This is a genomic window from Mucilaginibacter sp. Mucisp73, assembly GCF_059491465.1.
This window is the reverse complement of record NZ_CP168507.1, coordinates 3,056,588-3,114,258: the sequence shown is the minus strand read 5'-3', so window position 1 is coordinate 3,114,258 and position 57,671 is coordinate 3,056,588. Positions and strand designations below refer to the sequence as shown.

Annotated in this window: 27 protein-coding genes (2 of these 27 running past the window's edge); 24 read left to right on the top strand and 3 right to left on the bottom strand. The window is 41.8% G+C overall.

What is annotated here, in order from left to right:
* On the bottom strand, positions 1–754 hold the 5' portion of the coding sequence (locus ACEN82_RS13005; RefSeq protein WP_090525332.1) for a sensor histidine kinase. It extends 593 nt beyond the left edge of the window; 754 of the gene's 1,347 nt are visible here — the first part of the coding sequence; its start codon is at positions 752–754; its stop codon lies beyond the left edge, outside the window.
* Positions 744–2,102, bottom strand: coding sequence for a sigma-54-dependent transcriptional regulator (locus ACEN82_RS13000; protein ID WP_413317318.1), 1,359 nt, complete (start codon positions 2,100–2,102; stop codon positions 744–746). Before ACEN82_RS13000 ends, ACEN82_RS13005 begins: the two co-directional genes overlap by 11 nt.
* A gap of 511 nt (positions 2,103–2,613) precedes the next feature.
* On the opposite strand from ACEN82_RS13000, the gene ACEN82_RS12995 reads away from it, so the two are divergent.
* From ACEN82_RS12995 to ACEN82_RS12880, 24 genes are all read left to right on the top strand, one after another.
* The gene (locus ACEN82_RS12995; RefSeq protein WP_091163814.1) at positions 2,614–3,870 is read left to right on the top strand and encodes an efflux RND transporter periplasmic adaptor subunit; all 1,257 of its coding nucleotides are present in this window, start codon (positions 2,614–2,616) and stop codon (positions 3,868–3,870) included.
* A 132-nt stretch (positions 3,871–4,002) separates the two neighbouring features.
* Complete coding sequence (locus ACEN82_RS12990) at positions 4,003–4,680, top strand: ABC transporter ATP-binding protein (RefSeq protein WP_090525339.1); 678 nt, start codon at positions 4,003–4,005, stop codon at positions 4,678–4,680.
* A gap of 464 nt (positions 4,681–5,144) precedes the next feature.
* Positions 5,145–7,511 (top strand): ABC transporter permease, encoded by a 2,367-nt coding sequence (locus tag ACEN82_RS12985; RefSeq protein WP_413317315.1) that lies wholly within the window; start codon positions 5,145–5,147, stop codon positions 7,509–7,511.
* A 250-nt stretch (positions 7,512–7,761) separates the two neighbouring features.
* On the top strand, positions 7,762–10,152 hold the full coding sequence (locus ACEN82_RS12980; RefSeq protein WP_413317313.1) for an ABC transporter permease: 2,391 nt from the start codon (positions 7,762–7,764) through the stop codon (positions 10,150–10,152).
* Positions 10,153–10,252: 100 nt separating this feature from the next.
* The gene (locus ACEN82_RS12975; protein WP_413317311.1) at positions 10,253–12,673 is read left to right on the top strand and encodes an ABC transporter permease; all 2,421 of its coding nucleotides are present in this window, start codon (positions 10,253–10,255) and stop codon (positions 12,671–12,673) included.
* Between the two features lie 76 nt (positions 12,674–12,749).
* On the top strand, positions 12,750–15,173 hold the full coding sequence (locus ACEN82_RS12970; protein WP_413317309.1) for an ABC transporter permease: 2,424 nt from the start codon (positions 12,750–12,752) through the stop codon (positions 15,171–15,173).
* Positions 15,174–15,277: 104 nt separating this feature from the next.
* On the top strand, positions 15,278–17,653 hold the full coding sequence (locus ACEN82_RS12965) for an ABC transporter permease (protein ID WP_413317307.1): 2,376 nt from the start codon (positions 15,278–15,280) through the stop codon (positions 17,651–17,653).
* Between the two features lie 190 nt (positions 17,654–17,843).
* On the top strand, positions 17,844–18,878 hold the full coding sequence (locus ACEN82_RS12960; protein ID WP_413317305.1) for a DUF4097 family beta strand repeat-containing protein: 1,035 nt from the start codon (positions 17,844–17,846) through the stop codon (positions 18,876–18,878).
* A gap of 201 nt (positions 18,879–19,079) precedes the next feature.
* A complete protein-coding gene (locus ACEN82_RS12955; protein WP_413317303.1) occupies positions 19,080–21,500 on the top strand; it encodes an ABC transporter permease in 2,421 nt (806 codons plus the stop codon).
* A 119-nt stretch (positions 21,501–21,619) separates the two neighbouring features.
* Complete coding sequence (locus ACEN82_RS12950) at positions 21,620–24,037, top strand: ABC transporter permease (RefSeq protein ID WP_413317301.1); 2,418 nt, start codon at positions 21,620–21,622, stop codon at positions 24,035–24,037.
* A 98-nt stretch (positions 24,038–24,135) separates the two neighbouring features.
* Entirely contained in the window at positions 24,136–26,604 is a 2,469-nt protein-coding gene (locus tag ACEN82_RS12945) for an ABC transporter permease (protein ID WP_413317299.1), read from the top strand.
* Positions 26,605–26,712: 108 nt separating this feature from the next.
* Entirely contained in the window at positions 26,713–29,109 is a 2,397-nt protein-coding gene (locus ACEN82_RS12940) for an ABC transporter permease (protein ID WP_413317297.1), read from the top strand.
* Between the two features lie 158 nt (positions 29,110–29,267).
* Positions 29,268–31,682, top strand: coding sequence for an ABC transporter permease (locus tag ACEN82_RS12935; protein ID WP_413317295.1), 2,415 nt, complete (start codon positions 29,268–29,270; stop codon positions 31,680–31,682).
* A gap of 321 nt (positions 31,683–32,003) precedes the next feature.
* Positions 32,004–34,421, top strand: coding sequence for an ABC transporter permease (locus ACEN82_RS12930; protein WP_413317293.1), 2,418 nt, complete (start codon positions 32,004–32,006; stop codon positions 34,419–34,421).
* A 68-nt stretch (positions 34,422–34,489) separates the two neighbouring features.
* Positions 34,490–36,850, top strand: a complete 2,361-nt coding sequence (locus tag ACEN82_RS12925; protein WP_413317291.1) for an ABC transporter permease — start codon at positions 34,490–34,492, stop codon at positions 36,848–36,850.
* Between the two features lie 95 nt (positions 36,851–36,945).
* Positions 36,946–39,333: an ABC transporter permease gene (locus tag ACEN82_RS12920; protein ID WP_413317289.1), complete on the top strand. Its 2,388-nt coding sequence runs from the start codon at positions 36,946–36,948 to the stop codon at positions 39,331–39,333.
* Between the two features lie 114 nt (positions 39,334–39,447).
* Positions 39,448–41,826 carry an ABC transporter permease gene (locus tag ACEN82_RS12915; protein ID WP_413317287.1) on the top strand — a complete coding sequence of 793 codons (2,379 nt, stop codon included), beginning with the start codon at positions 39,448–39,450 and terminating at the stop codon, positions 41,824–41,826.
* Positions 41,827–41,922: 96 nt separating this feature from the next.
* The gene (locus ACEN82_RS12910) at positions 41,923–44,289 is read left to right on the top strand and encodes an ABC transporter permease (RefSeq protein WP_413317285.1); all 2,367 of its coding nucleotides are present in this window, start codon (positions 41,923–41,925) and stop codon (positions 44,287–44,289) included.
* 94 nt (positions 44,290–44,383) lie between these two features.
* Positions 44,384–46,780 (top strand): ABC transporter permease, encoded by a 2,397-nt coding sequence (locus ACEN82_RS12905; RefSeq protein WP_413317283.1) that lies wholly within the window; start codon positions 44,384–44,386, stop codon positions 46,778–46,780.
* An 89-nt stretch (positions 46,781–46,869) separates the two neighbouring features.
* Entirely contained in the window at positions 46,870–49,272 is a 2,403-nt protein-coding gene (locus ACEN82_RS12900) for an ABC transporter permease (protein ID WP_413317281.1), read from the top strand.
* A 372-nt stretch (positions 49,273–49,644) separates the two neighbouring features.
* On the top strand, positions 49,645–50,322 hold the full coding sequence (locus ACEN82_RS12895; RefSeq protein ID WP_176624504.1) for an ABC transporter ATP-binding protein: 678 nt from the start codon (positions 49,645–49,647) through the stop codon (positions 50,320–50,322).
* A gap of 13 nt (positions 50,323–50,335) precedes the next feature.
* Positions 50,336–51,766 (top strand): TolC family protein, encoded by a 1,431-nt coding sequence (locus ACEN82_RS12890; RefSeq protein ID WP_090526210.1) that lies wholly within the window; start codon positions 50,336–50,338, stop codon positions 51,764–51,766.
* 171 nt (positions 51,767–51,937) lie between these two features.
* On the top strand, positions 51,938–52,528 hold the full coding sequence (locus tag ACEN82_RS12885) for a porin family protein (RefSeq protein ID WP_090525381.1): 591 nt from the start codon (positions 51,938–51,940) through the stop codon (positions 52,526–52,528).
* Positions 52,529–52,778: 250 nt separating this feature from the next.
* On the top strand, positions 52,779–54,554 hold the full coding sequence (locus ACEN82_RS12880; RefSeq protein WP_413317278.1) for a glycoside hydrolase family 9 protein: 1,776 nt from the start codon (positions 52,779–52,781) through the stop codon (positions 54,552–54,554).
* Between the two features lie 167 nt (positions 54,555–54,721).
* On the opposite strand, the gene ACEN82_RS12875 is transcribed toward ACEN82_RS12880, so the two are convergent.
* A protein-coding gene (locus ACEN82_RS12875; protein WP_413317276.1) for an alpha-2-macroglobulin family protein crosses the window boundary here: on the bottom strand, positions 54,722–57,671 show its 3' portion. The gene runs 2,657 nt beyond the window's last position; the window shows 2,950 of its 5,607 coding nt (coding positions 2,658–5,607); the start codon falls outside the window, past its right edge; it ends in the stop codon at positions 54,722–54,724.

The window sequence follows — 57,671 nt, the reverse complement described above, 5'->3', positions numbered from 1 at the left end:
TCTTGAGCGTATCCGCCAGTGAGGAAATAGGAGCTACGGAGTTCATGATCTCATGCGTCATTACATTAAGCAATTTCGACCACGCTTTCGACTCCGTTTCATCCAAAGCTTCGTTTACGTTTTGAAAAGCGATGAGTTTGTATAGTTTATCATCGCTGCGCATCAGGCTGGCGTTCACCAGTATTTTAACCTGTTGCTGGTTACGGGTAACAGTGATAATCTTACTATCGCCCGGCTTAAGTTTTATCAGTTCGGCATATAATGATGGCTCTCGTTTTTCGAGCGAGTGTACAGTCTTAAGATAAGGTACACCTATAATGGTTTTAAAAGCTTCATTGATCCAGCCGGTTTCGCCGGTTTCTTCTTCGTAAGATAAAATGCCGGTATCAACCAGCTCAAGGATCTTTTGCAGGTAATGATATTGTGTTTCACGTTCGCGGCTTATCAGTTTGAATGTGGTATTGATATCGTTAAAGCCTTTACGCAGGGGCTTAAGCTCATTGGGTGCCTTGCGTACATCAAAATGGCGGGAAAAATCACGGTAATGGATCGACTCTACAAATTGATTTACTTCGTCCTGTGCTTTTTTCTGAAAACGGATCATATCCACCACCGAGTAGGCAACCAGCGGCAACAGGATCACGAGATACAACAGCTGATTAAGGCTTACTATGACAAAAGCCGTGACGGTAAGTACAATCAGCAATAAAAATACACGCAGCAAAAGCCGCCACTCGTAACGGTTAAATATCATATTTACTTAGTCTTCGGTATAAGGCGGTGCGGGTGAGGCCAAGTTCTTTGGCTGCGCGGGTAATGTTGCCATTGTGTTTTTCAATAACCCTTAATATAGCGTTCTTTTCAAGGGCGCTTAACGGAATATTGTCGGCATCAACCACGCTCTCTGTTGATGTTTCCAGTATTGAAAAGATCAGGTCGTCGGGCCTTAAGGTATTGTCGTCGGCCATAATCACTGCACGCTCAATAGTATATTGTAATTCACGAACATTGCCCGGAAAATTGTATGATTTAAGCTTGTTCATAGCTGCCGTATCAAAGTCCATTGATGGCTTAAGATATTTACTCGCATACAATTTCGCAAAATGGCGAGCCAATATTACAATATCCTCATTACGGCGGCGCAGCGGTGGCATATTGATCTCGACAGTATTGATACGATAGATCAAATCCTTACGGAACTTGTTTTCGTTTGCCAGTTCGCTCAAAGGCACATTGGTAGCGCAAATGAGCCTGATATCCACATCAACAGGTTTGTTGGTGCCCAAACGGGTTACCTGGCGGTTTTGCAAAATGGTAAGCAGTTTGGCTTGTTGCTGCAAACTGATGTTGCCAATTTCATCTAAAAATAAAGTACCGCCCTGGGCTTCTTCAAAACGCCCCATACGATCTTCCCGGGCATCGGTAAAGGCGCCTTTCTTGTGGCCGAAGAGCTCACTTTCAAACAGGGTATCTGTTAACGCGCCAACATCTACTTTAATAAAAGGTTTATCAGCGCGGAGCGAACGTTCGTGGATAGCCTTTGCCATAAGATCTTTACCGGTACCGTTCTCTCCAAGGATCAGGATATTGGCATCGGTAGGGGCTATCTTGTTCACCTTATAAAAAATATCCTGCATCACGTCCGATTCACCAAGGATAGAAGTGTCTCCCGCGGTGCTTTTTACAGGGGTTTTGGTGGTTTTTGTTCCACCTTCTTTTTTATCCAAAAGATCTTTTATTGTATTTATGAGTTTTTCGTTGTGCCATGGCTTTACCACAAAGTCATTTGCTCCTTCTTTAAGCGAACGGACAGCCAGGTCAATATCACCATAAGCCGTTATCATAATAACACAAACGTCAGGCTTCCACTCTTTTACCTTGCGCAGCCAGTAAAGCCCCTCATTGCCTGTGTTAATTGCGCTGTTGAAGTTCATGTCAAGCAAAATCAGATCAACCTCGTTACGTTGCAGCAGCCAGTTCAGGTTTTCGGGGTTCTTTTCGGTGATGATTTCACGGGCTTCGGGTTTTAGCAAAAGTTTAACCGCGGTAAGTACGTCCGGATCGTCATCAACAATTAAAACGGTGGCTTTTTTTAGTATCATTTATTTTTAGTTAATAGTTCATAGATAATTGTTCATGGCCTTCAAAACGATGACACATGATCATTTAAGTTCAAAATAAAAATAGCATCTTATTTATTGACGATGTCAATTTAATAAAAGTTATAAATTTAAATTAAATTGTATCTCTTTACCGAAGCTGCCTAAATAAACTTTTAGCATTGTTGCCATCAACTATGAACTATACGCTAAAACCATTCAACTATGAACAATAAATTAAAGACTCGCTAATGATACCACAAGTTACAATTTTTGTGCTAAATACCCGCATTTTATGCAGTATATGATATAAACAGTTCACAATGAAGTGCTAACCTGTATATGCATATAACAGGCCATTAATACGTAAAAAAACATTGTATCAATACCGTACACCTGATGTAACAGAAGCGTACGCTCAAATATGGTGTTTTGTGTTTAAGTTATTGAAAAACAGTATCTTAATTTGTGGCATATCTTTTTGTTATAACATTCAAAATATTATAGAAATACAGTGGACAGAAAAATTGAGAAAAAGACCTGGAACAGCAAAAAGATACTTACCATTGCAGGTATTACAGGCATTATTTTACTAATAGGCGGCAGTATTTATCTTACATCGGGTAAAAGCAAGCTTGATGTTGATACTGAACGCTTAACTATAAGTACTATTACTAAAGGTCCTTTCCAGGAGTTTATACCGGTTAACGGCGTGGTTATGCCGCTAACTACCATATTTCTTGATGCATCTGAAGGCGGTGTTGTTGAAGAAAAATACGTTGAAGACGGAGCTAACCTTAAAAAAGGCGATCGGATTTTGAGAATGTCTAATACCGATCTTGAGCTTACTTTAGCTAATCAGGAAACCGCGGTTTATGCCGAGCAAACCCAAATGCAGATCTCCCATAACAATGCACAGCAAAACACCATCAGCAAGCTAAATACTATGGCCGATGTAGAGAATGCATATAAAGAGGCTGAAAGGATTTACAAGTTGGACAAACATTTATATGATCAGAAAGCCATCGGCCTGCAGGAATATCAATCAGCTAAAAATACTTATGATTATCAGGTAAATCGTTACAAATTGGCTAAACAGATTCTTAGGCAGGATACAGCGTTGGTTAAGCAACAGGCTTCACAATCACAGGAACAATACGCCCACATGAAAACTACGCTTGAACTGATGCGAAAAAAAGTGGCCGGTTTAGTATTGGTGGCGCCTACCGATGGTCAGTTAACCTCAATGGATGCCGAAGTAGGTCAGAGCAAAAATAAGGGCGAGCATTTGGGGCAGATAGACGTACAATCGGGCTTTAAGGTTAGGGTTGATATCGATGAGCATTACCTGTCACGTATTTACACCGGCCTGAAAGGCGATTTTCAGTTTGCCGATCAAACATATAATCTGGTCATAAAAAAGGTATATACCCAGGTTAAAACAACAGGTAGTTTCCAGGTGGATATGCAATTTGTTGGTAAAGTACCTACAGGGATCCGTAAAGGCCAAACCCTGCAGGTGAGGTTGGCGCTGAGTGATCAGATGCAGGCGGTATTGGTGCCTAAAGGTGGTTTCTTCCAGCAAACAGGCGGCAATTGGATCTTTAAGGTAAGTGAAGATGGTTCAAAAGCATACAGGGTAAACATCCAGCTTGGACGCCAGAGCCCTGATTACTTCGTGGTAACAGAAGGCTTAAATCCGGGCGATAAGGTTATTACTTCAAGTTATGAAACCTATGGTGATATTCAGGAGCTTGTGCTAAAAAAATAATGTGAGCCGGTTGCAACGCCTGGCACTGTTTAAGCGTCATATATAATATATAACAGAGCTAATTAATAAATTAAAATAAACAAAAAATAAAATCATATCGCCATAAAGGCGGGATGAATAACGGAGGCACCAATGATAAAAATTTCTAATCTTGAGAAATTCTACCGTACCGAAGAGGTAGAAACCATCGCATTAAACAAGCTATCTATGGAAGTGGCTACAGGTGAGTTTGTAGCCATTATGGGCCCATCGGGCTGCGGTAAATCAACCCTGCTTAATATTTTAGGAATGCTTGATGACCCGGATGCCGGCAGCTATGTTTTTAATGAAATTGAAGTAGCGCATTTTAATGAGCGTAAACGCGCCGATCTGCGTAAACACAACATCGGTTTCGTGTTCCAGAGCTTTAACCTCATTGATGAACTTACTGTGTTTGAAAACGTTGAATTGCCGTTGATTTACACAGGAGTGGCTGCTTCAGAGCGTGTTAAAAGGGTGGAAGAGGTGTTAGACAAAATGCAGATCATGCACCGTCGCAACCACTATCCGCAGCAGTTATCAGGTGGTCAGCAACAGCGCGTGGCTATTGCCCGTGCAGTTGTTAATAAACCCAAACTGATCCTTGCGGATGAGCCTACCGGTAACCTGGACAGCAGCAATGGTAACGATGTGATGGAACTGCTTACCGACCTGAACGAACAGGGAACTACCATTATCATGGTTACCCACTCTGAACATGACGCCCGTTACAGTCACCGCATTATACGCCTGCTTGACGGACAAACGGTTATGGAAAATATCATGGTGTAGTTTGTTGAGTTCATAGCTGATGGTTTTATAGCTCTCTTGGTAAGAAAGAACTTCCGGTTTAAAACTGACGATTTTGACTTAGACCAACGCCCCCCGAAATCAGTTTATAGATAAGTTAATAATTGCCTCTGCTGCCCTTCTCTGCATTTGTAGAGAAGGGCATGTTAGAGAATTTTTTTATTCAGAGCTATTCCTATGTTTAAAAACTACCCGAAAACCACATAGCAAAATTTAGTTAACGCCAAGCTTTAGCGCCTTAAGTATCACCGGCCTTACCGTTATTATAGCTTTGTTATATCAGTTTTCAGGCCATTAAAGCAGCTTTGACTAACCCTGTTAAGAGTTTACGATCTGAATAATTATCATTAAGTCATCAGTTGCTCTCCATTAAGTTATTTTGAATCACTAATTGCGCAGGCGACTGGTAATGACTTAATGGTCAATGACTAATGAAATAAAAACATATGTTTAAGAACTATTTAAAAATCGCATGGCGGAGTTTGATTAAAAACAAACTTTATTCGGCCATTAACATTGGAGGTTTGGGTGTAGGCATGGCAGTGAGCTTTATGTTGCTGTTATATGTTTATAATGAATTTACTTATGACGGATTTCATGAAAATAAGGATAGGCTGTATAAGGTAATGCGTAACCAGCCTTCAAATGGCGAAATAAACACGGGGGATGCCACGCCCGTGCAGATTGCTGCCGCGCTGCAAAAAGACTATCCGGAGGTTGAGTATGCAGCCCGTGCAAACTGGTCATATGATCAACTGTTTAATTACAACAACAAACCGTTAAAAGTTAATACAATTGCCGCCGACGAGTCATTTCTGAACATGTTTACACTTGATTTTGTGAAGGGTAACAAAAAAGATGCTTTTAGGGATATGTCGTCAGTTATCATGTCCGAATCGGCAGTAAAGGCCGTTTTTGGCGATGTCGATCCTATAGGTAAAACTGTTAAGTTAAATGGTTCGCGGCTGGTAAAAGTGAGTGCTGTTTACAAAGATCTGCCCCGGAATTCTACGTTCAGGTTTAATGCACTAATTCCATGGAAACTTTATGAAGCTGATAATGGTTGGGTGAAAACATCGGGTTGGGGTAACTATTCGTTTAAAACTTATGTTATGCTTAAGCCTGGTGTTAATGTAGATAAGCTTAATCTGGAAATCAAAAAGTTAATTGGTCGCTATGACGATCATAATAAAGAAAATCAGTTGTTCTTGTTTCCATTTGCCAAATGGCACTTGCACAGCGAGTTCAAAAATGGAGTGAATACAGGTGGCGCAATCGAATACGTGCGTTTATTCCTTTTTCTGGCAATAGGTATTTTGCTTATTGCGTGTATCAACTTTATGAACCTTTCTACTGCGCGGTCTGAGCGCCGCTCCCGTGAAGTTGGGATCCGTAAAGTTGTGGGTGCACGGAGAATAGCCATTGTTCAGCAGTTTTTAGGCGAATCAATCCTAACCGCTATAATTTCGCTTGTTGTTGCACTGGTAATAATAGCATCAACGCTTGGTTATTTTAACGAAATCATACATAAGCAACTAACAATTCCTTATAGAAATGCGTGGGCATGGGGTGCCGCTATATTAGTAACGCTGATAACAGGTTTATTGGCAGGTAGTTACCCGGCTTTGTTTTTATCGTCGTTTAAACCGGTAAAAGTTTTAAAGGGCACTAACAAAACTGGTAGAAAAACGCTGCACTCAAGACAGGTATTGGTTATTGTGCAATTTGTATTTGCTACATGTCTTATACTTTCAAGTATCCTGATTTATAAACAGATCAACTACATTAAAGACCGCCCGGTAGGTTATTCACAAAATGGACTTATCGAAATCTCATTAGATGGAAATTTATATAAAGAGTACGAAAACTTCAGAACGGATATAATTAATGCAGGAGCCGCTGTTGATGCTGCAGAGACATCGGGCAGTATAGCCAGTAACGGCAGCAGCAGTTGGGGTATTAACTGGCCCGGACAGCTACCTGGCGAGGATAAAATACCTATTGACCAGATTGTTACTTCTTTTCATTTTATTTCAACTTATAAGCTTGAATTGATAAAAGGGCGCGATTATATACCAGGTCGCATGGCCGATTCACTGTCGCTCATTATGAACGAATCGGCCGTTAAACTGATGCGGTTAAAAGATCCGCTTGGGCAGATAGTGAAATGGCAGGGCCGTAATTGTACCGTGGTTGGTATTGTTAAAGATTTTGTTTGGGGATCGCCATATGAGCCTGTCAAGCCTGCCATTATTGGTTTTGATAAAGGTTGGGCAGGTCAGCTTGGTATTCGTTTAAATCCGAATGCTCCTGTATCAAAAAGCCTTGCTACAATTGGCGACATTTACAAAAAATATAACCCCGAATATCCTTTTGAATACAAGTTTGTTGACGAAAACTTCAGCGGCAAATTTGAGAATGAAAAGCTGCTTGGTACGTTGTCGAGTTCGTTTACTGTGTTGGCCATTATTATATCCTGTCTCGGCTTGTTTGGCTTAGCTTCGTTCTCGGCCGAGCAGCGTAAAAAAGAGATCAGTATCCGTAAAGTATTAGGCGCAAGCATCAGTAGTTTGTGGTTCAACCTGTCGAAAGAGTTTTTAATACTCGTGGTTATTTCATTTATTATTGGTTCGGCTCTGAGCTGGTACAACATGAGCAAATGGTTACAGCATTATACGTACCGTACAGATATAAACGCCTGGGTATTTATTGTCACTATAGGGATTAGTATGGTAGTTTGCCTGCTTACGGTAAGCTGGCAGGCTATCAAAGCGGCGTTGAGCAATCCGGTTAAGAGCCTAAAAAATGAATAAATCTGCATTGGGTCACTGAGTCATTAAGCCATTGAATGCTGAATAATGACTTAATATATAAAGTCTAAAGTAAAGAATAACTTTGATTCTCTACTTTAGACTTCTGACTTAAACAAACGTTCACATTCGCACTGTAAGTGTTCCATTACCGAACGGTTTTATATTGATTGTATTTTGTTAATTGATTGATATTTAATTAATTGTGTAATTGGTATGGGTTTTAATATTTTAGTGGTATAAACCATTTGCCATGTTACGTAATTACATCAAAATAGCCTGGAGAAACCTTATCAAACACAAGGTTTTTTCGTTTATCAATATTTTTGGCTTAGCTACGGGTATTGCTGCTTTTTGGCTTATTAGCCTTTATGTGGTTGATGAATGGAGTTACGACCGCTATAACCTTAAAGCTGATCGTATTTTTCGTGTTGTACAGCACGGCACATGGAACGGCGGCAAATTTAATCTTGCAGTTACTTCGCCTCCATATGCCCCCGCGTTAAAAAATGATTATGCCGAGATAGAAGACGCTATCCGCATTGATGCTGAAGGTGGCGGTAAAATCACTTATGGCGAAAAGCAGATTAACGAGGGTGCGATGTTGTTTACAGATAAAGGCTTCTTTAATCTTTTTACCCATCACTTTTTATCCGGCGATCCCAATACTGCTTTAACCAAGCCACAAAGCATTGTACTTACTAAAACCCTATCCGAAAAAATATTCGGTAACGCTGCGGATGCACTCGATAAAACTGTGCTCATCGAAAATAACCCAAGCACAGTTACCGGTGTAATTGATGATATAACTGCAAATTCGCATTTTACTTTCAGCGCCCTTCGCTCATTGCCTGATGGATATACTGATGGTTGGGCTAATTCGCATATCTACACTTATGTGTTGCTGAAAAACCATGATGATTTTAAAAAAATTCAGGCTGGCTCTGATACATTCTTTAATAAGTATTTAAAAGGAGCGCTTGGAGCTATGCAGTTCCGTATGGAACTGCAGCCGCTTACATCAATTCACCTTAACTCTAATCTTGATTACGAGTTGGGCAGCAACGGCAACATAACCTATGTATATGTATTTGGCATTGTAGCACTACTGATACTGGCTATCGCAGTTATTAATTATGTAAATCTTACAACAGCACGTTCATCCATAAGGATTAGGGAGATAGGTGTGCGTAAGGTAATTGGCTCCAGCAAAAAACAGCTGATCATAATGTTTTTTGCCGAATCAGTTTTATTCACCGTTATCGCTGCCCTGATAGCATCAGTGATGGTGCAATTTTTATTGCCTTATTTTAACCTTCTCTCCGGTAAAAGCCTTGTACTTATGCAGTTTGGATTTAGCAAAACGCTTATCTTATTCAGTCTGTTTGCGTTTGTCACCGGTATTTTAAGCGGTTTATATCCCGCATTGTTCTTATCGGGCTTCCGCACTATTGCTGCTATGAAAGGACAAATGGGCAGTCAGGCTGCTACCATTATGTTCAGGAAATCATTGGTAATATTTCAGTTTGTTATTACCATTGTTATGATAGCCGGTTCATGCATCATTTACAGGCAACTACGTTATGTGATGAATAAGGACCTCGGCTTTAATAAAGCCCAAACGCTTACCTTTCATATTAGCGATAAATCGGCACGGACAAAGATTGCCGCTATTAAAAGTCAGCTTTTGCAAAATCCGGCTGTTGAGGCCGTGGGTATTGCAGGCAATCCTATAGGTAACAATGATATCGGTTCGAGCAATTTCAATATCGGCGCTGACGGAAAGGCCAATTCTGAATCAAAAATGGTGGAGAACCTTATAATTGATGAGGATTTTATACCAACCTTACAGGTGAAGCTGGCCAAGGGCCGAAATTTTTCAGCAGAGATGAGTACCGACCGGCTTGAATCCATTATTGTAAACCAAACGTTGGTTAACGAAATGGGCTGGAAGGATGCCATCGGCCGCTCTGTGAGGGTTGGAGTAGATGATAAGGGTAATGTGATCAGCCGGAAAATAATTGGTGTAGTTAAAGATTTTAACACTTATTCGTTACAGCACAAGGTTGCACCAATGATGTCGTACCTGCCTTTTACAGCCAATGATGAGGATAATATGTATATCCGAATTGGCAGGAATAATATTTCAGCCACGCTCGACTATATCAGCAAAGTTTACAGCCGTTTTGATATCGAAAACAAAGTTGAGTTTCATTTCCTCAATCAGAATTTTGCTAAACAATACCAATCCGAACAAAAACAGGGCAACATCCTGCTCATTTTTACCATACTGGCTATCAGTATAGCTTGCCTTGGCTTATTTGGCCTGGTAACTTTTACTGCCGAGCAAAGGATAAAGGAAATTGGCATCAGGAAAGTTTTGGGCGCAAGTGTAACCTCTATAGTTACCCTGTTGTCAAAAGATTTAATGAAGCTGGTGCTGATAGCCACGCTAATAGCATCGCCGCTGGCCTGGTATGGCATGAGCAAATGGCTACAAAGTTTCGCATACCGCGTTGATATTAACTGGTGGATCTTCGCTATAGCAGGTGTTCTTGCAGTAATTATTGCCTTTGTAACGGTGAGCATACAATCGGTAAGGGCGGCAAATGTTAACCCTGCTAAAAGTTTAAAAAACGAATAAACCTCACACAACCCTCTCCAAAGGAGAGGGCTTAAAGTGTGGACTATGATATAAAATAATTAATTAAAATTCCTCCCCTTGGGGAGGTTAGGAGGGCTTTATGTTTAAAAATTACTTAAAAACAGCTTCCCGTACCCTGCGTAAAAACGTGGGGTTTACGGTGATAAATATATTGGGGCTGGCCCTTGGCCTGGCTACCTGCCTTATGATCGTGCTATATGTAGCTGATGAACTGAGCTATGATCGTTTTAACGACAAAGCCAATCGCACGTACCGCGTTAATGAAGACCTTAAATTTGGTAATAATAATGTACTTTATGCCGTTGCAATGCCGCCGTTGGCTCAGGCTTTAAAAACGGATCTCCCTGAGGTGGAAGAAGCAACCCGGCTTAAAGCAGCGGGAGGGTTTCATGTTAAAAAAGGTAATGAAAGCATCCTTGAGTACGGTACCGTTTTTGCCGACCCATCGGTGTTTAATGTGTTTACGTTGCCCATGATTAATGGTAACCCGGCTACGGCTTTGAAAGAGCCAAATACAGTAGTAATAACTGAAGCTACAGCTAAAAAGTACTTTAACAGTACCAATGTTGTAGGAAGAACACTTGCCATCGATAACAATCAGCTATTAAAGGTTACAGGGGTGATCAGGGATTTACCGAAGCAATCGCACTTTCATTTTGATTTTTTCATGTCGATGATAAGCTGGCCTGATAGCAAATCTTCTGAATGGTTGAGAAGTGATTATAATACTTACGTGGTGTTGAAACCGGGCACAGATTACAAGTTATTTGAGAAGAAATTAACTGCCCTCCTAAAAAAATACAGCGAAGGGCAAATGCAAACGGCCTTACACGTCAACATTGCCGATTTTGAAAAAAGCGGCAGTTATTTCAGGCTTAACCTAACTCCGTTAACCGATATCCATTTACACTCAAACCGTACCGGCGAGTTAAGCAGCAACAGTTCGGTGCAGTATGTTTATATATTTTCGGCCATTGCCATATTTATATTACTTATAGCAGGCATCAACTTTATGAACCTGTCAACAGCACGTTCGGCCAACAGGGCAAGAGAGGTAGGAGTACGTAAAGTTTTAGGTTCCCCGCGTAAATATTTAATAGCCCAGTTTTTAACAGAATCGGTATTGGTGACCCTGGCATCAGCGGTTATCGCTTTTTTTGCCGTTTTACTTTTATTGCCGCTATTTAATCAAGTGTCCGGAAAAGAATTGGTTGTAGGTTCGCAAACCTTAACCTGGTTGTTGCCGGCCTTACTATTAATTGTACTGGTGGTAGGTTTTGCTGCCGGATCATATCCTGCTTTTTTCCTTTCTGCATTTCAGCCAATTAATGTGCTTAGCGGTAAACTGGCCGGTGGTTTCAAAGGCAGCTGGCTCAGGAGTGTACTGGTTGTCTTCCAGTTTTCTATTTCAATATTCCTCATCATTGGCACCATTGTTATTTATAATCAGCTCAATTATATTCAAACCAAAAACCTGGGTTATAACCGTAACCAGGTGCTTATTATTAATAATGCGTTTGAGTTGGGCAGCCATGCCAAAACCTTTAAAAATGAGGTGAAGCAATTACAAGGCGTGGTTAACGCTACATTGACGGGTTATTTACCAACCGGTAAAAACAGGGGAACGTCCATTTTTTACAAAGAAGCGGCGGCCGATCAAAAAACTGCTTTGTTTCCACAAAGCTGGCGGGTAGACGCAGATTACATCAATACCCTGGGTATGAAGATCTCAGCCGGGCGCGATTTTTCCGCAGGCATGCCAACGGATTCCACCGGATTAGTGATAAACGAAACAGCGGCCAAGTTTTTAGGCTTTACTAATCCCGTTAATAAAATCCTGTACCGCAATATGGATGGCAATCGTGATCATGTAAAAGCTTATCACATCATTGGCGTGGTTAAGGATTTTAATTTCAATTCGCTGAGAGAAAATATCAGTCCGATGATTTTTTTAATGGACGAAGACAGTGGAAATCTGAGTATCAGGGTAAATACAACTAATTTACCGGCTCTCGTCGATCAGATAAAAAGCAAATGGCAGGGCATGACCCAAAGCCAGTTTAGCTACTCTTTTATGGATCAGGACTTTGACGCTAACTATCGGGCCGAGCAGCGTACCGGCACCATATCTATCATATTTACCGTATTAGCCATCTCCATTGCCTGCCTTGGCCTATTTGGCTTAGCTGCGTATGCCGCCGAGCAACGTACCAAAGAAATCGGGATCCGTAAAGTACTCGGTGCAAGTGTATCCGCCATAGTGAATACCTTATCCAAAGATTTTATAAAGCTGGTATTGATCTCCATAGCCATTACAACCCCTTTAGCCTGGTATTTAATGAACAAATGGCTGCAGGATTTCGCTTACCGCATCAGTATACAATGGTGGGTGCTGGTGCTGGCAGGTGCAGGCGCCATGTTAATAGCTATTGTAACAGTAAGTTTCCAATCTATAAAAGCAGCATTGGCAAACCCGGTTAACAGCCTTAAAAATGAGTAGGCAGTTTGTAGTGGCAGTTAGCAGTTATGTAACAGGAGGATACCAATGAACTAACGAACAATTGAACGAATGAACCATGTTTAGAAATTACCTTAAAACCGCATTTCGCACATTGAAAAAAAATGTGGGTTTCACCGCAATTAATGTATTTGGTTTGTCCCTTGGGCTGGCCACATGTTTACTCATTATATTTTATGTGGTTGATGAGCTAAGTTATGACAAGTTCAATGTTAAGGCCGACAGGATCTATCGCGCCAATATGCAGATTAAATTTGGCGGTATCGATCAAAGCTATGCATCGTCTCCGGCACCGCTGGGGGCTGTATTTCAAAACGATTATCCCGAGGTTGAACGTGCCTGCCGTTTGTTGCAACGCGGCGGTTATAACGTGAAAAAAGGTAACCAAACCATTCACGAAAACAGAATGGTACTTGCAGATTCGACATTGTTTGATGTATTCACTCTGCCTATGATAGCCGGCGACCCCAAAAAGGCGCTGGTTGAACCGAATACCGTGGTTATCACTGAAAGTACGGCCAAACGTTATTTTAACAACACGCAGGTAGTGGGCAAAACCTTTACGTTTGATGAAAAGCTGCTTTATAAGGTTACCGGTGTAATTAAAGATCTGCCCAGGCAATCGCATTTTCGTTATGATTTTTTCCTGTCGATGGCATCAAATGCCGAAAGCAAAGATGGGGCATGGTTTAGCAATAATTTCAACACCTATGTGCTGCTAAAACCTGGTGTGGATGCCAAAAAATTTGAAGCAAAGTTTCCTGCATTGATGCACAAATATGCGGGTCCGCAATTGCAGAGTATCTTACATCTTACTTTTGATTCGTTTGAAGGTTCCGGCAACAAATACCAATTGAGCCTTATGCCATTGACGGATATCCACCTTAAATCAAACCTCGTGTCGGAGCTCGACCATAACGGGAATATCCAGTATGTGTACATTTTTGGCGCGGTGGCAATTTTTATTTTACTGATAGCCTGTGTAAACTTCATGAACCTTTCAACCGCCCGTTCTGCAAACCGTGCCCGGGAGGTAGGGGTACGCAAGGTGCTTGGTTCAAGGCGTCGGTCGCTCATTGCCCAGTTCCTGTCCGAATCTATCATAGTAACATTTATTGCTACGGTGATAGCTATGCTGATGGCATATTTTCTGCTGCCGGTATTCAATAATATTGCGGGTAAAACCATGGAGCTTAATATGGGGTCATTGGTTTGGCTGATTCCCGCTTTGCTGGTTATAGTTTTGGTGATAGGCTTCATGGCCGGTTCGTATCCTGCATTTTTTCTTTCCGCATTTCAACCAATTGATGTTTTAAAAGGAAAGCTTTCCTCTGGCTTTAAGGGCGGTATGTTAAGGAGCTCGTTAGTTGTATTCCAGTTTTTTATATCGATAGTGCTCATCATTGGTACGCTGGTGATCTATAATCAGCTTAAATATATTCAGAATAGAGACCTTGGTTATAATCGCAGCCAGGTATTGGTGATTCACGGTGTGTATGACCTTGGCGACAAGAGCAAAGTGTTAAGAGATGAAGTAAAGCAGTTGCCCGGCGTAATAGGTGTAACCATGACAGGCTTTTTGCCAACTTCTGACTACCGGAACAGCAGCAGCGTTTTCCAGGAACGCGGGCTCGACCCCAAAAAAGCAGTGCTTGCACAAACCTGGGTAGTTGACGACAACTACCTGCCAACCCTCGGCATAAAACTAACCAAAGGCCGTAATTTCTCAAACCAGATGCCTACCGATTCGGCGGCTATGATCATTAATGAAACAGCGGCGAAACTGATGGGCGTACGTGACCCGCTTAACAAATCCATGTTTTTGCCTATGGACAATATGGCCAAAACGTTTAAAGAATATCATATAGTAGGTGTTATTAAAGATTTTAATTTCGCTTCGCTACGCAATAATGTAAGCCCGGTGATATTGATGTACGGACAGGATACCGGCGCCTTAAGTGTAAAAGTAAATACCGCTAATATCACTGCACTTATGGCAATGATCAGCGACAAATGGAAATCCATAAAGCCGGGTAAGGAGTTTGAATATTCGTTTATGGATGATGATTTTGATTCATCGTACCGTGCGGAACAGCGGATGGGCACCATATTCATCATATTTACAAGTTTAACAATTGTGATAGCCTGTTTAGGTTTGTTTGGCCTTGCTGCATATGCGGCCGAACAGCGCACTAAGGAGATAGGCATCCGTAAAGTACTTGGCGCTAATGTAGGCGCTATAGTAGGTATGCTGTCAAAAGATTTTATCAAACTGGTAATGATAGCAATAGTAATAGCCATTCCGGTTGCCTGGGTCGCCATGCAGCAATGGTTGCAGGGCTTTGCGTACAGGCAAAACATACAATGGTGGGTGGTAGTATTGGCTGCGGTTTTGGCCGTGTTGATCGCTTTTGTAACCATCAGCTTTCAATCTATCAAGGCGGCACTGGCCAACCCGGTTAGGAGTTTGAAAAATGAATAATTGTCATTAGGTCATTTAGCTTCGCCTTATTAGGTCAAAAAAGAAAATGACAAAAGTGGCCAAATGACTTAATGACTACGCGGTAATGACACAATGATATAAATATGATACGTAACTACATAAAAACAGCATGGCGAAACCTTTATCGGAATAAGGGATTTTCGCTGATCCACATTTTGGGGTTAACCATGGGGATAACCGTTTGCCTCATGATATTCCTGTATATTATGAATGAGTTTAGCGTGGATAATTTTCATAAGCAGGGCAAAAACATTTACAGGGTGATGCGCGGTTTTGATAAGTCGAAAGCGCCCACATCTTACCTCTCGGGGCCTTACGGCCCTGCCATGCTGAATGATTATCCGCAGGATATCAAGATGGCAGTGCGGGTTTCTCCACGAAATAACCTGGTTTCTTTTGGCGAGAAATCGTTCAATGAAAAAAAGGTTTACGCGGTTGACTCCAACTTTTTTAGCCTCTTTACCTTCCCGTTGCTGAGGGGGGATGCTACTTCGGCACTAAACCATCCGGGCAGCGTGGTGCTAACTGAAACCACCGCCAAAAAATATTTCGGCAATATTGATAATGCCATGGGCAAAGTGGTGCAGATGGATAAACGCCTGCAGTTAAAGGTAACCGGTATTGCCAAAGATGTACCTTCCAACTCGCATCTTGATTTTGATTTGGTGATGCCAATAGCCAATTACACCCGCGACCAGGGTTTTAATGTATGGATTAACAATAGCCTGTTTGTTTACCTGTTATTGAATGAGCATAGCAGCCCGGCTGCATTGGAAAGCCGCTTTCCGCAGTTTATGGATAAGTACATGGGCAAGGATATGCAGCGTTTCGGTACCAAATTTAATCTGAGCCTCAGACCATTCAAGGATATCTATTTTGAAAATGCTTCGTCGTTTGATAATGTAAAACATGGGGATAAAACCGTGGTATTCATCTTTATTTCGATAGCAGTGCTCATCATGATCATTGCCTGTATCAATTTTATGAACCTGGCCACTATCCGCGCTGTCGAACGTTCAAAAGAAGTAGGGATGCGCAAGGTTTTAGGCGCGTTAAGAAACCATTTGGTATGGCAATTCATAGGCGAATCTATTTTGCTGGCGCTAATTTCATGCGCGCTTTCTATTGGTTTGTTACTCCTGCTGATGCCATCATACAACGGCTTGCTGGGGTATGAACTCACTGTATCATGGAACAGTGTACCGATTTACCTGTTTCTTTTAGGAGTTATTTTATTTGTGGGTTTCCTTGCCGGAAGCTACCCGGCTATATTCATGTCAGCCTTTTCGCCTATTGAGGCGTTAAAGGGTAAGCTTAAATTAGGCAAAGGCGGGTCATTTTTCAGGCAATCGCTGGTGGTGTTCCAGTTCAGTATTTCGGTGTTGCTTATTATTGGCACTATCGTGATAGTTAACCAGATGCGGTATGTCAAAAACAAATCATTAGGTTATGACAAAGAGCAAACGGTTATTGTGCAGATCGATAATAACGATATCTATGACCACAGGCAAACATTTAAACATCAGCTGCAAAATTCGGACTATGTGAAGTCGGTATCCCTGATGTCGGGCGAGCCGGGCGGCTTTTTTGATATGCAGGGCTTTGAGGTTGAAGGCCAGCATGAAACGTTCAAATCCAGGTCGGAATTTGCCGACTTTGAATATGTAAAAACATTTGGCCTAAAAATCATTGCTGGCAGGGATTTTTCATCACAGTTTGCTACTGATACTACGAACTCGGTATTGATCAACCGTACAGCGGCTAAAGAACTGGGCTTTACGCCGCAGCAGGCTATCGGTAAATGGATTAAAAATACAGTTCGCGATAGCAGTCGCCGCACCATCATCGGTGTGGTTGAAGATTTTAACTTCCTTTCACTAAAAGAAAACATGGATGCCCTGGTTATTTCGCCAAGCGAAGACAGGCGTGTAGCAGTAATCAAACTAAAATCCGGGAATATCCAGGGTGGTTTGGCGGCTATCAAAAACATTTATGCCGAAGTTGCGCCCGTTTATCCGTTTGAATACAGCTTTCTTGATCAGCAGTTTGATACTACCTATCGCAACGATATCAGGCAGCAGACCATGTTAAGTATATTTTCAGGGTTGGCCATCTTTATAGCCTGTTTGGGCTTGTTCGGTTTAGCCTCATTTACCGCGGCGAAACGTACCAAGGAGATCGGGGTCCGTAAAGTATTGGGTTCATCGGTACAAAATATCCTTATCCTGATATCAAAAGATCTGCTGAAACCGGTCTTATTAGCTACAGTGATTGCTATCCCCCTGGGTTATTACAGCATGGATAAATGGCTGCAAAGTTTTGCTTACAAAACACCTTTGCATTGGTGGATCTTTGTTTTGGCGGCTTTGCTTACATTTGTTATAGCAGTGGTTACCATTAGCTTTCAATCGTTAAAGGCGGCACTTGCAAACCCTATCCGGAGTTTGAGAAGCGAATGAGATCAGTTTGCAGATAGCAGTGGCAGTTTGCAGTAGCAGTTGAAGAAATAGGATACACCCTGAGCCCGTGTCCCCACGGGCTTTTTTATGACGTTCTGTCATTATTAGGCAGCCTGAATTTATTTTCAGCACCATGCAACGTATTTGCTAAACGCCTGGTCTTATTATATATAAACCAAAGATCATTATTATGAAAAAGTATTTACTTGTGTTATTTGTTGCCTGTGCAGGCAGCGCTTTTGCACAAAATAATCAGAAAACACTATACCTCACCAAATCATTGTCAGGACAGGCTGTGAAAAATGTATTTGTTAATACTTCGGGCGGTAGTATTACTGTTAGCGGCGCATCGGGCGAAGAACCGAGAGTTGAGGTTTTTATACAAGGTAATAATGGTAATAATGACCTTTCCAAAGAAGAGATCAAAAAGCGCCTCGACGAAAATTACGACCTGAGCATTGATGTTAACGGCGGGGAGCTGCATGCCAAGGCTAAAAGCAAGCACGATGGCAACTGGGACTGGAAAAAATCGTTAAGTATCTCGTTCCGTGTGTATGTACCCGGCAGTGTGGCAACTAATCTAAATACCAGCGGAGGCAGTATCCATTTGGATAATCTAACAGGTGCACAGCAATTTGAAACCAGCGGTGGCAGTTTACATCTTGATAAAATTACTGGTATAATTAAAGGCCGTACTTCTGGCGGCAGCATTCATGTAAGCGATTCAAAAGAAAATATCGATCTGCAAACCTCAGGCGGCAGTATTGAAGCCCGTAATTGCATGGGGCATATCAGACTTGAAACATCTGGCGGTTCGTTGCATCTCGATGGTTTAAAGGGAGATATCAAAGCTACAACCAGCGGCGGCAGTATCAGCGGCAGTAAAATTGATGGCGATTTCATTACCGGCACATCAGGTGGTAGCATTAACCTTACTGATTTGTCGTGCAGCCTCGATGCTTCAACAAGTGCCGGCAGCTTTCATGCGCAATTTGTAAGCGTTGGTAAATCTGTTAAAATTGATGTAAGCTCGGGTCATATCGATCTGCAGTTACCGTCAAAACAAGGTCTTAACCTCGATTTGCGCGCCAACAAAATAGAAAGTAACCTTGCAGATAACTTCTCTGGTAACAAGGATAAAGAAAGGGTAGAAGGCAAACTTAACGGCGGCGGATCCCTCGTTGAAGTACGTGGTAATGGGCGAGTTAATCTTACCGTCAATTAATATCAGTGTAAGGAATATTACAAAGGCCTGTTGCTCAAATAGTGACAGGCCTTTTGTGTTGCCTGGGGTGTATCATAACCGAACACATGGTGTTACGTCTTCGTACAGTTTTTATATGAAATAAATCGTAATTGATTGATATTTAGAGATTTGATTTATTGGTATGGCTTTTAAACCTGCATTAAGGTTAATCGTACACTCATGTTCAGAAACTACATCAAAACCGCCTGGCGAAACTTAAGGCGGAACAAAATATTCTCTTTTATTAATGTGTTTGGCCTGTCTGTAGGCTTAGCATGCTGTATGCTCATTTGTGCTTATGTATATAGTGAATTAAATTATGATCAATATCCGGCACAGGCCAAACAAATGTATCGTGTCGGCTTACGTTCCATTGAAAATAATGGCGTAAGCGAATACCCGATGGTTGACATCGCGGTAGGACAGGGGATTAAAAATATGTTTCCCGAAGTGCTTGAAACTACAAGGCTTGCCCGTCGTGGTCCGGTTTTTATAAAATATAACGACAGGCAGTTTAAGGAAGAGCATGTGCAGATGATAGATGCCAATTTCTTTCGCCTGTTTTCGATACCATTGGTTGATGGTGATAATAAAACCTGCTTTACTGAACCTAACAGCATGGTAATCACGAGGGCCATGGCTACCAAATATTTTGGCAACCAGGAAGCTGTAGGAAAAGCTGTTACAATAGACGGGAAGCCTTATAAAGTAACAGGAGTAATTGACAAAATACCCGATGATTCGCACTTTCATGGCGATGCATTTTTAAATATGGCCCCTTTTGTTGAAAAAGCAAAGCAAAGCTGGAGCAATATTGGTTATTTTACTTATGTGGTATTAAATAAAAATGCCGACGCAAAAAAACTGGAAGCTGCTTTCCCTGAAATGGTGCGGAAATTTGTTGTGCCCGAAATTGCCCATGATATGGGTATGAGTTTGGCACAGGCAAGCAAATCGGTGAACACTTTCCTGTTTTTCCTGCAGCCTTTAAGCGATATCCACCTGCACTCGGCAACCAAATACGAATTGGAGCCTAATGGAGATATTCATTATGTGTATATATTCGGTGCATTGGCTGTTTTTATATTGATATTGGCCTGCATCAATTTTACTAACCTATCAACGGCAAGTTCGGCCAAACGCTCAAAAGAAGTGGGCATCCGTAAGGTGCTTGGTTCTGAAAAGAGCGGACTGGTTTCCCAGTTTCTCACCGAATCGGTTATGCTAACCTTAGGGGCTTTATTATTGGCATTAGGTATTGTATATCTGCTGTTACCGCTGTTCAATAATTTGGCGGGGAAACATATCGAACTTAGGTTTTTCCTGAGCCCTATGGCTTTGCTTATCGAACTGTTTACAGCTTTTGGCGTTGGAATTCTCGCAGGTATTTATCCGGCATTCTTCTTGTCCTCGTTTCAGATCATCGCTGTGTTAAAAGGCAACAGCGCTACCAAAGCAGAAGGAAAAGGGATTTTACGCAGCGGATTAATCATTTTTCAGTTTGCGGTATCTACAGCACTTATTATATCAACTTTTGTAGTGTACCAGCAATTACACTATATGCAGAACAAAAAGTTGGGTTATGATAAAGACCAGGTATTGATAATTAATGATGCCTATACCTTAGGCCATAATGCAGATGCTTTCAAAAATCAACTTCTGCGCAACCCGCAGGTGTTGAATGCTACTATATCCAGCAGTGTGCCAGGTATGTTAGCCGGTGTTGATGGTACCCAAATTGCTGCTAAAGAATTTGATGACAAGGGTGGTCATGCCGAGATCCATACCAATATTTACCATGTGGATGAAAGTTATGTGCCTACTTTAGGTTTACAGGTTATCAACGGGCGCAATTTTTATCAATCCTTTCCCGCCGATTCGATGTCGGTAGTAGTGAACGAAGCTTTAGTAAAAGGTTTGGGATGGGGTAACACCAACCCGATAGGTAAAACTATAGTGCGTTCAGCCCGTACCCAATACAAAGTTGTAGGTGTGGTTAAAGATTTTCACTATGCTTCGGCCAGGCAAAAAATTGCACCATTAATGCTTTTATCGGGGCATAGTACAGGTACATTAATTTTGAAGGTTAAAACCGCCGATATAAAATTGCTGATTGCGAGCCTTAAAACCGAATGGGACAATCTCAGACCGGAAGCTCCTTTCAGTTATTCGTTCCTTGACGAGCAGTACGCGTCACTTTATGCCTCTGAGCAACAAACCGGCAAAATATTTACGGTATTCTCCTGTGTGGCTCTGATCATCGCCAGCTTAGGTTTATTCGGCCTGGCAGCTTTCATGATCAGGCTTAGGGTTAAAGAGATCGGTATTCGCAAAGTGCTGGGCGCATCAACCGCGAATATAACAGTCATGTTATCGAAGGAGTTTTTGAGGTTGATCGTCATTGCTTCTGTTATATCGTTCCCGGTAACATGGTTTGCCATGAACAAATGGCTGCAGGATTTTGCATATCGCATCAGCATCCAATGGTGGGTATTTTTACTCGCGGGCACTATTGCGCTGGTAGTTGCCGCTGTTACTATAAGCTTTCAATCAGTTAAGGCAGCTTTGGCTAATCCGGTGAAAAGTTTACGATCAGAATAGGTCATTGGGGCATTTGCTTCGCGTCATTAAGTCATTGAAAAGTTCAAAATGATTTAACGACCCAATGCCCCGATGAGCAAAAAAAATGACTTAATGACTCAATGACAAAATGAAATAACATGATAAAGAATTATTTACGGAGTGCCCTGCGCAATATTGCCCGGCACAAATTTATTTCGTTCATCAACATTTTTGGCTTAACCATAGGGTTAACCTGTTGCCTGCTTATCTTAACTTACATAGTTAAGGAGCTCAGTTATGATAAGTTTAACCATAATGCCCCCAATATTTATAGGGTGAGCCGGAGTTTTAATACGGCCGATGGTATCGTCAACCTGCATCTGGGGGCCGTGGCGCCCCCTTTTGGCCCATTGTTAAAAAATGAATTTCCAGACATAAAAAAGGTAACACGCTTGTTCCCGAACGGAGATGTGGTTTTGCGCTATAAGGAAAAATTGCTCGTTGAAAAGGGCTCTTATTTTGCTGATGAAAACTTCCTTAGTTTCTTTGATCTTAAAACAGTAGCAGGTGACCCTAAAACTGCCCTTAGTGAGCCGTATACAGTGATGATGACCGAAGATATGGCGCGCAAGTACTTTGGTAACGAAGATCCTATAAACAAAGAAATCAGGCTTGATAATACAGCCAATTTTAAAGTTACAGGTATTTTTAAGCCATTCCCGACTAACTCGCAGATGCACCCTCAAATGTTGCTGTCATTCAATACACTGAACGATGACAAGGTTTACGGACGTAATCAACTGGCAACCAATTGGGGGAACAACTCATTTTTTACCTACCTGCTATTGCCCGATCATTATAATATTGATCGAATCAGCTCGCAGTTTCCGGCTTTTATAGATAAATACATGAATTCTCCCGGGCAACCCCGGCAGTCAAAATTTACCCAGCTGCATATTCAAAGATTCCTGGATATTCACCTGCATTCACATCTTGATGATGAAGTAGAACAAAATGGCGATATTAAAAGGGTCTACATTTTTTCGGCTATCGCCCTGTTTATTTTGCTGATCGCTTGTATCAATTACATGAACCTATCTACTGCCCGCTCAACGCTTAGGGCTAAAGAGATCGGTATCCGCAAGGTGATCGGCGCACAACAAAAAGAGATTATTACCCAATTTTTAAGCGAATCTGTGTTGATCACTTATTTTTCGCTTGTACTGGCCTTGACTTTGACGTGGTTGCTGCTGCCACTTATTAACCGGCTTTCAGAACTTAGTCTTTCTATCAATAGTTTATTTCAACCGATAATTTTAATATCGGTGTTATTGCTGCCGCTGATTATCGGACTTATCAGTGGTATTTATCCGGCTATTTTTATGTCGTCATTTAAACCGATAAAAGTTTTAAAAGGTATCCTTAAAGTTGGATCTGGAAATATCTCGTTCCGTAAGGTATTGGTGGTGGTGCAGTTCTCCATCTCCATCATCCTGATTGTTGCTACGACGATAGTTTTTCAGCAATTGAGGTATATTCAAACCAAATCACTTGGCTTTAATAAAGATCATTTAGTAACATTGGGCGGTATCCCTGCTAACCAGTTTGAAGCTTTCAGGGCAGAGGTATTACGGGATCCTGCTGTAAAAGATATCGGCCGTTCATCGCGGATTCCGTCGGGGAGATTGCTGGATGATCAGGGCGTTTCTGTTTTTGACGGGGATAAACCGCTGCCGGTTAAAGCAGATATCAAATGCATCAATGCCGATTATGGCTTTATTCCAACCTACGGTATAAAAATGGCAGCTGGCAGAAATTTCAGTCGCGAGTTCGCCACCGACAGTAATAATTTTGTGATCAACGCATCGGCAGTAAGTGCATTAGGATGGAAATCGCCTGAAAACGCTATAGGCAAGGATATGAGCTATGGTGGCGTTAAAGGAAAAGTGATAGGGGTGGTTAATGACTTTCATTTCGAGTCATTACATCAAAATATCATCCCGCTTTTAATGGAGATGCCCTCATTCGTCAACAATAGTTATAGAAGAATAACGGTTAAGATTGATGGTAATCGCATCAATTCGGCATTGGCGACCCTTGGGCAAACCTGGAAAAAATATCAACCCGAAACACCTTTTGAGTACAGCTTTTTAGATGAACGTTTCCAAAAGCTATACAACAGCGAGCAGGAACAGGGTAACCTGTTTACCATATTTTCGTGCCTGGCAATATTCATTGCCTGTTTAGGCTTATTCGGGCTTTCGGCCTTCACAATATCACAACGGGTAAAAGAAATTGGTGTGCGCAAAGTACTTGGCGCAAGCATACCGCAAATTGTTACCGAACTATCAAAAGACTTTTTGAAGCTGGTGATCATAGCATCGGTAATTGCTTTACCAATCGCGTGGTACGCTATGAGTAAATGGCTGCTTGATTTTGCCTTCAGAATTAACATACAATGGTGGGTTTTTGTGATGGCCGGCGTAATAGCGCTGATCATCGCTTTTGCAACCATAAGCTATCAATCAATAAAAGCAGCTATGGCTAACCCGGTGAAGAGTTTACGTTCTGAATAAATTCGTCATTATGTCATTTTGCTTCGCGTCATAAAGCCATTTTTTGATTAGCGCGAGGCAAAAATGACTTAATGACCTAATGAAATAATGACTTGACAATGTTTAAAAACTATTTCAAAATCGCGCTGCGTAATTTTTGGCGGCATAAATTTTTTACATTCATCAATGTAATCGGTTTATCTATAGGGATCAGTTCGGCGCTGGTTATTTACCTGATAGTTCATTTTGATTTTACTTTTAATCAAAACTTTGATAACGGCGACCGCATTTACCGGGTAGTATCAAACTATACCTTTTCCGGCGAAGAAGCGCATAACCGCGGCGTATCAGGCCCGGTGCCAGAGGCTGTACGGAACAATGTAAGCGGTGTTGAGTTTGCTGCTCCATTCTTTACCTTAAATCAGCCCAATGTACTTGTTCCGGGAAAAGGCGGCATTCCTGTTAAGTTTAAATTGCAGGATAATGTGATCCTTGCCGATGGACGCTATTTCAGTATGTTTAAATATAACTGGCTTGCGGGTTCGGCGAAGACAGCTTTGAATGCCCCTAATCAAACGGTACTTACTGCTGATCAGGCAAAAAAGTATTTTCCTAAGCTTTCATACGGCCAGATGATGGGCCGGGTAATCACTTATGATACTATTAGTGTGGCCGTTAGTGGCATTGTTGAACCATTAAAGGGGAATAACGATTTTACTTTTCACGATTTTATCTCTTATTCAACGGCAAAAGCTAATAAAGCGCTGTCTGACGAACTAAGCCTTACCAGTTGGGGAGGTACTACTTCGTCATCCATACTTTTTGTTAAGCTGGCGCCCAATGCCACTGCAGCCAATTTTGAAAAGCAACTAAATATTATTCTTAAAAAAAATGATCCTCCAAAACCCGAAAACAAGGGCAACACACGTAATTTTGCCTTACAGCCTTTGAGCGATCTGCATTTTAACAGTATATACGGAACATTTGATTCCGGTAATCCGGCTAATAAAACAACACTTTACGGTTTACTGGTTATAGCTGCCTTCCTGTTGTTATTAGGCTGTATTAATTTTGTTAATTTAACTACCGCGCAGGCTACCCAAAGAGCCAAGGAAATTGGCGTACGTAAAACAATGGGAAGTAGCCGTACCCAGCTTATTACGCAGTTTCTGAGCGAAACATTCATCATAACCCTTTTGGCAGTTATCATTTCGGTGGCGTTGGCACCCGCTATATTAAAGCTGTTTAAAGATTTTATATCCGCAGGTGTTAAACTTGACCTGCTGCACCAGCCCCATCTTTTTGTGTTCCTGTTTTTATTGATAATAGTGGTAAGCTTATTGTCGGGCTTTTACCCCGCAGCTTTGCTATCAGGCTACAAACCTGTTTTAGTGCTTAAAAATCAGGCATCGTCAAACACGGGTAAAACACGTAATGCGTGGCTACGTAAATCATTAACAGTAACTCAATTTGTTATTGCCCAGTTTTTTATAATGGCTACTGTGCTGGTAGGCAAACAGATTCATTATGCACTTACAAAAGATCTGGGTTTTAAAAAGGATGCCATCCTGATCATTAACTCACCCTGGAAAAATCGAACGCTTAGTAAGAACCAGGTATTTATGGACAAACTCAAGGCAATACCACAGGTTGAGTTGGTAAGTGCAGGTAAGGCCGCTCCATCATCAACCAGTACCAATTCAACGGAAGCTACGTACATAGATGGCAAAAAGGAAATAAAGATTGAATTGTACGAAAAGTACGGCGACCCTAATTATATTAATGTATACAAGCTTAAACTTTTGGCCGGACGTAATATACAATATGGCGACAGTACCAGGGCATTTTTAATTAATAATACTTACGCAAAACTAATAGGGTTTAAAAATCCGGCTGATGCTGTAGGTAAATACATTGATAAATTTAATGGCGATAAAAGAATGCAGATCATAGGTGTAGTGGCCGACTTTTATTCTGAATCATTGCATTCGGCAATTAAACCTACCTGCATTCATATCAGTAACAGTTATTACAACAACGGTACCTTTCATATCGCGCTTAAGCCGCAAACTGCCGGAGGTAACGAATGGAAAAAAGCTATCGCATCAATGGGAAAAGCGTGGAAGGAGATTTATCCTGAAGACGATTTTGAATATAGCTTTTTTGATGAAAGCATCGCCAAATTTTACGATGCTGAGCAACATACATCAACTTTGCTAACCTGGGCAACCGGTTTATCGATCTTTATCAGCTGCCTTGGTTTATTAGGTTTGGCCATTTATAATACCAATCAACGCACCAAAGAAATAGGTGTACGTAAAGTACTTGGCGCTACAGTAGCACAGATAGTCACCCTGCTTTCAACCGAGTTGGTGATGCTCATTGTACTGGCCTTTGTATTGGTAACTCCACTGGCCTGGTATGCAATGAACAAATGGATGGAAGGCTTTGCCGACCGTACAACAATAAGTTGGTGGATATTTGTAGTAAGCGGCGGCGGAATGTTGCTAACTGCACTGATCACTTCAAGTTTTCAAACTGTTAAAGCTGCGTTGGCTAATCCAACGAAGAGTTTACGTTCTGAATAATTGGTCATTTGAGTCAGTTGCTTCGCGTCATTAAGTCATTTTGATAAATGATTTAGAAAAGCAAAATGACTTAATGACCATGCAATAATGACTCAATGACTAATTAATATGCTCAGAAATTATTTTAAAATAGCATTTCGTAATTTAGGTAAGCACCGCACTATCAGTATCATTAATATTGCCGGACTTACTATTGGCATTACCGCAGCGGTATTTATAATGTTGTGGGTACAAAATGAGTTTAGCTTTGACAATTACCACCCTGATGTTGATAATATCTACAGGGTAAAAACCAAACTAAGCCTGACTAAAGACGAAGTGTGGGACTGGGAATCATCTCCTTATATGTTAGGCCCGGTTGCCAGGCAGGAAATACCGGGTTTAAAGAATTATACGTTTTTGTGGCCGGGTTATATGATGACGGTGCACCATAATAACCAACTGATATCGGAAAAAAAGTATGCATATATAGATGCTAATTGGTTCAAAGTATTCCATTACGATTTTATCGACGGAAGCGCCGATAGCTTTTCGAAAAATCCATTTAGTTTAATCCTGACAGAATCAACAGCAAAGAAATATTTTGGTAATGGCGAAGCTGTCGGCAAAATGCTGAAAGTTGACTCCATGAACTACCAGGTGCAGGCAGTAGTTAAGGATAATCCTGCAAATTCAAGCTTTCAGTACGATATATTGATGCCGGTAGAGGCTAAACTCAGCAATGCACATGAAAAAGAACAGGCGAGCAATTGGGGTAATTACAGCGGCCTCACATTTTTAAAGCTACAGCCGGGCGTAAATATTAAAGAGGTAGGCCAAAAGCTAACCCAAATTATCAGGAAAAATAACAAGGGCAGCGAAAACACAACCATGAGTGTGATAGGCCTCAAGGATATCCATTTTGAAAGTGGCTTGCTAAGTACTTCATTTGAAAACGGCAACCGAAAGTTGGTTAACATCTTCCTGATCCTGGCTTTTTTACTTTTATCAACGGCATGCATTAATTATGTAAACTTAACTACGGCAAGGGCAAGTGTGCGTTCAAAAGAGGTGAGCGTACGTAAAATTGTTGGTGCCGGCAGGAGGCAGCTTTTCGCCCAGTTTATGTCCGAATCATTGGTTGTTAGTTTCTTATCATTATTATTTGCCATTTTATTTATCCAGATTTGCCTGCCCTGGTTTAACCAGGTTACCGAAAAGCATTTTGTACAACCACTAACATCCGGTATTACATGGTTGATATTGTTGGGTACACTGATAGTTTGCTTTATTTTTAATGGCTTATATCCCGCTGTGTTATTGTCGTCATTTAAGCCATTAAGCGTGTTTAAAGGTAAGGCACTATTGAATTTTAAGGATGGCGGCATCCGTAAAACGCTGGTTGTTTTGCAATTTGGTATCTCGGTGATGCTTATCATTAGTACAATGATCATTTACCGTCAGCTTAATTTTATGAAAAATGCTGATTTGGGGTATAAGCGCGAACACGTTTTTGTAATGACTATACCATGGCAGGTGCTTGGCTTAGACGATAAGACAAGGGAGTCGAAATTAAAAAGTATCGCCAGCGAGTTAACACGGCAAAGCGCGATAGCTGAGGTCTCTCAATCGGCCAACGATGCCTTTTTTAATAATAGCAACAAGGTTTCAGGATCAATGGACTGGGAAGGCCGGCCGCTGGATTATAAACCTTCGGTTTCCACCATATCGGCCGACGAAAAATTTCAACATATACTAAGCCTTAAAATGGCCGAGGGGCACTGGTTTGATAAAAATGGCTCCGATCAGCATAATGTAGTTTTGAATGAAACCGCAGTAAAACAGCTTGGTATCCATAAGCCTGTTATAGGGCAGCGGTTTAAGTTTAACGGCGATTCGGGCATAGTTGCCGGTGTGGTGAAAGATTTTAATTTCAGGAGCCTGCATGAAAAGATAGGTCCTATGGTTATAAATAACCATACTGATTGGGCTCGTAGTTTTTATATCAAAACTGCTCCCGGCAATACGGCGGCAGCCATCAGGATAGCCCAAAATGTATGGAATGAATTTGTTCCCGACCAGCCGTTTGATTATAGTTTTATTGATGACGGTTATAATAAACTTTACCATGCCGAACAGCGTTCGTCAACATTGATAGCCGCTTTCGCCATTATAGCCATTGCAATATCGGCCATGGGTTTACTCGGCCTGGCCGCCTTTGCTGCCGAACAACGTGTAAAAGAAATAGGCATCCGTAAAGTGCTTGGTGCCAGCGTTCAAAATATCATCGGGCTATTATCTGCCGAGTTTTTGAAAACGGTTGTGATAGCCAATGTCGTTGCTTTCCCGGTGGCTTGGTACATGATGAACAAATGGCTGCAGGATTTCGCATACCGTACAAATATCACATGGTGGATCTTTGCTGTTGCCGCGTGCATAGCACTTTTAATAGCATTGATAACCGTAAGCATCCAATCTATTAAAGCTGCACTGGCCAACCCGGTAAATAGCTTAAGGAGCGAATAGATTTTTGAGGCGAAAGGTTAAAGGCGAAAGCTAAAAGGTAGTTGTCAATTTATGAAAACGTCCGATGTTAGAGACCTTCCGCCTTTAACCTTTCGCCTTTAACATATTTTAACTACTCATTTAAAGGGTTTTGCGTATCATCGTATAAAGTATTTGATATGATAAAAAACTACTTTAAGATAGCCTGGCGTAACCTTTGGAAGCATAAGTTTTACACCTTTATCAATATGTTTGGCCTGGCGCTGAGCATAGGCTGCAGTATTATACTTTTTCAGTTTATTACCTATCATTTGAGTTTTGATACTTATCACCATGATGCCAAACAGGTATATAGGGTTGTTCACCAGCTTACTTTTGATGATGGCATGCCGTTATATGACCAGGGAGCGCCTTTGGCTTTGGCAAGAGATGTGAAAGCGAACAATCCGCAGGTGAAAGATGTAGGTGTGTTATTACGAATGCATGATATCAATGTCAGCATTCCTCAAAATGATGGGGCTGGTAAAAAAATGTTTGCCGAGCATGAAAATATCAGCATAACCGATGGCCATTTTTTTAATTTATTTGATTACGGGTGGGAGCAAGGCAATCAGAATACCGCTCTTACCGAACCTAATACCGTAGTTTTAAGTCACTATCTTGCCGAAAAGTATTTTGGCAGCCAGGAGGTTGTCGGAAAAACTATCAGGGTTGATAATAAGAATACCTTCAGGGTGACAGGTGTTGTTAAAGGTCACCCGGCTAATACTGATATCAAAGCAGATCTGTTTCTTTCTCTCGCCACATTAAAAAATATCTATCCCGATATTGCCAATGGCCTTCAAAATGACTGGGGCTTTATCAATTCAACTAACTCAATTTATTTAGAACTTAAGGATGGAGCAAATCCGCAATCGGTAGAAAAAGATATCAATCGGTTGAATGTGAAATTACATGGTGCGGAAGCCGCAAAACCATACCATTTTATGATGCTTCCGCTAAGCGAAGTGCATTTCGACGGTCGCTTTGCGGGTGTTATCCAACGCTCTTTATTGGTAACCCTTGGTATAATTGGTTTACTGCTCATTATTATTGCTTGCGTTAACTTCATCAATATGGCTACAGCCCAAAGCTTTAAGCGTGCCAGGGAGATAGGTACCCGCAAAGTTTTAGGCAGCTCACCGCGGGCAATATTCATTCAGTTTATTTCCGAAACATCATATATCGTAGTTTTTGCGGCATTGTTATCATTTGTAATGGTGATTACAGCCATCCCGGTGTTGAATAATTGGCTGCAAACTCAACTGAGCTTTAAGCTTTTTAATGACTATCGCCTTGCTGGTTTTACTGTAGTTGTTTTAGTCCTTATCATAATAGCTGCCGGTTCATATCCCGCACTGATATTAAGCAGGTTTAAGCCTGTAAACGCTTTGAAAAACCAGCTTGGCGGTAAAACGCACGCTGCTGGTTTTACCCGTAAAGGTTTAATTGTGGTTCAAAACATAATAGCCCAGGTGCTTATCATTAGCACGATATTGATAACCATGCAGGTTAAATATCTTAAAACTGCTGACCTCGGTTTTAATAAAAATGCCGTTGTAATGATTCCGGTGCCAGATAATGATAAAAGTAAAACCAATTATTTGCGTAACCAGTTGCTGGCCGATCCAGCGATAAAAAGTATTTCATTTTGTTATCGCGCGCCATCTTCTACAGCTGATAAAGGCGGATCAATTAAATTTGATACCCGCGACTGGGAAAAATTTGTTGGGTATACTCAGATAGGTGATGCCGACTATGTTAAAACTTTTGGAATGCAGTTAATTGCGGGCCGCAATATTGTTGAAGCCGATACCGCTCGTGAATACCTGGTTAACGAAGTGCTGATACATAAATTGGGTTTAAAAGACCCGAAACAAGCTATCGGCAGGTTTTTTACCGCCGGGGATTTATCCAACAATCCGGGAATTATAGTGGGTGTGGTTAAAGACTTTCATGCCAAATCATTATATACAGCTATAGCACCTGAATATATTTCCACCTTCAGAAAAGGATATCAATATGCAGGCGTAAAAATCGGTTCGAATAACCCTTCAGCTGTTATCGACCGTATTAAGAAAGAGTGGCAGGAGATTTATCCGGATAATGTATTTGAATACCGCTTTCTCAACCAGCAAATAGCCGACTTTTATCAAAAGGAAGATTTGTTAAATAAGCTGATCACCTCAAGCGCGATAATCGCTATTTTTATCAGCTGCCTCGGTTTGCTTGGCCTGATATCGCTGTTAACGCTTCAGCGTACCAAAGAGATTGGCATCCGTAAAGTGCTTGGCGCATCGGTAACCAATATAACAGGTTTGCTTTCTGTTGATTTTCTGAAATTGGTACTGATTGCTGTTATTGTGGCATCGCCTATTGCCTGGCTTATGATGAGCAAATACCTTCAAAATTTTGCTTACCGCATAGATATTCAATGGTGGGTATTTGTGCTGGCTGCTTTTGTAGCGCTGCTGATAGCATTTATCACAGTAAGTTTTCAATCCATTAAGGCAGCGATGGCAAACCCGGTTGAAAGTTTGAGGAGTAGAGATTAGAGATTAGTTTATGATAATATATGAATAAACTAATCATGTGTTGAAGGCACAAGTGAGCCTTACAATTGCTCACACACAACACTTGCGCCTGCCGGGCGCAGGAAACAAACTTCTAAATCCGAAATCGAACATCCCAAATCCCAAATTAAAACTAATCTCTAACCTCCAACCACTAATCTCTAATCCCACTGTATCAATACCGTACACAAGGTGTTACACTTACGAACAGTTGATGATTTTTATTTGATTTAAATAGTTGATATTCAGTTAATTTTGGTTTTGGTATAGCTTTTACATCAATTTCGAAAATTACTGTACGATATGCTTAAAAATTACTTCAAAATAGCCTGGCGCAATATCGTGCGTCATAAAGGCTATTCTGCTATAAATGTTGCGGGTTTAACAGTTGGCCTGGCTGCCTGCCTGCTCATTTTTGTGATTATTCAGTTTGAGCTTAGTTTTGATACTTTCAATCCTAATTATAAAAGCATTTATCGTATAGTTACCCAGGAAAAGCACGAATCGGAAACTACCACCAATCCCGGAGTTGCTGTTCCTGCTACAGATGCCCTTCGTTTGGATATACCTCAGGCTAAAGTGGCAGCTTTGAACAGCAGCTATGGTAGCCAGATCACAGTGCCGCAAGCCACCGGAAGTAGTAGCAGTGATAAGAAATTTACTGAAAATATTGGCGTGTTATTTATTCAGCCTCAATTCTTCGATATTTTTAGTTACAAATGGCTGGCTGGAAGTCCCGCTGTACTGGCCAGTCCGGATATGGTTGTGTTGGATAAAAGCTCGGCCATTAAGTATTTTGGCGACTGGACAAATGCTGTGGGCAAAATTCTTAAAATGGATAATGTTTTGACGCTGAAAGTATCCGGCATTGTAGAAGATGCCCCGGTTAACAGCGATTTTCCGTTTAAAGTAATGGTATCATTTGATACCTGGAGACAGCATCCCAAAGATTACAACTACAGCGCCGAATGGGGATCAACCAGCAGCAGCCATGAAGTGTTTATGCTGTTCCCGGCCAGCATGTCAAAAAGCAGTATCGATGCACAGTTAAAAGCATTTTCGACCAAGCATTTTAAAAAGGGATCGGCAGAAACTACGCTGTTACCACAGCCGCTTGCCGATATGCATTTTGATACCCGGATAGGTAACCCGATTGGTGACCATAGCACCAGCAGGGCCACCTTGCGTACCCTGTCATTCATAGCTTTGCTCATCATCATTATGGCTTCTATCAACTTCATCAACCTTTCAACAGCGCAATCTGTCGGACGGTCAAAAGAAGTTGGTATCCGCAAGGTGTTGGGCAGTACACGTCCGCAATTGATTTTTCAGGTAATTGGCGAAACAACAATTATCGTCATTGCTTCGGCTTTAATTGCCTTGGCAGTTGCCCGGCTGGCCATGCCTCAATTGAAAAATATAGCCAATGTGCCTGATAGTATCAGCTTATTTACTACTGGGAGCTTATTTTTTTTAGCGGCCAGTACAGTTACTATCGTTTTATTATCGGGCATTTATCCTGCATTGGTAGTATCAGGTTTTAAACCTGTGCTTGCACTTAAAAATAAAATAACAGCAGCTTCTATTGGCGGTATCCCGCTTCGCCGGGGATTGGTGATTGCACAGTTTGCCATATCACAATTGCTCATTATTGGTACCATCGTAGCGGTAAACCAGATGGACTTTGTAAATAAAGCCGATCTCGGTTTTAACAAAAATGCGTTGCTCATTATTCCCGGCTATACTGATAGTTTAAGCCTCCGTAAAATGGAATCATTTAAACAACAGGTGTTGCAGGATCCTAATGTTAAAGCAATCAGTTTCTCTTCGGATGTACCATCATCAGAAAATAACTGGGGTACAAATTTCGATTTCAATAACTCAACCAAGGACGTTGGCTTTAATACCTACCTTAAATTTGGAGATGTTGATTACTTCAAAACTTATGGGTTAAAGTTTGCAGCGGGCAAAGGATATGACGTAAGCGATACCGCAAGACAGTACGTGGTTAATGAAACCTTTATCCATAAATTGGGTATCCAAAATGCTAATGACGCCATAGGCAAAACATTACGTTTGGGCGGTGGCAAATGGCTGCCAATAGTCGGGGTAGTTAAGGATTTTAAAACCAACTCACTTCGTGAGGCTATAAAACCAATAGTAATATCGCCTGCTAAGAAATTCGAGGGGCAAATAGGTATCAAGATCCAAACTGATGATTTGAGCAAAACTGTATCTCAGTTGCAAAAACTGTGGGAGAATACTTATCCCGAATATGCTTATAACGGTTATTTTCTGGATGATAATATTGCTAAATTTTACGAGCGGGAGAACAAGATGGCCCTGGTGTACAAAGTATTTGCCGGGATAGCCATTTTTATATCATGCCTTGGTTTGTATGGACTCGTATCATTCATGGCTGTTCAGCGCACAAAGGAAGTTGGCATTCGGAAGGTATTAGGTGCATCGGTAAGCAGCATCGTATTCCTGTTTTCAAAAGAGTTTATGATACTTATCGGTATCTCGTTCCTGATAGCCATGCCCGCCGCATGGTATATTATGAACGGATGGCTGCAAAACTTTGTATACCGTATTTCGATGAGCGTCTGGATCTTTTTACTGGCAATAATATCATCGCTGATAATAGCCTGGGTGACAGTAGGGTATAAGGCTGTTAAAGCGGCACTTGTTAACCCGGTTAAAAGCCTGAGAAGTGAGTAGCAGTTGACAGTGGCAGTTTGCGGTTAATGGACTACGCAAGTACCAATGAACTAATGAACAACTAAACCATGATAGGAAATTACATTAAAACAACTGTACGCGGCCTGATGAAAAACCGGGCTTACAGTTTTTTGAACATAGCCGGTTTGGCTATTGGCGTTGCTTGTGCATCCATGATATTTTTGTGGGTGCAGGATGAGCTTACGTTTAATCACAGCTTTGCAAAGCGCGATAATCTGTACACAGTTCGTGAAAATCAAACCTATGATGGTAAAACCTCCACATTTCGCGCTACGCCGGGGCCAATGGCCGCTGCACTAAAAGCAGATATTCCCGGTGTAAAAAATGCGGCACGTATGGCCGGCTCTGATAATATAGTATTTGCATTGGGCGACAAAGTGATCAACGAAGATGGCTCCTATACTGATGCTGAGATTTTTCAGATGCTGAAACTGCCGTTTTTACAAGGTGATGAGGCCAATGTTTTTCATGAACTGCATTCGGTAGTAATCAGCTCTACTATGGCTAAAAAGTTTTTTGGTGATGTTAACCCGGTAGGTAAGGTCCTGAAGATGAACAATGAGCAGGATTTTGCAGTTACCGGGGTGTTTGCAGATTTTCCCAAAAATTCAACATTCCGAATGCAATGGTTTGCACCATTGAAAAATATCGATCATATGCAGCCCTGGATGCAGGACTGGGGAGCAAACTGGGCTCGTACCTATGTGGAGCTGGAACCATCGGCAGACGTTAATGCCGTTAATAGAAAGCTGGCCAACTACATCGGTACTAAGAAAAATGGTAACAAAACCGTTTCGTTCCTGTTCGGAATGAACGACTGGAACCTTCGTGATAAATTTATTGATGGTAAAATGAATGGCGGTCGCATTGAGTATGTTCGTCTGTTTTCAGTAATTGCCTTTATTATACTTATTATAGCTTGCATAAATTTCATGAACTTGTCAACCGCAAGATCTGAGAAAAGAGCTAAGGAGGTTGGGGTACGCAAAGTGATGGGAGCCGGTAAAGGTAAGCTTGTAGCCCAGTTTATAGGCGAGGCGGTGATTATGGCGTTTATAGCGGTAATTGTAGCTGTGTTTTTAGTTTACGCAGTTCTGCCATCGTTCAATAATATGGTTCAAAAAGAGCTTACTATCGACCTTTTGCAACCACTCCATTTGTTTTATTTATTGTCAATAGGTTTGGTTACCGGTTTGCTGGCTGGCAGCTATCCTGCGTTTTACCTGTCGTCATTTAACCCGATTGCCGTATTAAAAAATATCAAATTACCATCTGTAGCTGGCGCGGGCTTTATCAGGCAAAGTTTGGTGGTGATCCAGTTTTCTGTTTCTATCATACTCATCATTGGTACGGTAATTATCTATCAGCAAATTCAACACGTTAAAAATCGTGAGCTGGGTTATCAAAAAGATAACCTTGTTTATATCGATACCAAAGGCAAACTGACAGATCATTTTGCTGCGGTAAACAATGAATTAAAACAAACCGGGGTTGTAGCCGATGCTTCATTGAGTGAATATCCAATTTTACAAATTTGGAGTAACACAGATAATTTTTCATGGGACGGAAAAGATGCCTCAAAAAATCCACTGATCACTATCGAAAGTGTAAGCCCTCAGTTTGTATCAACCATGAATATGAAACTGCTTGCCGGCAGGGATTTTTACGCCAATGCTAAGCTCGATAGCAGCAACGTGATCATTAATGAAGCCTTTGCCAAACAAATGGGGAAGGCAGGTCATGTAGGTGGTATCATTAGAGATGGCGGTAGTAAACCTTATCAAATTGCTGGAATCATTAAAGATTTCCTTTATAATGATATGTATGTTTCTGGCGCACCGCTGATGCTGTTTAGCCGTCCGCAAAACAATAACATTTTAACTATCCGCTTTAAAGAGGGCGTTAATTTAACCGAGGCGCTGGCAAAAGCAGGCGAAGTTTATAAACGCGCCAACCCCGGTTATCCATTCGAATACAAGTTTGTTGATGCTGATTTTGATGAGCTTTTTAAAACGGAGGCCCTTACCGGTAAGCTGTCGGGCATATTTGCATCGCTGGCTATCGTGATTTCATGCCTTGGTTTGTTTGGCTTAGCAGCTTATACTGCCGAAAGAAGGATCAAAGAAATAGGCATTCGCAAGGTACTTGGTGCTTCGGTAGCTGGTTTAACCGGGTTGCTATCCCGTGATTTTTTAAAGCTGGTTGCAGTTTCGTGCCTGATTGCCTTTCCGGTTGCCTGGTATGCAATCAATAACTGGCTGCAAAGTTATCAGTACCGGGTAACTGTACAATGGTGGGTATTTGCTGCCGCCGGCATTGCCGCTATTGTTATAGCGCTGGTAACTGTGAGTTTTCAGGCTGTTAAGGCGGCATTGAGCAACCCGGTGAAAAGTTTGAGGTCTGAATAGCCTCGCCCAACCCTCTCCAAAGGAGAGGGCTTTAAATGAAATTGAAACAATAATATAAAAAGGTCCCTCCCCTTTGGGGAGGTTAGGAGGGGTTTATGATTCGTAACTATTTAAAAATCGCGTGGCGCAATATCCTGAACAATAAGGTTTATAGCGCAATTAATATATTGGGGCTTGCCGCAGGCATGGCGGTTGCGCTGATTATTGGTCTTTGGGTAGCCAATGAATATTCATACGACAGGTTTTTACCCAACTATGAGCAGCTTTACCAGGTTGAACAGCATTTTACTACCCAGCGTGATGGTGAGCACACACAAACGGCGGTTTCATTGCCATTGGCCGGGGTATTGCGCAAGGAAATTCCGGGCATAAAACGCGTGGCCGAAACAGATTGGGTAGGCATGCAATGGCACGATCTGTTAGTAGGTGATAAAAAGCTCTATGTTGCCGGAGGCGCAGCTAACCCCGATTTTTTACAGATCTTTAAATACGCCTTTGTAAAAGGTAATGCTAAAGATGTGTTTACACAACCAAATTCCATCATCCTTAATGAATCTACCGCGAGAGCACTTTTCGGCGATGCCGATCCGATCAATAAAGTAATACGTTACGATAATAGTCAAAATTTGAAGGTTACGGGCATAATAAAGGATATCCCTAAAAATGCCACGCTGCAATTCAGCTTCCTGACCCCTTTCAGCTTTAAAGAAGCAACCGAGGGCTGGATGAAAGGAGCCCGCACCACATGGACAAACAACTCCTTTAACATGTACCTGGAGCTGCAACCCGGTGTTACTATGGAGCAGATTGCACCAAAAATTAAAAACATAGTATATGATCATAACGAACAGATGCGCCCGGCAAAACCTGAAGTAATTATTCATCCATTAAAAAAATGGCATTTGTATAATGATTTCAAAAACGGTAAGGCTGTTGGCGGTTTTATTGATTATGTGCGTATGTTTAGCGTGATAGGTGTTTTGGTGTTGCTTATTGCCTGCATCAACTTTATGAACCTTTCAACCGCCAGGTCTGAAAAACGGGCTCGCGAAGTAGGGGTACGCAAAGCCATTGGTTCGCAACGCGGCGATCTGATAGCCCAGTTCCTCGCGGAGTCGATAATGATCACTTTCATTTCATTTTTGTTGTCGATAGTGATGGTGCAGCTGGCTATCCCGTCTTTTAATGCTATCGTAGGTAGCGCTATTAGTATCCCATATACCAATGTTTTGTTTTGGGCTATGATGATAGCCTATGTGCTGCTTACTGGTTTGTTAGCAGGTAGTCGTCCTGCATTTTATCTATCGTCATTTAACCCTGTGCAGGTATTAAAAGGTACTATTAAGGTTGGCAGGTCGGCTTCATTGCCGCGCAAGGTGTTGGTAGTAATGCAGTTTAGCTGTTCTGTTGCTTTGATTATCAGTACTGTTATCGTTTATCAGCAAATACAACATGCTAAAAACAGGCCTACCGGTTATAGCTCAACCCGTTTAATGATGACCGACATGAGCGGCGATCTTGAAAAAAACTACAGCGCTTTAAAAAACGACCTGATAGCCAGTGGAACGGTGGAGGGCGTGGCCTCTGCGTCAAGCCCGGTTACCAATATTTATAGCCATATGGGTATTGATAACTGGCCCGGAAAAGGAGGGGGTGAAACAGGGATAAACGTTGGAGCTATCTCTGTATCTCCTAATTACTTCAAAACAATGGGCATGACCATGAAAGAAGGCCGTGATTTTTCGGCCGAATGGGCATCTGATACAACAAATGTTATCATCAACGAAGCTGCCGTAAAGCGCATGGGCTTAAAAGATCCGATTAACAAAGTAATAAATTATAGCTTTATGGGTCGGGTTCATATTATAGGTGTGGTTAAAGATGCCCTAATGGAATCGCCATTTACACCTGTGCAGCCGGCTGTATTTAATCATGGCAGGGGGGGTAACAACATCATGTATCGCCTGGCACCTCACGTAAATATGCAGGATGCCATTAAGAAGATAGGGAAGATCTTTGATACCTATAACCCGGCATATCCGTACATCTATCAGTTTGTTGATGAGGAATACAATCGCAAGTTTAGCCTCGAGGCCTTAGTTGGCAAACTTGCCGGCGTTTTTGCCGGATTAGCTATTTTCATTTCATGCCTTGGTTTGTTTGGGTTAGCTGCGTACGTAGCCGAGCAACGCACCAAAGAAATTGGTATACGAAAAGTATTGGGTGCTTCAATAGCACAGGTGTGGCTGCTGCTATCAAAAGAATTTATTTTACTGGTGATGTTAAGTTGCATAATAGCAACGCCTGTAGCTTTTTATTTTTTGAAAGACTGGCTGCAGAAATATGATTACAGGATAACAATAGGTCCGGGAGTGTTTGTGCTTTCGGCAGTGGCAGCAATCGTTATCACACTGGTTACGATAAGTTTCCAGGCTATAAAGGCAGCGTTGACAAATCCGGTGAAAAGTTTGAGAAGTGAGTAACCTCACCCAAACCCTCTCCAAAGGAGAGGGCTTTAAGAAGATTAAAACACATAACTAATAACTAAATATATCACAAGTACAATTCCTCCCCTTTGGGGAGATTAGGAGGGGTTTATGATCAAAAACTACATAAAAATTGCATGGCGAAATTTGGTGCGTAACAAGGCTTACGCAACCATCAGTGTTATTGGTTTGGCTTTGGGTATAGCCTGTGGCGTACTAATATTTACGCTGATCACTTACCACCTGAGCTTTGATACCTTTCATAAGGATAAAGACAGGATCTACCGTTTTTATACCGAGTTTCACGATCAGGGTGTAGACCGGGTAGGCGCTATTCCGCAACCGATGGCCAAGGGTTATCGAAATGACTTTGCTTTTAGCGAAAAAACGGCGAGATATATCAGCTTTAATAAAACGCTGATCACGATTACCAAGGGAAGTGAAGTGAAAAAATTTGGTGAGGATGATGGCGTTGCGTTTGTTGAGCCCGAGTATTTCAATATCCTGAATTTTCCGTTGCTCAAAGGTGATAAGAAAACCATGCTTGTTAACCCCAATGAAGCTTTAGTTACCGAAAAAGTGGCCCAAAAATATTTTGGTAATGATAACCCCATAGGCAAAGTTTTCAAGCTGGATAACAACATCAACGTTACTATAACCGGTGTACTGCAGGATTTGCCAAATAACACCGACCAAAAGCAACAGATTTTCATTTCGTATGCAAGTATGGAAGCATATGCAGGTAAAGGCCGTGAAAATAACTGGGGTGGTGTTTACAGCGGCTGTCAGGGTTTTACCAGGTTGAAGCCCGGTGTAACTAAAGCACAGGTTGAAACTGCCATGCTGCAATTGGTTAAAAAGAATTACACCGGCAGGGATTTGCAGGTTTGGCGCTTTAAATTACAACCTATTGCCGAAATGCACTTTGACCGTGAACTTGGTGGTTATGCCGATAAAAGCTATTTATGGGCGCTGTTCTTTATCGGTGTGTTCCTGATCATTACAGCCTCGGTAAACTTTATAAACCTGGCTACGGCCCAGGCGCTAAACCGCTCAAAAGAGGTAGGCATCCGTAAAGTATTGGGTAGCCAGCCTTTTCAATTATTTTGGCAATTTATTGCCGAAACGGCTATCATCAGCATTATTGCTGTGGGAGTTGCTATTGGCTTATCAGAGATTGCTTTGACGCCATTAAACAATCTCTTCCATGCAAGGATGACCTTTAACTGGGCCGAATTGAGCGCTTTTATAGTTGTTATTACTATTGTTGTTGTATTTCTTTCGGGTTCATATCCTGGTTTGGTACTGGCAAGGTTTCAGCCAATTAAAGCGCTTAAAAGTAAACTGTCCCAAAAAGATGTAGGTGGTTTTTCGTTGCGCAGGGTACTGGTAGTTACCCAGTTCACTATATCGCAGGTACTTATCATCGGTACTATCATCGTAGTATCGCAATTACATTATTCACAAACTGCCGATCTGGGCTTTAATAAAAATGCCGTAGTGCTTGTGCCGCTTCCTCAAAACGATAAGATGAAAATGAGCACGATGCGTAATCGCCTCAGCGAAATTAAGGGTGTTGAAAATGTATCTTACTGTTATAACCCGCCGGCGTCGCGTTCAAATAGTAATACCGGTATTCAATATGATAATCGTGCCGAAGACGAGCATTGGAGCATCAACACCAAACAGGCCGACGAAAATTACATTTCCACTTTTGGCATTAAACTGATTGCCGGCAGAAACTTCTTCAAAGGCGATTCGGTTAAAGAGTTTTTGGTGAACGAAACCTTCGTTAATAAACTGCACCTTAAACCGCAGGATGTGATAGGTAAACAAATGGCAGTTAATGGCCGCGACTATAAAGGGACTATTGTAGGCGTAATGAAAGATTTTTACAATTATTCTTTCCATTCGGAGATTTCACCATTATGTGTGATGCCTAACTATCAGTCACTATCTACCGTTGCCGTGAAGATAGATATGCGTAATGCCAAGGCTACACTCGCGGATATTGATAAAATCTGGAACCAAACTTTCCCTGAAGAATTATATTCTTACCAGTTTCTGGATGATACCATTGCCCGTTTCTATGAGATGGATAAAATATTATTAACCCTGGTTGAAGCGTTTGCCGGTATCGCAATCATCATAGGGTGTCTCGGTCTGTATGGCCTGGTATCGTTCATGGCTGTGCGTAAAACCAAGGAGATCGGGGTTCGTAAGGTGTTGGGTGCAAATATCAGTAGTATCTTATGGTTGTTTGGCAAGGAGTTCAGCATATTGTTGCTTGTTGCATTTGTAATAGCCTCTCCGCTGGCCTGGTGGGCAATGCATAATTACTTAAAGGATTTTCAATACCGGATTAGTATCGGTCCACAAATATTTGTGATGGCCATACTATCTACATTTATTATAGCATGGATCACGGTAGGTTACCGCGCTGCAATGGCGGCGCTCGCCAACCCGGTTAAAAGTTTGCGTTCCGAATAAATAGTCATTGAGTCATTTGCTTCGTGTCATTAAGTCATTGAAGAATGAGCAAAGCAAAAAATGACCTAATGACGCATTGACCTAATGATATAGAATATGATTAGAAATTATCTGAAAATAGCCTGGCGAAATATCGCAAACAACAAAGCTTATACAGCTATCAACGTTTTAGGATTGGCAGCTGGGATGGCTGTTGCCTTGATGATAGCGCTTTGGGTTGCCCATGAATATTCATATGACAGATTTTTGCCCGATGCCAAGAGGGTATACCAGGTTCGCCGTAATTTTAACAGTAATGGCGAAACATTAACGTTTAGTTCAACCTCGCTAAAACTGGCAGATGTGTTGAAAGCTATGCCCGAAATAGAATATGTAGCACCCACAGATTGGGGGGGCACACATGGGTTAATGGTAGGCGATAAGAAGTTATCTATTGATGGCGTGCAGGCAGGTAGCGATTTCCTGAAAATTTTTCAATACAATTTTTTACAGGGGAGCCGTACAACCGCTTTGAATGATCCATATTCAATTGTATTGACCAAAGCTACTGCTCTCGCTTTATTTGGCGCGGAGAATGTGATCAATAAGGTAGTTAAGGTTGATAATAACTACAATTTAAAAGTTACCGGCGTGATTCAGGATGTACCGTTGAATTCTTCGCTTCAATTTAAATATGTTATTCCATTCAGTTTGATGGAGCAACAGCCTTACATGAAAGACGCCCACGATAGCTTTGGTAACAATAGCTTCGAGCTATTTGCAAAGCTAAAACCAAGTGTAACGTACGAACAACTGGCCCCAAAGATCCTTCATATCGAAAAAGGCGAAAAAAATATAAATGCCGAAAACTCCGACGTAATTATGCAGCCGATGGTCGACTGGCATCTATTGTCCGATTATAAAAATGGAGTTGCTGCAGGTGGTTTTATTGATTATGTACGCACCTTTAGTATTGTTGGTGTACTGGTACTACTGATAGCTTGTGTGAATTTCATCAACCTCACAACTGCCCGGTCTGAGAAACGCGCACGCGAGGTTGGTATCCGTAAAGCTATCGGATCACAACGTCAGCATCTGATATTCCAGTTCTTGACAGAATCTACATTGATCACACTGATCTCTTTTATATGCTCAATGCTTTTTGTTCAAATAGCGTTCGGGCCGTTTAACTCGCTTACCGGTACTACTATTTTTATCCCCTTTAACAGCGTAATTTTTTGGTTGATTGCCATTGGGGGTGTATTGCTTACAGCCCTGGCGGCTGGTAGCCGCCCTGCATTTTATCTTTCGTCATTTAATCCGGTTAAGGTATTAAAAGGTACTATTCAGGTTGGCCGCTCAGCATCGTATTCGCGTAAAGTTTTAGTAGTGATGCAGTTTAGCTGCTCAATAGCGTTGATCATAAGCACAGCTGTTATTTACAGGCAAATTCAGTATGCCAAAAACCGCCCGGCGGGATACGATATTAATAGGTTAATAGCCACTAATGCCAATGAAGATTTGGGTAAGCACTATTCTGCTTTTAAAAATGAATTATTGCAAAGCGGCGTGATTGAAAGTATCTCCACAGCATCAAGCACCATTACAGATATTAACATGCACAACAACCTTGACCAATGGCCTGGTAAATTTGCCGGCGAAACCGTTGAAATGGGAGTAATAGCTGTAGCTAATGATTATTTCAAGACTGTGGGCATGAAAATGCTTGCCGGCAGGGATTATGATAATGTTGTGTCCGATTCATTGAATATCATTTTTAATGAAGCAGCGGTTAAGCGCCTGCGCCTTAAAGGTGATCCGATAAGCCAGGTAATAACTTATGGAGGTAAGCAGCGCAAGATAATTGGTGTAGTTAAAAACGCGCTGATGTTATCGCCGTTTGCACAGGCCGACCCAACCATGTTTGTGTATAATAATGATCCGCATCAAAACATGATTTACCGCCTCTCGCCTAAAGTGAACCCGCATGATGCTATTGATAAAATTGGGCAGGTGTTTTCAAAATATAGTCCGGCCTATCCCTATACCTATCGTTTTGTAGATGATGATTATAACCGCAAGTTTGGCCAGGAAGTACTGGTGGGTAAATTGTCGGGCATATTTGCCGGTCTGGCTATTTTTATCTCATGCCTTGGTCTGTTCGGTTTAGCGGCGTACATCGCCGAGCAGCGTACCAAAGAGATAGGCGTACGTAAAGTATTGGGCGCAACAGTAAGCCAGTTATGGTTTTTATTGTCGAAGGATTTTGTATTGCTGGTGATTATCAGCTGTATCATAGCATCACCGGTGGCATTTTATTTTTTGCAGAGCTGGTTACAAAAATATGATTACAGGATAACCGTGGGGCCTGGTGTGTTTATTATATCGGCAATAGTTGCCATAGTTATAACGTTGGCAACAATTAGTTTTCAGGCTATTAAAGCGGCAATTGCCAACCCGGTTAAAAGTTTAAGAAGCGAATAACCTCACCCAACCCTCTCCAAAGGAGAGGGCTTTAAGTGATACTAATTAATCAATATTAATAATTCCTCCCCCTTGGGGAGGTTAGGAGGGGTAAATGATAAAAAATTACTTCAAAACCGCCTGGCGGAATATCTGGAAAAGCAAGGTTTTTTCGGCTATCAACATTTTTGGGTTGGCCGTTGGTATGGCAGCCTGCATCGTGATCACGCTTTTTGTTTATTACGAAAAAAGCTTTGATAACCTGCATACTAAAAATATCTATCGCTTAAACGAGGTGCAAAAGTTTGAGGGAATGGGAGCCACGCAAAAAGTTGCCTTATCTATGTTCCCAATGGGGCCAACGCTTAAAGCCGATTTTCCGGAAATAAAAAACTTTACACGTGTTCGCTGGCAGCAAAAGTTTCCGCTCAATAACGGACTTAAACGTGTGTACATGCCACAGGTATTCTTTGTGGATTCGGTTTTTTTGAAAATGTTTGATTTCAAACTGCTAAGGGGCGACCGGGCAACTGCTTTGTTAAAACCACGCAGCGTTTTATTAACCGAAGATGCCGCTAAACGTATGTTTGGCAATGATGACCCGATTGGTAAAACGGTTACCAATTACGGGCAGGATACCATAACCTATTCGGTTACCGGCATATTGGCTAATGTGCCCAAAAACTCGCAATTGCAGTTTGATTGCCTGTTTTCGTTCAGTAGTATTTATAAGAAATGGATGTTTACCAACTGGGGCGGTAACTGGTTAAATACCTATCTTGAACTGGCCCCTGGTACAAATGTAGCGGCTCTTGAAAAGAAATTTCCGGCGTATCTTGAAAAGTACAGGGGCAAAGGCGGTTCTAAAAATTATGAATTGTTCCTGCTATCACTTAAGGATGTGCATGCTAATTCTGCCGATATAGGGTTGGATTATATCAACTATCAGAAATTTGACAAACACATCACCAACCTATTTACTGTGATAGGCATTATTGTTTTGATAATTGCTTGTATCAACTTTATTAACCTTTCAACTGCGCGCTCATCTGAGCGAGCTAAAGAAGTGGGCGTACGCAAGTCAATAGGCGCCGGGCGTTTTCAATTGGCTATGCAATTCCTTGGCGAAACGGTGTTGCTTTCCCTGATAGCTTTAGCTTTTGCCTGTGTTTTGGTAAGCATCGCAATCCCATTTGTTAATGGCTTAAGCCAACGTGATATCAGTTTACCTTTGCATGATAACAAGATGCTTATAGGGGTGGTGCTTATTAGCACTGTGCTTGTAGGTATTATTTCAGGGATATACCCTGCGCTTTTTTTGTCGTCGTTTCAACCGGTTAAAGTATTGAAGGGCGCTTTAGCATCGGCAGGAGGCAATAAAGTGCCATTGCGCAATATTTTGGTAGTAGGCCAATTTACAAGCGCTGTAATTTTGATGATAGCTACCGTGTTGGTAATCAAACAGCTTAAGTTTATGCAGAAAAAAGATCCCGGTTTTAACCGTGATCAGATTGTTAATGTTCCTTTAGGTTTGATCCCTCAAAACAAATATGATCTGTTTAAGCAGGAATTACTCTCCAATTCTATAATACAGGGAGTTACCGCATCGCAGGATATTTTAGGTAGTCACCTTGATCAAACAGGTATCTCCTTCAAATTGGGTGATTCACCATTACGCCAGCTTACCTCAACCTTGCTGGTGGTTGATAATAATTACCTCGATCTGTATAAGATCAAACTGCTGATGGGCAAGAATTTTTCTACCGATACTTCGGCTGTTTGGAAACAGTATATCATCAACGAAGCACTGGCTAAAGAGTTGCTGAAAGATCATAAAGGGAAAAATATGGAATCATTACTGGGGCAGAGGTTTGGTTTTGATTCTCTTGGGGTAATAACAGGTATAGCCAAAGATTTCAATTTCAATTCCCTGCATTATAAAATCGAAACGCTGTTCCTTGTAAATGGAAAAGGGTTTAACCAAATGTCGGTTAAGATTAACGGCGGTAGGGCTAAGGATGCTGTTGCATTTATCCAATCAACCTGGCAAAAGGAATTTCCGGGGATACCCTTTGAATACCAGTTTCTTGACGATCATTTTAAAGAAGTTTACAGTGTTGACAATCAGGTAAGCACTGTAGTAAGTATTTTAGCCGTGTTGATCATCATTATATCCTGTTTGGGGTTATTCGGTCTGGCATCATATTCGGCCGAGAAACGGGTTAAGGAAATAGGGGTACGCAAGGTGCTTGGTGCATCGGTACAAAATATAGTACTGCTGCTTTCGGGCCATTTTGTAAAATTGGTGCTCATTGCCAACGTTATAGCATGGCCGATAGCATTTTATGCCATGAATAAATGGCTGCAGGATTTTGCTTATCGCATTGATATTAGCTGGTGGATATTTGGCATGGCTGGTTTTACATCATTGGTTATAGCTTTTGCTACTGTAAGCTTCCAGGCCATTAAGGCGGCTGTAGCTAATCCGGTTAAAAGTTTGAGGAGCGAATAACCTCACCCAAACCCTCTCCAAAGGAGAGGGCTTTAAGAGTCGAAGAGCAAACAACAATTCCTCCCCTTTGGGGAGGTTAGGAGGGGGAAATGATTAAAAACTATATAAAAACAGCATGGCGTAACCTGGTTATGAACAAGGTTACTTCGTTAATAAGTATTGCGGGATTGGCAGTTGGAATAGGCTGCTTTATATTGTTGGCTACCTACCTGTTAAATGAATTACGGTACGATAGGTTTCATGTAAAAGCCGATAGGATAGTCCGTGTGGTTTATAATTATAAATCGTCGGATGATGCCGAGGCGAAATCGGTGGCGGTAACGCCAACTGCGCCGGTACCTGTATTTAAACAGCAATTGCAGGAAATTGAGGATGGTGTACGGATTTCATGGTATAATAACCCGGTGCAGTATCAGGATAAACTATTTAATGAAAAGCGGTTCTTTTTAGCCGATGAAGCATTTTTCAGGATCTTCAGTTTTAGGTTTTTGAGGGGGAGTGCAGCTACCGCACTTAAAGACCCCTCAGCCGTGGTGATTACAGCTTCTACCGCAAAAAAATACTTTGGAAATGAGGATGCTATAGGTAAGGTTTTGAAGGTTAATAACAAGCAAAACATGATGGTTACAGGCGTGGTGGAGGATGTGCCTGAGTATTCGCAACTCAAATTTGATATGATTGGTTCGTCTGCAGGTTCGGAACATGCTAAAACACGCAGATGGGATTCGGCTAATGATTATTCGTACCTGCTGTTAAAGCCAGGCGTTAACAGAGGGGCGATTGAGCAAAAAATGAATAGTTATGTGGCCGAAATGTTTAAAGATGATTTCAGGCAGGGACATAAAATGTGGTTCAAACTCGAGCCCCTCACCGATGTTCACCTGAAATCAGCGGCTACATATCCACTAACACCATCCGGCAATATCAAATACATTTACATTTTGGGTGCAGTGGCGATTATCTTATTGCTGCTGGCTTGCGTAAACTTTTTAAACCTGGTAACAGCCAAGGCTATAGAACGCGGCCACGAAATAGGGGTAAGAAAGGTAATGGGTGCTGCACGTTCGCAACTTTTTACACAATTTATCATCGAATCTGCCATGATCACCCTCGTATCGCTGTTTGGGGGCCTGTTTTTGGCGAATTTGAGCTTTAAATGGTTCAGCGATTTTTCGGGACAGCAGTTGGGCTTTCAAACCTGGAATCCATCATGGCTGATCATGGCCATGGTTGCCTTATTTGCAACAGTAACTTTTTTGGCCGGCACTTATCCATCATTATATCTGTCAGCATTTAATCCTATTGTTACTTTAAAAGGAAAACTCACAAATACTTCCGGCGGTCGGGCTTTACGGAGATCGTTAGTTATATTTCAATTTGTGGTATCCGTATTCTTCATGATCTGTACGGTTATCGCGGGTAGCCAACTGCGGTATATCCAGCACCTCAATATAGGTATCAACAGGTCGCAGGTGATGGTGATTGATATCGGCGGCAAATCATTAAAAGATATTAAGTCATTCAATAACGAGGTAACTCAATTACCGGGAGTGCTTAATGCTACTGCTTCGTATGATTCGCCGGTTGATGTTCATGGTGGGTATAGCATTAACCAGGCCGATGGCAAAAACAGCGACTATAATCTTTCGGTAACAGCATTGCCGGTAGAGAGGAACTTCCTGACAACGCTTGGTATTAAACTGGTACAGGGCATTGATTTTACAGATGCCGATGAAAAACGCTCTACTGATCCTGATGAAAATAAGCGCTATTACGGTTTTATTATCAATGAAAAAGCCGCCAAAGCATTGGGCTGGAAAGCAGAAGAAGCAGTAGGCAAACATATTGGTCTTAATGGACGTACCGGCGAGGTCAGAGGAGTTGTACAAAACTTTAACTTTGCGTCCCTGCACCAGGAAGTTACGCCAATTGTGATGTTTACTGAAGATTATTTCGGTAAAATCCTCATCAAAACTTCCGGAAATAATATTGCTCAAACCATATCCGCAGTAAAAGAAAAATGGACTGCCTTTAATCCCGCTACTCCTTTTGAATATCACTTCCTTGATCAGGAATTTGATGATATGTACAAAGCCGAGCAGCGCACCGGTTCTATATTAACTGCATTTACTCTGGTTACCATATTTATCTCCTGCCTTGGTTTATTTGGACTGGCAGTATTCTCAACCAGGCAAAGGGTGAAAGAAGTTGGAGTACGTAAAGTTTTGGGTGCAAGCGTTTTCAGTATAGTGAAGCTTGTTTCGGGCGATTTTTTGAAACTGGTGATCATATCGGTTATCATAGCGTCGCCGATAGCCTGGTACGCCATGCACCGCTGGCTGCAGGATTTTGCTTATAAGATCAGCATACAAATATGGGTATTCATAGCTGCAGGTACGGCGGCAATACTTATCGCTTTTATTACCGTGAGTTTGCAATCACTTAAGGCCGCGCTCGCTAACCCGGTTAAGAGTTTACGCTCGGGAGATTAATTTTCAGGAGAAAGGTAAAAGGCGAAAGCTGAAAGGTTTATTAGCGTTGATGTAATGTTAAATATACCTTTCAGCTTTTTGTTTTACTTAAGCTCTGTAGAGCACCGAAGTTTTGGATCCCGCCGCCACTACCTGTTTGCGAAAAAAAATACCTTTCACCTTTTGCCTTTTACCTTTCTCTTCAAAAAACACTGTATCATAACCGTACGCATCTTGTTACATAAGCGTACAGTGAAGTTTTGATAGGATGGTTTAATTTGTTGATAATTAGTTAGATATAACTTTGGTATGTTATTGATATGTTAATCGCAAAATGATGAGTATTATTGTTTAACTCATTTATTTACTAACAAACTAATTCAATAATTAAAAATGTTATCACTGCAGCATATTTCAAAGTATTTCCAGGTAGGGGGCAACAGAAACATCATTCTTAACGATCTGAGCCTTGAGGTTGACGAAGGCGAATTTATTTCTATCATGGGCCCTTCAGGTTCGGGTAAATCAACGCTGCTGAATATCATCGGTATGCTCGACGAACCATCTGACGGTTACCATTATTTTGAAGGTCATGCGGTGCATCAGCTTAAGGAAAAACAACGCTCGGCTTTATACAAGCAATATATTGGTTTCGTTTTCCAGGCTTACCATTTAATTGACGAGCTTACCGTTTATGAAAACATTGAAACCCCACTTATTTACCAGGATTTTAAAAGCGCTGAGCGTAAAGCCATGGTTGCCGATATGCTCGACCGCTTTAACATTGTTGGCAAAAAAGATCTTTTCCCGGCACAGTTATCGGGCGGACAGCAGCAGCTTGTGGGCATAGCGCGCGCGCTTATTGCAAAACCAAAATTGTTATTGGCCGATGAACCAACCGGTAACCTCAACTCAAAACAAGGGGAGGAGATTATGGAACTATTCCGTAAGCTGAATAAGGAAGATGGTGTGACCATTATACAAGTTACCCATTCCGAAAAAAATGCCGAATACGGTTCGCGCATTATCGATCTGCTGGATGGCAGGATCGATTCATCAAGAAAACTCTGAACTCAATAATAAAATGCGATACTATAAATTACTATTTCTCGGTCTTGTTACGTTGTCGTCGGCAAAAGCGTTTGGCCAGTCTGATACATCCCTTTCGTTGCAGAAATGCATTGATATTGCTATAAAAAATAACCTTGATGTAAAGCAAAGCGAATTAAAGGCCCAAAGTGCCCGCATTGATTTTATGCAGGCTAAAGAAAACATGCTGCCAACTTTAAATGCTAATATAAACCACGGTATAAACCAGGGGCGTAATATTAACCCCTTTACAAATACCTATGTAAATCAATCATTAACTTACGGCAACTACAGTCTCGAATCAAACCTTACGCTTTTTGGTGGTTTACAAAACGTAAATGCTATCAAACAAACTTCGCTGGCTTACCAGGCCGGTAAAATGGATTTGCAGCAGGCTAAAGATCTGGTTACTATAAATGTGATTACTGCCTATTTGCTTGTACTGGATAATACGGAATTGTTGGCACAGGTTAAAAACCAGGTTGATGTTTCGGCAAAGCAGGTTGAAAGGCTAACTGTTTTAGAAAAGGATGGTGCTAATAAATTGCCATCTGATCTATATGATTTGCAGGGTACACTGGGCGATAACAAGTTGAACGTTGTTGCGGCTAACAGCGCGTTGGAAAGTGCCAAACTGAGCTTGTTACAAATACTTAATATCCCATATAATAAAAATATTGTATTGCAGCCCATTAACGCACAGGACGTTTCAAATCAAACTGCGCTCACGTCCGATCAGGTTTACGATACAGCGTTACAGCAACTGGCCTTAGTTAAAGCCGCCACGCTTCGCCGTCAAAGTGCCGAAAAAGCAGTCAGCGTAGCTAAAGGGGCTTTGCTGCCAAATGTTTCGTTATATGGCGGTCTGTACACCAATTATTCAAGTGCTGCGCAGACCTCGGTGTTCACCGACTCATCAACCGTAAATACCGGTAACTTTATAAATACGCCAGGTGGTAAGCAACCAGTTTTAACTACGCAGGCCAATTATGTAAATAAAGATATCGGCTACTATGACCAGTTTAAAAATAATTACAGTACACAGTTTGGTGTAAGTCTAAAGATCCCGATCTTAAATTATTTCCAAAATCACAATAAAGTGGCCAAAGCCAAGATCGATTTACTCAATTATAAATACATAGAGGAAAATACTAAAATTAAGCTGAAACAGGATGTTGAACAGGCTTATCTTAACATGACATCGGCCTATAACAGGTATACTGTGCTCCTTGAGCAGGTTAAAGCCTACGCCGAATCATTTCGTACTGCCGAAATACGGTTCAATGCAGGTGTTTTAACTTCCGTAGATTATGTAGTAGCAAAAAATAACCTTGATAAATCAAAGATAAACATGATCAACGCCCGCTATGACTGTTACATTTACAACAAAATCCTTGATTATTACCAGGGCAAATTAGCGTTGTAAATGCGACAAGACTAACAAAGCCTATACTTTTATTAAAAATTACAAGTTAAATATCCGGTTAAACTTTACTGAATTATCAGTTGGGTTTAGCCGGATATTTCTAATTTAGCAGCGGTTTTGCAAACAATAAGGTTTATCAAGACTTAATACATCATTCAAACACCTAAAAAAATGAAAAAAGCAATTTTACTTTCCTTATCTATTTTTTTACTGTCAGTCGGCGTTTCAAAAGCCCAGGTTATCCCGAGCTTTTCTTTCGGCCTTAAAGGTGGTTTAAACTATTCAACATTTCCCTCAAACGGAGTTTTTAACAACGATAATAGAGCAGGTTACCAGGCTGGTGCATGGGCACGGATAGGTGGCCTGGGCTTAATTTTTCAACCCGAACTTTATTATACCAATAAAAGCGTAACTGTAAATAATGGAGGTGTTTCAAATAAACAAAGCTTTAAAAGTTTTGATGTTCCATTACTTGTAGGTGCTAAAGTTGGTGCTTTAGGTTTAGGTGGAAGGTTTTATGGTGGGCCGGTGCTTTCATTTACAACCGGAAGAGATAGGGATGCATTTAACGATGCAACAGCTTTAAGGTATAAAGACGCGAACTACGCAATACAGGTGGGGGCAGGTGTTGATATCAGTAGCCTGTCTATCGATCTTCGTTACGAAGGTGGTTTAAATAAAATAGCTTATGGCAACGATAATTCACACACGCGTGTTAGCTTGTTCAGCCTTGCTGTTGCTTATAAATTGTTCTCATTATAATCTCCCAGTCCCTCAAAAATACTGAAAGACCTGCCGGTAACGGCGGGTCTTTTTTGCGTTAGATCGGAGTGTAAACTTTCCTATTATTCAAGTTACGCAATCGATTGTATATTTAGTATTATATTTTAGCTTTTATTTGATAGAATAGTATTATGCTTATTGTACAATGTACACCTATATTTAGGTGCCATTTATGCGTTAGTTATCTGTTTAAACGCAGGTTTCGGACATTTCCTAAAATTCAGGGCAGATGAAAAAATACCTTTCAATCTCATTTTACAAAATTTTGTTTGCGCTATCGCTGATAGGGAACAATGCTTCTGCTCAAACGGATACAACTTCGAGGCTTATCCGACTTAATCAAATAGGCTTTTACCCTGGTGCCATAAAAAAGGCCATTGTTTTAAGTGACAGAGGAAGCGACTTTTTTATCCAAACCCTTCAAAAGCAAATAGTATTTACCGGTAAGCTTAAATCATCGCTTAAACCAAACTTTGCCGGTCATATTGTTCAATTTGCCGACTTTACTACGTTCGGCAAGCCCGGTAGATATGTGCTTTATGTCCCATCTGCAGGTTATTCTTATCCCTTTGAAGTTAAGGCTTCGGTTCATAAAGCGGTGGCCGTTGCTGCTATCAAAGCCTATTATTTTATGCGCTCAGGCACACATTTACCCGAAAAGTATGCCGGCAAATGGCACCGGGCCGAAGGTCATCCCGATACTGTTGTACTGATCCATCCATCTGCCGAAAGTGAAGGGCGGAAGGCTGGCTCAATAATCTCATCACCGCGCGGTTGGTATGATGCCGGCGACTATAACAAGTATATTGTGAACAGTGGTATTACAACAAGTACGCTGCTTTCTTTATTTGAGGATTTCCCCGCCTATATGAAAACAGTTAAGCTTAATATACCCGAAAGCAGCAATAAAATTCCGGATGTTTTGGATGAGGTGCTTTGGAACCTGCGTTGGATGCTTACTATGCAGGACCCCGCCGATGGCGGCGTATATCATAAGCTTACTAATGCTGCTTTTGATAAGTTTGAAATGCCCGATAAAGACACATCGCCACGTTATGTGGTACAAAAAGGTACTGCGGCTACGCTTGATTTTGCGGCTGTTATGGCGCAAGCTTCCCGCATTTTTAAACAATATCCTAACGAGCTACCGGGCTTAGCCGATTCATGTATCAATGCTGCTCAAAAAGCCTGGAATTGGGCTGGTAAAAATCCGTTGGTGGCCTACCGGCAGGATGAGATGAACAAAAAGTTTGAACCGAAGATCACAACAGGCGGTTATGGCGATAATAACTTTACCGATGAGTTTATCTGGGCGGCATCTGAGCTGGCAGTCAGTACCGGTGAGGTTGACTATCTTAAAAATATTAATCTTTTGCCTGATGACCGGATGCCGGTACCTACATGGTCGCAGGTTAGGCTGTTGGGGTATTATACGCTGATCAAAAATGATATAACAGGAAAAACTGTGCCCGTGTTGCCGGAAATCAGGAAGCGACTTATCAACACTGCCGATGATATGATAAATGGGGTTGACTCAAACGCTTATCAAACAGTGATGACTAAATCAGCCAGGCATTTTGGCTGGGGCAGCACATCCGAGGCTGCAAACGAAGGAGTTCTGCTTATCCAGGCTTACAAGTTATCGGGCGATAAAAAATACCTGGATTATGCTTTAGCAAATCTTGACTACCTGCTTGGTCGTAACGGCACAGGTTATTCTTTTGTAACAGGGTATGGTACTAAAACGCCAATGCATCCGCACCACAGGCCTTCTGCAACTGACGGTATAGTTGACCCAATACCAGGCCTGCTTGTTGGCGGCCCCAATCCAGGTATGCAGGATGGTGTCAAATTGCCATCAAAAGTGCCCGATGAGGCCTATATTGATGATGAGCACGCTTACGCCGCCAATGAAATAGCCATAAACTGGAATGCCCCGCTGGCTTATCTGGCTAATGCGTTAGAGGCTTTGCAACACAAGTTAGCGAGCCAGACCACAAGATGATAAAGCATTAGGCAGATATCTGCGACAGATCAACCTTCAAGACCCGGCAGGTTGTAAGACTTTATTGTCGCAATAAAAAGAAAGCGCTTCTCCAATTAATTAGAAGCGCTTTTTGTTATTTTAAGAACTTACAAGGTCTCTAAAACTTCGTAAGTTTGAATTTATCGTTACTTCACCACCTCAACCCATTGTCCTTTCAATAAGCTGCTGATCTGGTTATTATACATCGCCTCGCAATAAACAGTCGGTAAATAATATTTACCGGTGTATGCTGCATTAAGCATTACATAATAGGTTGATTCCTGCCCTTCATACAAACTGAAATAGGTGTTCACCCTGTCATCACGGATGTCGCGGTAATCAGATGGTGATGATTTAAACGCTTCGTCGCCAAGCAGCCGGGTATTCAGGATCTCCCAGCCCGACGGAAAAATCTGGGTGAGGGCCAGGTTATCATACCTGCCGCGTTTACCGGGGTTTTTGATGTTTATCTGTGCTACAAAATCGGTCCCTTGTTTTAATGATGATGGGTCTATCGGTTTACCTTTAAGCGAGAAATAACCAACACGCATCTGTAATACATCCGGATTGATGATAGATTTGGTATCCTGTCCTGATGATGGCTGGCCTTTTTGTATCAGCCTAATGTACAGTTTATTGTTGCTGTTGTTCTTGAGGTAAACTTTACCGCCATTGCCGGCCAGCGCCCCTTGCCATAAATATGAACTTGTACTAATGGTGGCTTTGGCGCTTCCTGCTGCATAGTTAAATTCAAGTTTGCCTGCAGGTTTGTTTTGCTCGTAAAACTGGGCCAATGCTATCAGCGAGTATGCTGTAGTTTGGGTGCTGTACCAATCATCCTGTGATAAACGCGCAGCAACGGTGTGCACCAATCCGGCCGCTTTTTGTTTTTGGCCTAACAGGGTAAGGGTTTCCAGTATCATTGCCTCATCCCTTAAATCGGATCCATAAGTGCCATAAAGACTATTGTATGGTTTAACGGTAGCTGATAATCTCGCAATCATTCTTAAACCAACTTCGGGCTGTCCCGCAAGCTTATAAGCCGCTGCAAGTCGCCAGGCCGCTGCATCACTCAGCAATGCAAACTCACGCAGCCGGTTCATTGCGCCCATTTCGGGTGAGCGGGCCAGTGCCAGCAGATATAAACGATAGGCCTGGGTAAGGTCATCTTCATAATAATATGGCTGCTTGCGTGGTGCCCAGCTCAGGGCTTTTTCTTTTTGATACTTTCTCCAGCGGTCAATAAAGCCGATCGGCATGCTGAAGCCTTTTGCCTGTGCTGCTAACATGAAATGCCCCGCATAATTGGTTCCCCACTCATCGGCTTCGCCGCCGTAAGGCCAGTAGCTTAAGCCACCGCCCTGTACCTGGAAGCCATTGAGCCTGTTAATGGTGGCTTTAATATTCCGGTCGGTTTCGGCTCTTTGTTTTGGTGAAAGGTCAAGCAACTGGTTCAGGTATAACTGGGGGAAAGCTGATGATGTGGTTTGTTCCACACAGCCATGCGGATATTCAATCAGGTAATCCAAACGTTTTGAAAGATTCAACGGCGGGATATAAGCTACTTCAAGCGTGGCTTTATTAGTACCGTTGATACCAACCGGCTGATAATCGGTATTCCACACTTCGCCCGGCGCAAGCTCTTTCTGAACAATGCGGGTAACCGGCGGATTAGGGTTGCGAACGTTAAGATCAACATCATAAGCAGCTGTTTCCGAACCGCTTTTGGCAATTATTTTTACTTTACCTACGCCGACAAAATCTTTAACGTTCAAATCAAAGGTTACCATCTGGTCGCCGGGCTTATCGAAAGTCAGCGTCTTTTGATTATTGCCGCCAAGATTACTGAAAGCATTGCTTTGCACTTGTATGTCAACGGTTTTAATATTGTTCTCCATAGCGAAAACGGTAACCGGTAACTGGATGCTTTCGGACGGGCCAAGCACACGCGGCAGGGTAGCCAGGATCATCAAGGGTTTTTTAACAGCTACAGCTTTTTCGGCAATACCATAAGCGCCGTTATGCCCGGCTACTATCATGGCCTTAACAGATCCAACGTATTGCGGCAATATAAAGCGCTGTGTTTGCTTTTCACCGGCATCGAGATGGAAAGGCCCAAGGAATTTTACAACAGGCTTAAAACGGTTTACAGATACGTTTTTGTTGGTACCGAGGTTTCCGTCGCCGCCAATGCTTAAAATTCGATCCAGCCCTCCGCCAAACGCGCCTATCACATAGTCGAACAGATCCCAGGTTTTTACGCCTAAAGCTTCATGAGCATAAAAGGTATCATGTGGATTCGGCGTTTTGTAATTGGTGATATCAAGCAGGCCTTCATCAACAATTGCAATAGTATAGGTCATTTCCTTGCCAGATGCTTCGGATACGGTAATGGCCGACTGTGTTTCCGGCCTGATCTTATCAGGCATGCTGATGATTGGTTTCAGGACCGTTTCTGGATTTTCGACCTGCAGCGGAATGGCGCCATACATGCGGATAGGTAGGTCATTAACCGTTTGCGAATGTTTTTGAAGCAGGGTAACGTTAACAAAAACGTTCGGTGCCATTGTTCCATCAACAGTAAATGTATATCGGGTTTGTCCCTTTTTCGTATCTATCCAGGTTGTTTTTAAAACCTTGCTGCCGTTTTCAAAACTAATCAGTGCTCGACCAGCTTCTCCTGTTGGAATGGTCAAAGTTGCCTCATCGCCAACTTTATATGCAGGTTTATCTGAAGTGAAAGATAACATCGCTGCCTCGGTAGGATTGGTGGATTGTAACCTTTCCGACCAGTTTGGCCAATCCACATAAATGATCTTACCTGTTGAATGGCCTGTTTGTTCGTCTTTAACTTTAATGAGGTAGCGGCCCCAGTCGGCTTTGTTGATATGCAGCTTCCATTTCCCTGCGCCACCGGTAAGCCTTACGGTTTCAGTTTTGATAAGTTTATTATACTTATCCTGGGTAAAGTTACTCATTTCATTGCCGGTTTGATCCCACCACCAGCGCCATTGTACCTTGTATAGTTCAACCTGCACGTCGCGGCTACCCGGCAGGGCGTTTCCATTTACATCAACATCGGCTATGTCAACTAAA

Coding starts and splice junctions, on each gene's coding strand:
- ACEN82_RS12975 (WP_413317311.1), top strand. CDS start 10,253: ATGTTTAAAAATTACTTAAAAACAGCTTCCCGTACCCTGCGTAAAAAC.
- ACEN82_RS12880 (WP_413317278.1), top strand. CDS start 52,779: ATGAAAAAATACCTTTCAATCTCATTTTACAAAATTTTGTTTGCGCTA.
- ACEN82_RS12960 (WP_413317305.1), top strand. CDS start 17,844: ATGAAAAAGTATTTACTTGTGTTATTTGTTGCCTGTGCAGGCAGCGCT.
- ACEN82_RS13000 (WP_413317318.1), bottom strand. CDS start 2,102: ATGATACTAAAAAAAGCCACCGTTTTAATTGTTGATGACGATCCGGAC.
- ACEN82_RS12925 (WP_413317291.1), top strand. CDS start 34,490: ATGATAGGAAATTACATTAAAACAACTGTACGCGGCCTGATGAAAAAC.
- ACEN82_RS12895 (WP_176624504.1), top strand. CDS start 49,645: ATGTTATCACTGCAGCATATTTCAAAGTATTTCCAGGTAGGGGGCAAC.
- ACEN82_RS12955 (WP_413317303.1), top strand. CDS start 19,080: ATGTTCAGAAACTACATCAAAACCGCCTGGCGAAACTTAAGGCGGAAC.
- ACEN82_RS12900 (WP_413317281.1), top strand. CDS start 46,870: ATGATTAAAAACTATATAAAAACAGCATGGCGTAACCTGGTTATGAAC.
- ACEN82_RS12980 (WP_413317313.1), top strand. CDS start 7,762: ATGTTACGTAATTACATCAAAATAGCCTGGAGAAACCTTATCAAACAC.
- ACEN82_RS12935 (WP_413317295.1), top strand. CDS start 29,268: ATGATAAAAAACTACTTTAAGATAGCCTGGCGTAACCTTTGGAAGCAT.
- ACEN82_RS12970 (WP_413317309.1), top strand. CDS start 12,750: ATGTTTAGAAATTACCTTAAAACCGCATTTCGCACATTGAAAAAAAAT.
- ACEN82_RS12915 (WP_413317287.1), top strand. CDS start 39,448: ATGATCAAAAACTACATAAAAATTGCATGGCGAAATTTGGTGCGTAAC.
- ACEN82_RS12920 (WP_413317289.1), top strand. CDS start 36,946: ATGATTCGTAACTATTTAAAAATCGCGTGGCGCAATATCCTGAACAAT.
- ACEN82_RS12890 (WP_090526210.1), top strand. CDS start 50,336: ATGCGATACTATAAATTACTATTTCTCGGTCTTGTTACGTTGTCGTCG.
- ACEN82_RS12905 (WP_413317283.1), top strand. CDS start 44,384: ATGATAAAAAATTACTTCAAAACCGCCTGGCGGAATATCTGGAAAAGC.
- ACEN82_RS12885 (WP_090525381.1), top strand. CDS start 51,938: ATGAAAAAAGCAATTTTACTTTCCTTATCTATTTTTTTACTGTCAGTC.
- ACEN82_RS12945 (WP_413317299.1), top strand. CDS start 24,136: ATGTTTAAAAACTATTTCAAAATCGCGCTGCGTAATTTTTGGCGGCAT.
- ACEN82_RS12990 (WP_090525339.1), top strand. CDS start 4,003: ATGATAAAAATTTCTAATCTTGAGAAATTCTACCGTACCGAAGAGGTA.
- ACEN82_RS12965 (WP_413317307.1), top strand. CDS start 15,278: ATGATACGTAACTACATAAAAACAGCATGGCGAAACCTTTATCGGAAT.
- ACEN82_RS12940 (WP_413317297.1), top strand. CDS start 26,713: ATGCTCAGAAATTATTTTAAAATAGCATTTCGTAATTTAGGTAAGCAC.
- ACEN82_RS12985 (WP_413317315.1), top strand. CDS start 5,145: ATGTTTAAGAACTATTTAAAAATCGCATGGCGGAGTTTGATTAAAAAC.
- ACEN82_RS12910 (WP_413317285.1), top strand. CDS start 41,923: ATGATTAGAAATTATCTGAAAATAGCCTGGCGAAATATCGCAAACAAC.
- ACEN82_RS12930 (WP_413317293.1), top strand. CDS start 32,004: ATGCTTAAAAATTACTTCAAAATAGCCTGGCGCAATATCGTGCGTCAT.
- ACEN82_RS12950 (WP_413317301.1), top strand. CDS start 21,620: ATGATAAAGAATTATTTACGGAGTGCCCTGCGCAATATTGCCCGGCAC.